Here is a 51,706-nt window from a genome sequence, read left to right as displayed (position 1 = left end):
CACTGTTTTTTCAAACCGCGTCAACTTTCGAAGACTTTCTTCACCACCCACAACCAACGCTCCTGAGAGCACCAGTCGCTTCGAACACCAGAGGTATTCAGCAGCGAAGCCCACGAGTATATGACAGATTTCGGCTCGTGCAAGCCAAGCCAAAAGAAACTTGAAGAAGACCTTTGCCGCCGCGCTCGCCGCCCGCTTCAAGCCTCTTCCCTGGTTGCCGATGTCTCTCCCAGGGGATTCCAGCCCCCTTCTATATATAGAGCGTCACAAAGAAGCCTTCTTCCCCGCCCGCCAGGCGCCGTCACCCGCCCCTCCGATAATCCGTGCCACATGGCACTCATCACACTCCTCGACGCGCAGCTCGCGTTCGGTCACGTCCCGCTGCTGGATCATGCGGACTTCTCTCTTCTCGAATCGGAACGCATCGGCCTGATCGGCCGCAACGGCGCCGGCAAGTCGTCGATGCTCAAGATACTGGGCGGGCTGGAAAAGCCCGACGACGGCACGCTGCAGTTGCAGCAGAACCTGCGCGTGGCCTACGTGGCGCAGGAACCCGCGCTGGACATGGATGCGGAGGTCTTCACCGCTGCCAGCCAGGGCCTGGGCGAAGTCATCGCCATCCGTGACCTGTATCTCTCTGGCGCGGATGGGCTCGACCTGGACGCCCTGCAGTCCAAGATCGAAGCCTACGACGCCTGGAACTGGGAGCAGCGCGTCGAAGAGACGCTGCACCGCCTCCACCTCGACCCCACCGCGCGCGTCGGCTCCCTCTCGGGCGGCACGCGCAAGCGGGTCGCCCTGGCCCAGGCCCTGGTGGCCGCGCCCGACGTGCTCTTACTAGATGAGCCGACCAACCACCTGGACCTCGACTCCATCGAGTGGCTGGAACAGCTGCTGATCGACTTCAAGGGCAGCGTCGTCACCATCACCCACGACCGCAGCTTCCTGAACCGCGTCGCCACCCGCATCGTGGAGCTCGACCGGGGCAAGCTGGGTTCCTACCCGGGCAACTTCGAGCAGTACCTCGTCCAGAAGGAAGAGCAGCTCGCCCAGGAGGCGATCATCAGCGCCAAGGCCGACAAGCTGCTGGCGCAGGAAGAAATCTGGATCCGCAAGGGCGTCGAAGCCCGCCGCACGCGCAGCCAGAGCCGCATCACGCGGCTGCAGGAATTGCGCGCCAGCCGCGCCGCGCGCCGTGAGGTGCAGGGCAGCGTCAACATGGATGTGGCCTCGGGCCAGTCCAGCGGCAAGATCGTGGCCGAACTCACCGAGGCCTCCAAGTCCTTCGGCGAGAAAACCGTGATCCGCGGCTTCAGCGGCACCATCCTGCGCGGCGACAAGATCGGCCTGCTGGGCCCGAACGGCGCCGGCAAGACGACGCTGCTCAAGCTGATCCTCGGCGAACTCGAGCCCGACAGCGGCAAGATCCGCCGCGGCACCAACCAGCAGGTGGCGTACTTCGACCAGATGCGCGACAAGCTCGACCTCGACGCCACGCTGGAGGACTTCATCAGCCCCGGCAGCGAGTGGATCGAAATCGGCAGCCAGAAGAAGCACGTCAAGAGCTACCTGTCGGACTTCCTGTTCTCGCCCGCGCGCGCCAACTCCCCCGTGCGCTCGCTCAGCGGCGGCGAACGCAACCGCCTGCTGCTGGCGCGCCTGTTCGCGCGCCCGGCCAACGTGCTGGTGCTCGACGAGCCGACCAACGACCTGGACATCGACACGCTCGAGCTGCTCGAAGGCCTGCTGCAGGACTACGACGGCACCGTGTTCCTCGTGAGCCACGACCGCACCTTCCTCGACAACGTGGTGACCAGCACGATCGCCTTCGAGGGCGATGGCCGCTGGCGCGAGTACGAGGGCAGCGTGGAAGACTGGCTCATCCAGTCCAAGCGCGCGCGCGAAATCGCCGAGCAGCGCCTCGCGTCGGCACCACCGCCGCCTCCAGCCGCCGCACCAGCCCCGGCGCCCGCGGCTACAACCGCCGCAGCCCCCACCGGTGGTCCCCGCAAGAAGCTCTCTTACAAGGAGCAGCGCGAACTCGAAGCTCTGCCCGCGCAGATCGAAGCCCTCGAAGCCGAGCAGAAGCGCATCAGCGAAATGCTCGAACTCGACGGCGGCGCCATCTATGCAAGCGACGCCTCGCGCGCGGTCGAGCTGAGCGAGCGCCACGCCAAGATCGACGACGAGCTGCTCGCCGCGCTGGAGCGCCAGGAAGAACTCGGCGCCGGGCGCTGAGCGCCGTCTTCCTGCGCCGGTTGGCCGCCCGTCCCACCCACGGCGGGCGCCAACTCGGCTATACATGCGGCACCGCCTTCCCAAGCCCCCGGAAAGACCCCGCCGCATGCCTTCTTCTTCCTTCCACGCGTTGGTCCGCCGCAGCGTCGCGCTGCTGGCCCTCCTGGTGCTCGGCGCCTGCGCGCAGCTGCCGAAGGAGGTGGACCGCCCCGTCTCGACCGCGCTCGCCTCGCCCGAGGGCACGGCGCTGGCCACGCTGCTGCGGGAGCGCCGCAACGCCGACAAGGCACGCTTCGACTCGGGCTTCCTCTTGCTCGGCGGCCCGCAGGCCGCCTACGGCAGCCGGCTGGCGCTGATCGAGAACGCGCAGAAAACGCTGGACCTGCAGTACTACGCCATCCACGCCGACGCCAGCACCGGCCGACTCGTGCGCGGGCTGCAGGCGGCGGCCGAGCGTGGCGTGCGGGTGCGCATCCTGCTGGACGACTTCCACACCATCGGCCGCGACGCGCTGGTGCTCGGCCTGGCCTTCATCCCAAACATCGAGATGCGGCTGTTCAACCCGCTCGCGGGTTCGCGCGGCACCGGCTTCAACCGCATGCTCAACGCCATCGGCGAGGTCTCGCGCATCCAGCAGCGCATGCACAACAAGCTGTTCCTGGCCGACAACGTGATGGGCGTGACCGGCGGGCGCAACCTGGGCGATGCCTACTTCGGCAATGCCACCACCGGCAACTTCGTCGACGTCGACGTGCTGGCGGCCGGCCCGATCGTGCAGGACCTCTCGCGCAGCTTCGACAGCTACTGGAACAACGAGCGCGCCTACCCCGTGCAGTCGCTGGTCTCGCGCGAGGAGTTCCAGCGCATCCGCGACCGCGCGCGCCGGGTCGACCAGGAACTCAGCGACGAAGCGGCCGAAGCGCGCAACCAGCCCAAGCCCCCGGACGGCGAGCCGCGCCCCGGCGCCGGCCCCACGCCAGAGCAACGGGCCCGCGCCTGGGACGAGAAGCCGCTGGACCTGCGCAGCGCCGCCTTCGTCTGGGCCCCGGCCCTGATGCTGGCCGACGCGCCCGGCAAGATCCCGGCCGACAGCGGCCCCGGCGCGGTGCGCAACCCCGACCTCGTGGTGAGCCGGCCCGAGCTGCCCTCGCGCAGCGCCACCGCGCTGGCCGACCTGGCCTCCAGCGGCGACACGGTGGTCGAAGGCCTGCTGCACCTGATCGGCCAGGCGCGCACCGACCTGCTGATCATCTCGCCCTACTTCGTGCCCGGCCCCGACATGCAGCAGGCCTTTGCTGCGGCACGCGCGCGGGGCGTGCGCATCCGGGTGCTGACGAATTCACTGGCCTCGAACGACGCGCCCATCGCCCACGTCGGCTATGCGCGCCACCGCAAGGCGCTGCTCGCCGCGGGCGTGGAGCTCTACGAGCTGCGCAGCGAGCAGGCCGACTTCGGCAACGTGTTCGGCTCCTCGGGCGGCAGCGGCGCGGGCAGCGTCAGCGGCGAATCGCGCGCGATGCTGCACTCCAAGGTGCTGGTGATGGACGGCCGGCTGCTGGTGGTCGGCTCGATGAATCTCGACCTGCGCTCGCAGCTGCAGAACACCGAGATCGCGCTGCTGATCCGCAGCGGCGAACTTTCGCGCATGGCCGCCGAGCAGATCGAGCGCGGCATGCGCGAGCGCGCCTGGCATGTCGAACTCGCGCAGGGCACGCTGGTGTGGCACGCGCCCGAGGGCAGCGGCCTGCAGGACACGGACACCGAGCCCGACGCGAGCGCCACGCTGCGCTTCCTGCTGCGGCTGTTCGGGCCGCTGGCGCCGGACCAGTTGCTCTGACGGGTCCGGCGAGACCCCGCCGGGGTCAGTGCTTGTGCTGGTGCGCACCGCCCGCCGCGGGCGCGGCAGCAGCGGCGCCTTCGGGCGCACCGACCGGCAGCTTCAGCTCCAGCGTCGTCTTCGCGCCCTTGGCGTCCTCGAACTTCAGGGTCATGGGCACGGTCGCGCCCTTGGTCATGGCGCCCTTCAGGTCCATCAGCATCACGTGGTAGCCACCGGGCTTGAGCTCGACGGTCTTGCCGGCCGGCAGCTCGAGGCCGCCCGCGAGTTCGCGCATGCGCATGGTGTCGCCTTCCATCTTCATCTCGTGCACCTCGGCCACGCCGGCGGCGGGCGTCGAGATGCCGACCAGCTTCGTGCCCGTGGGCGCGGTGAGCTTCATGAAGGCACCCGTGCCGCTCTGGCCCGGCACCGACTGGCGCACCCAGGCGTCGCGCACGTCGACCGTGGCCACGCCCTGCGCCACCACGTCGAGCTTGGCCGCGGGCTTCTTCAGGCCGGCCGTGGTGCTGCCCGCGGCGGGCACTTCGGCCCAGTCGACGCTGCCGACGTCGCAGTCCTGGCGCACCTTGAACCACAGCGGGCCCGGCGTGGCGGGCACCTTGCCGCGCAGCACGAACTCGCCGCGCTCGCTGCCGGGCAGCGCGTTCTGCGGCGTCTCGGCCGTCCAGCGCACTTCACCTTCGGCGCTGCCGGCCTTGGGCGCGTCGAGCTTCCAGCCCTTGCGCGCCTGGGCGTCGGTGAGCACGAAGCCCTTGGGCAGGCGCACGGCGAGGCCAGTGGTGGCCTTGGCGCCTTCGCAGGCGTGGCCGACGCGGAAGGCGGCGTTGTACTCGCTGCCGACGGTGGCGCCGCCCGGGGGCAGGCTCACGTGGGCGCCGGCGGCGCCGGCACCGGCCAGCAGAGCGCAGGCGGCGAGGATGTGGAAAGTGGGGGTCGAAAGCTTCGTCATGGCGTGTGTCCTTGGAGAGGAAAAAGTGAGGGTCAGAGGTCGAACTTCAGTTCGGCCACGAAGGTGCGTTGCGGGTACGGGTGGAAGGCCCAGTAGGTGCGGTTGTTCAGGTTGTCGATGCCGACGGCGGCGCTCCACTGGCGGTCGATGCGGTAGCGGATGCGCGCATCGACCACGAAGAACTTCGAGAAGCCCATGAAGGCCATGCCGTTCGGGTCGCTGTTGTCGAGCGTGCCGTACTGCCGGCCGCTGTAGCGCGCGCCGACGGTGTAGCTCCACTTCGCATCGGGCCGGTAGGTGGCGAGCAGCGAGGCGCGCACCTTGGGCACGCGCGGCTGGTCGCGCCCGACGCTGGCCGGGAAGCCGCGGTTGGCGGTGATCTTCGAATCGGTCAGCGTGAGGCTGCCGCCCAGGTCCAGCCCCTGGATGCCCGCGTCGACCGTGTTGATCGCCACCTCCAGCCCCCGCGTGCGGATGGCGTCGACGTTCTGCACGGTGCTCACGAGGTTGGTGAGCGCCTGGGTGTACAGCGCGTCCTTCGTGTGCTCGAAGAACAGCGTGGTGCGCAGCACCCCGTCGACGCCCCAGCGCTTGAGGTCGCGCTCGGCGCTCAGCTCGGCGGTCCACGAGCGCTCGGGGCGCAGCTCGGGGTTGGTGTTGACGATGCGGTTGCCCTCGATCGAGCCCTGGTAGAGCTCGCTCACGGTGGGCATGCGCACGGCGCGGCCGACCGAGGCCTTGAAGTGCCAGTCGGGCGTGGCCTGCCAGGCGAGCGCGGCCTTGGGCGAGACAAAACTGTTCTTGCGCGGCGCGAAGTCGAGCAGCCGCGCCGCATTGCCGAGCTGGCCGCCGTAGGCCTCCCAGCGCTCATGGCGCAGCCCCAGCGTGGTCTTCCAGTCCTTCGCGAAGCGCCAGGTGTCCTGCACGTAGAGCGAACGCAGTCGCGTGTTGCCGTTGAAGGCTGAGAACGGCGACACGGCCGGCCCGCCGATCCAGTCGCGCGTGTTGCCGATGGCGCTGCGCAGCCGCGCGGTGTCCTGCTGGACGCCGAAGTCGACCACGTGCGCGCCCACGCCTTCGGCCGAGCCGGTGGGCCGCCAGGTGCCCGCGGCCTTGAAGGTGTGCCAGCCCGTGCCGCCCATGTCGGTGGTGCGGCCGGGGCCGCCGTAGAAGGCGCCCGGCAGCGCCGTGGTCGGCGTGCGCGAGGTGTCCTTCGCGTAGTCGAACAGGCTCGCCGCCACCTCCCAGTCGAACACGCCGCCCGTGTGGCTCTTCACCGAGAGGCCGTGCATGTAGTGCGTGAGCGCCGTCTCGGTCGGCGCGAAGGCCGCCGCCGGTGCGTCGAGGTTGTAGGTGCGTCCGCCGAGGTTCACGCGCCCGCCGTACACCGGCTGGCCGAGCGCATCGCGCAGGTAGGTGTCGGTGCTGCCGTGCGTGGTGTTGTGCCAGGCGCCCAGCGTGTAGGTGGCGCGCACCGTGGGCGAGAAGTCGTAGGCCAGCTTGAGCTTGGCCTGCTCCTGGGTGGTGTCGTAGGCGGTGATGCCGCCCAGCAGCCACCACGGCTGGTTCGACGGGTTCAGCCCGAGCACCGCGCCGGTGACGGGCGTGCCCGCGCTGCCCACCGTGCCGGCGCTCACGAGCCGGTTGGCGAACGACAGCGACTGCCCCTTGCTGTGGGTGCGCGAGGCGCCGAGCCACCACGACCAGTCGCCGCTGCGGCTGCCCAGCGACAGGTCGAGCTGCTGGCCGCCCGGCGACGAATGGCTGTTGTACAGGTCGAAGTTCGAGGTGAAGCCGCTGAGCTTGACGTGCGCCTCGAGCTGCGTGGGCATGCGCGTCACGTAGTCGACCACGGCGCCCACCGAGTTGCCCGGGTAGGCGGCCGAGAACGGGCCGTAGAGCACGTCGACGCGCTCGATCTCGTCGGGCGACACCATGCCCCAGCGCGGCGCGAAGGTGGCGCCGTTGCCCAGCGGGTTCGACAGCATGATGCCGTCGGCGTAGACCATCGCGCGCGCGCTGTTGCCCGTGCCCGAGGCGCGGGTGGCCAACACCGCGTGGTTGAAGTCGCCGATGTAGCGCTTGCGCACCAGCAGGCTCGGCAGGTACTTGAGCGCGTCTTCGGCGTCGGTGGCGTTGACCGTCTCGGCGATCTGCTCGGCGGTCACGCCTTCGATGGTGGTGGGGATCTGCGTCGGCAGCGAGGTCGGCCGGCCACCGCTGATGGTGACGGTGCCGAGCGTGCGGCCCGGGGCAGCTGTAGCGCCGGCCTCGGGCGGATCAACGTCCGGCGGCGTTTGCTGCTGCGCCCACACCGGCGCGCTGAAGGGAAATGCCATGGCGATCGCCAGGGCGCGGGAGTGCTGCTTCATGGGGAACCGGCTCCACGAACTTCAAGCCAAAGGGACCGCCTGCGCGCACCCGGGGTGCATCGACAGACAGCGCTGTTGCTGATCGCTCAGGCGGAACGCGGAGGCCCACGGGCCGGAAGCGGCGCGGCCGTGGCCGCGGCATGGCGCGCGGCGGGAATGGGTTGAAGCACGCGCCCCAGCGGCAGGGGCGCATCGAAGGCGGCGGCCACGGGCGGCGGGGGCGGCGCGCCGGTCAGCACGCACAGCGGGCAGTCCATGTGCGTGGCGCCCATGTCCTGCACGCCGTCTTCGGTGTGCACCACCACCTTGATGGTGCCGGCGCCGGAACACACCAGTTCCATCGCCTGCGGATGCACCACCGGCGACGCCACCGCCACGCCCAGCGACAGCACGAACCACAGCAGCACCCACCGGCCGAGGCGGCCGATCAGGCGGGGGTGGGAGCGCAACGTGTGCATGGCGGTCGCGATTATCGGCGCACTTTGCTGTTGGTGGCCTTGGGGGCGGCACGGGGTGCGGCCTTGCCTTTCGGCGCGGCAGCGGCTTTGGCGGTCGGCTTGGCCCCGCCCTTCGCGGTCGCCTTCTGGCCAGCGCCCTTGACTGCCTTCTGCCCCTTGACGTTCTTGCCACCGCGCACCGCCTTGCGGGCCGGCGGCTCGGGCGCGGCGAGCGCCGGCATCGGCAGCGCCTGCTGCGCCTGCGCCTCGGTGAGCACCGGCGTGACGCGAAAGCCGCGCGCCGCCATCAGCGTGGGCAGGCCCTGCGCGCCGACCATGTGCAGCGCGCCGACCGCGGCGAACGCGCTGCGCCCGCCCGCGTGCAGGCGCTCGATGCCGTCGGCCAGCCCGGGGTTGCGGTCGTCGAGCAGGCGCTTCATGAGGCGCTGCTCGGCCGGCGTGTTCAGGCACTCGCACCACTCGGCGTAGCGCGCCAGCCGGGCCGCGTCGCTGCGCGCCCAGACATCGGCCAGCGTCTTGAGCTGGCCGCGCAGCCGGCCCGATTCGAGCTCGTCGAGCATGGCGTCGATCTGCTCGGCCTCTTCGGCTTCGGAGCCGCCGGTGAGCCAGCGCAGCTGGTCGGCCGCGTTCTCGAGCGCGACGATCGGCTTGTTGCTGTTGCGGGCCGAGACGGCCAGCGTCTCGTCGACGCCGAACTCCGCATACAGGCCGTCGGCGCGCGCCGCCAGCGCGGTCAGCGCCGTCACCTGCAGGATGGGCGGCAGCCGGGCGGTCGAGCCCGGCGACACGCAGGCCTCGGCGTTCTGGCGCTCGAGCCGGCGGGCGCGTTCGCCGCTGAGCACGCGCGCCACCGCGGCCGGGTCGGCCGGCTGGCTCAGGGCGCGCACCGTGGCGTCGTCGCGCGAGTCGAGCTCCAGCGCGAGCGTGTCGCTCTGCGCCAGCGCCTTCTGCACGGTGGGGCCGGGGCGCACCCATTCGCCGCGCCCCAGGTGCAGGGTGCCGTAGAGCCAGGAGGTGCGGCCGTCGCGCTCGATGCGCCACAGCAGGCCGCGGTCGATGCCGTTGCGCAGGCCGATGCCGGGCTTCTCGAGGCTGGCGATGGCCGAGGGCGGGCAGGCGGCGGCATGTGCGGCCACCGCGATGAAACAACCACCGACTGCCGCGAAGGCCTGGCGGGGCAGACGTGCAAGAAGGCGCTGGGGCGCCGGCCGGTCGGTGCCGCGCGACAGCAGGCGCAGCGGTGCGACGAGGGCTCGGAGTATCCGCAAGGCGAGCTCCATGATTGAAAGAAAGTCCGGCATTCTCACAGCACCGCTGCCCATAATCCAAAACCATGCAAAGCATCTTTCACCTTGCCTTCCACGTGCGCGACCTGGACGGCGCCCGCCGCTTCTACGGCGACGTGCTGGGCTGCGCCGAAGGCCGCAGCACCGACACCTGGGTCGACTTCGACTTCTTCGGCCACCAGATCTCGCTGCACCTGGGCGAACCCTTCGCCACCACCCGCACCGGCCGCGTCGGCGATGCGATGGTGCCCATGCCGCACTTCGGCATCGTGCTCGCGCTGCCCGACTGGCAGGCGCTGGCCGGGCGCCTCGAAGCCGCCGGCACCGAGTTCGTGCTGAAGCCGCAGGTGCGCTTCGAAGGCCAGCCGGGCGAGCAGTGGACGATGTTCTTCTGCGACCCCTTCGGCAACCCGATCGAGGTCAAGGGCTTCCGTTCGCTCGACACGCTTTACGACAAGTGACCCTGCGCTCGCCCGCTCCCGCTTTTCGGGCGCCCCGGGCGGCCGCGTCCCTCCTCGGCCCGGCCGCGATCGCGTTGGCCGCGCTGCTGGGTACCCCGACGGTCCACGCGCAGCAGGAGTGCGAGCTGAACGGCCAGCGCGTGAGCCCGGCCGACGGCAACAGCACCGCCGGCAAGACCGGCCTGATGCGCTGCAAGGACCGCGGCAGCGGCGAGCTGCAGCGCGAGCAGCAGGTGCAGAACGGCGTCTTCATGGGCCTGGTGCGCTTCTATGAAAAGGGCAAGCTCGCGCGCGAGCACACCGTCAACGCCAAGGGCAACATGCACGGCCGCGCGCGCGAGTTCGCGCCCGGCGGCCAGGTGCTGCGCGACGCCACGTACGACGACGGCCAGGAGCGCGGCCTGGTGCGCAGCTTCTACCCCGGCGGCCAGCTGCGGCGCGCCACCTTCTACCCCGACCGCGGCACCGAGCGCGCCATGGTCGAGTTCACCGAGCGCGGCCAGATGTCGATGCTGCGCTGCGCCGAGGCGCCGGTGCTGGCGCCGGTGGCCGACGATGCCAGGCTGTGCGGCTTCACGGGCGGGCCGTCGAACGTCGACCTGTTCGACGCGCGCGGCACGCTGCGCTCGCGGCTGTCGTACCAGGCGGGCAAGCGCGTGCGCACGCAGGAGTTCTACGACAACGGCAAGCCGTCGGTGGTCGACGAGACCACCGGCAACCGGCGCGTGGAGCGCAGTTTTTCGTCCGAGGGCGTGAAGCGGCGCGAAACCGTGTGGCTGCTGGTCGGGCGCTCGTCGATCCGCCAGCGCGAGCAGGAGTTTTCCGACCGCGGCTCGCTGGTGCGCGACCAGCGCTGGAACGCCTCGGGCGAGCCCCTGAGCGACGACAGCTACCACCTCAACGGCCAACCGCGCAGCAAGGCCGTCTACAGCGGCGCCGGCAGCGAGCGCACGGTCGACGTGACCGAGTTCTACGACAGCGGCCAGCGCGCCGCGCAGGGCCGCTACCTCGCGCCGGGGCGCGGCCGGCAGGTGCCCGTGGGCACGCACCAGCGCTTCAATGAAAAGGGCGAGCTGCTGGCCGAGTCGAGCTTCGACGACAAGGGCCGCGTGACGCGCGAACGCAGCTGGGACGAGAACGGCGAGCTGCAGCGCGACGACGAAGTCTTCGAAGACGGCTCGCGAAAAGCGTTCGCCCGCTAGGACGAACGCCCCTGGGCGGCATCAGTCCAGCTTGATGCCGGCCTGCTTGATGATCGGGCCCCAGCGCTTCGACTCCGCGCGCGACAGCGCCGCGAACTGCGCCGGCGTGCCGGGCATCGCTTCCATGCCGAAGTCGTCGAAGCGCTTTTGCACGGCCGGCGTGCTGAAGGCCTTGTTCAGGTCGCTGTTGAGCTTGTTCACCACCGCGGCGGGCAGGCCGGCCGGGCCGAGGATGCCCTGGAACGCGAACACCTCGGTGTTGGGCACGCCCACTTCGGCCAGCGTCGGCACGTCGGGCAGGCGCTTGCTGCGCGCGCCCGAGCCGATGGCCAGCACGCGCACCTTGTTGCCCTGCATGATCGGCAGGCCCGAGGCCAGGTCCAGGAACATGCACGGCACCTGGCCGCCCATCACGTCGGCCATGGCCGGCGCCGCGCCGCGGTACGGGATGTGGGTGATGAAGGTGCCGGTGCGCGCCTTGAACATTTCCATCGCCAGGTGGTGCGGCGAGCCGTTGCCCGGCGAGGCGTAGTTGACCTTGCCGGGGTTGGCCTTCACGTAGGCCAGGAACTCCTTGAAGGTCTTGGCCGGGAAGTCCGGGTGCACGACCAGCGCGAGTGGGAACTTGCCGATGGCGCCGATGTAGGTGAAGTCTTTCTCGGGGTTGAACGGCAGCTTGCTGAACAGGTGCTCGTTGAAGGCCAGCACGGCGTTGTCGGCCGACAGCACCGTGTAGCCGTCGGGCTTGCTCTTGGCGACCAGGTCGGCGCCGATGTTGGTCGACGCGCCGGGGCGGTTGTCGACCACGATCTGCTGGCCCAGCGTCTGGCGCATGGCCTCGGCCAGCACGCGTGCGATCACGTCGGTGCCGCCGCCCGCGGGGTACGGCACGACCCACTTGATGAGTTGCGCGGGGTAGTCCTGTGCGTGGGCGAAGGGGGTGGCGGCCACGGCGGCGCCGGAAGCGAGCGTGGCGAGAAGGGTGCGGCGATCCATGAGATCAATCTCCTGTTTTTTGTTCGGAAGCGGACAGCGATGGTACGGGCAGCGCGCGCAACGCGTCGGCCAGCGCGGCGCGGCAGCGCGACTCGTCGCCGACCTGCTCGAACAGCAGCAGCGCGAGCCGCGCGAGGAACAGCGATTCGCGTTCGGCACCGGCCTCGGTGATGGCGCGCGCGCACTCGGCGTACAGGCGGTCGCGGGCGTCGGGATGGAGCGAGGGGGCGGAGGTCGTCATGCGGGAATGTCCTGTGAAGTGGCGACGGCGGCGCGCGCCAGCGCGGCGGGCAGTGCGCCGGCCGGCAGCCGGTGCCAGCGCGCGGCCACGTGGCCGTCGGGGCGCAGCAGGTAGACGGCGCCATCGCCGGCGCCGAGCGCGGCGAAGACGGCGGGGGATGCCTGCGCATCGGCGCCGTCGCTGTTGCCCAAGCGGGCAATGGTGCGCACCGCGAAAGGCAAGGCGCCTTGCCGGGCCTGCGCGATGTCGGCGTCGGGCAGCGGCGCCAGGTCCGGCTGCAGCACCAGCAACGTGAACACCGGGCCGATCCAGTCGGTGAGATGACCTTGCGCGAGCGGCTGCTCGGGCATCGCCTCGCCCGGCAGCGGCCCGGCGGGCAGCGTGTCGCCCGCGCTCGACAGCGCCGAATCGTCATAGCGCACGGCCTGCGTCTGGCGCGGGTTGATGAGCTGCGCGATGCCGCGGTGCGCCTCCGACAGCGACAGCGCCGCCTCGCGCAGCAGGTCGAAGCCGCGCGAGGGCGGCGACATGAATTCGGTGCTGCGCATCGCGGCCTCGGCGTTGATGTGGAAGGCCGCGATGCGCTCCTGCGAGTACGAATCCAGCAGCGCCGGGCCCGACAGGCCCTGGGCCACGCAGGCCAGCTTCCAGGCCAGGTTGTCGGCGTCGTCGAAGCCCGAGTTGAGGCCGCGCACGCCGAAGATCGGCATCGCATGCGCCGCGTTGCCCGCAAACACGACGCGACCGTGGCGGTAGCTGTCGAGCGTCATCGCGCCGGCGCGGTACACCGAGGTCCACACCGTCTTCCACGGCAGGTGGCCTTCGCCGATGGCGTCGAGGTGGCGCTGCACGAACTCGGCCACGGCCGCGGGCTGCAGCGCGTCTTCGGTGCTTTGCCCCGCGCGCAACTGGTAGTCGATGCGCCAGATGTCGTCGGGCTGGCGGTGCATCAGCACGGTCGAGCCGGGGTTCCACGGCGGGTCGAACCAGGCGCGGCGCTCGGTCGGGTGGTCGCTGTGCAGCTCGATGTCGATGATCACGTAGCGGCCTTCGTAGCCCGTGCCTTCCAGCGCCAGCCCGAGCGACTTGCGCACGAAGCTCTGGCCGCCGTCGCAGGCCGCGAGCCACTGGCCGCGCAGGCGGTAGGCGCCCTCGGCGTTGCGCACGTCGAGCGTCACGCCCTCGCCGTCGTCGTCCTGCGCGAGTGCGGTGAGCTCGGTGCCCCAGCGGATGTCGACGAGCCCCGGCGTCGCGGCGTTGCGGCGCTCGATCTCGTCCAGCAGGTACTGCTCGATGTAGTACTGCTCCAGGTTGATCATCGGCGGCAGCTTCTGCTGCGCAGCCTGCGGCATCTCGAAGCGGAACACCTCGGCCGTCTTGTAGAAGCTGCGCCCCACGCTCCACGGCAGGCCCTTGCCCATGAAGGCCGGCAGCGCGCCCAGGCGCTCGACGATCTCCAGGCTGCGGCGCGAGATGCAGGCCGCGCGGCTGCCCACGCAGACCGTGTCGTCGGCTTCGAGCACCACGCAGCGCACGCCGTGGTTGGCGAGCCCCAGCGCCAGCGCCATGCCCACCGGGCCGCCGCCCGCGATCACGACGGGGTGGCGGCCGGGCTCCATGCCGTCGGCGTCGAGCGACGGCAGCCGGGGCGCGAAGCGCGTGTAGTGGAAGGCGCCGACCGAGGGCGGCAGCGCGGTCGCGCTGGCTGGCGGCGGCACGGGGCCGGTGGCGGCGTCGGCGGTACGGGTGGTGGTCATGGAACGGGATTGTCCCGATGCACCGCCCGCGCCAATGTCATAACTTCGTAGGAGGTATTTACCCTAGCCTCCCTTCGTAACCCATGAAACGCTGGCGCCTCCACCCCGCCGCCGACGCCCGACTGTCGGCGGCCGTCGTCGGCGACGTGCTGGCGGGCATCGGCACGCCGCACCTGGCCGCCAGTTGCCTGGCGGCGATGCACCGCGTGATGCCCGTCACCTTCTGCACCGTGTTCGGCGTCGACGCCACCGGCCGCATCGAAACCGTGTCGGCCGCCAGCAGCTACGGCCATACGGCCGAGCGCACCGCCGAGCGCTACGTGGCGCAGCGCTTCGACCGGCTCGACCCCCACATGGCCTGGCTGGCCGCGCGCAAGCTGCCGAAGCGCGCGCAGCTGTGGATGGGCCACCAGCACGGCGACGAGGTGGCCGACCCCGCCTACCGCGCCGCCTGCTACGGCGACGTGGGCATCCGCGAGCGCAGCTCGGTGCTGCTGCTGCGCCCGAGCGGCCAGCGCGTGGCCGTGAGCTTCTACCGCAGCCTGGCGCAGCCCGAGTTCGGCGAGACCGACTTCGGCGTCATCGCCGCCCACGCCACGCTGCTGGCCGACGCCGCCAGCGCCCACAGCCGCAGCGCGGCGGCGGTGCACGAGGCGGCCGCCCCCACCCTCGCCTCACGGCTGTTGACGCTGAGCCTGCGCGAGCGCGAGGTGATCGGCCACCTGATGGCGGGTCGCACGGCGAAGGAAACGGCGCGCGTGCTGGGCGTGGAGCTCAGCACGGTGCGCACGCATCAGTACCGGGCGTTCCGGCGGTTGGGGATTCGGACGCAGAAGGAGTTGCTGCGGGGTGCGATGCCTGCGGCCGTCACGGCATCGTGACGATCTGCCGGATGGCCTCGCCGCGCTGCAGGCGGTCGAAGCCCTCGTTGATCTCCTCGAGCTTCAGGCGCCCGGTGAGCAGCCGGTCCACGGGCAGCTTGCCCTGGCGGTACAGCGCGATGAAGCGCCCCAGGTCGCGCCGCGGCACGCAGCTGCCGAGGTAGCTGCCCTTGAGCGTGCGCTCCTCGGCCACGAGGTGCCAGACCGGCGTGTTCAGCGTCTGGATGGCGGCGGGCAGGCCCACGGTCACGGTGGTGCCGCCGCGGCGCGTGACCTTGTAGGCGAACTCCAGCGCCTTGGCCGAGCCCACCATCTCGAGCGCATGGTCGACGCCGCCCTCGGTCATGTCGCGCAGCCGCTTGGCCGCGTCGGGGTCGCTGGCGTTGACGCTGTCGGTGGCGCCCAGCGCGAGGGCGAAGTCGAGCTTGTCCTGCGCCAGGTCGACCGCGATCACGCGCGCGGCGCCCGCGGCCAGCGCGCCCATGAGCGCGGCCAGCCCCACGCCGCCGAGCCCCACCACGGCCACGGTCTGGCCCGGCCGCACCTGCGAGGTGTTGACCACGGCCCCGACGCCCGTCACCACCGCGCAGCCGAACATGGCAGCAATTTCCAGCGGCAGCTCGCGGTCGATCTTGTGCAGCGAGCGGCGCGACACCGTCGCGTACTCGGCAAAGGCCGACACGCCCACGAAGTGGTCCATCGGCTCGCCGCGGTACGACAACCGCCGCGCGCCGCCCAGCAGCGTGCCCGCCACGTTGGCCGCGCCGCCGGGCTCGCACAGCGCGGGGCGGCCCTCGGCGCAGGGCGCGCAATGGCCGCAGCTCGGCACGAACACCAGGATCACATGGTCGCCCGGCGCCAGGTCGGTCACGCCCTCGCCCAGCGCCTCGACCACGCCGGCCGCCTCGTGGCCCAGCACGATCGGCGTGCGGCGCGGCCGGTCGCCGTTGAGGATCGACAGGTCGGAATGGCACAGCCCCGCGGCCGCGATGCGCACCAGCACCTCGCCGGGACCGGGCGGCGCCAGCTCGACCTCCTCGATCTCGAGCGGTCGGCTCTGGGCATAGGGCGCGGGGGCGCCGAGGCGCTGCAGGACGGCGGCACGGACTTTCATGGGGACTCCTTGAGTTCGGTCAGGCGGTCAGCTCATCAGGACTTCGCTGCGGCAACCAGCGGGCACTTGCTCTTCGACAAGGGCTGGAAGGCCTTGTCGCCGGGGATCGTGGACAGCACCGTGTAGTAGTCCCACGGGTACTTCGACTCGGCGGGCTTCTTCACGCTCACCAGGTACATGTCGTGCACCATGCGGCCGTCGGCGCGGATCGTGCCGCCCTGCGCGAAGAAGTCGTTCACCGGCATCGCCTTCATCTTCGCGGCCACGGTGGCGCCGTCGTCGGTGCCCGCGGCCTGCACCGCCCTCAGGTAGTGCGTGACCGCCGAGTAGGCGCCGGCCTGGATCATCGAGGGCATCTTCTTCATGCGCTCGAAGTAGCGCCGCGCCCAGGCGCGCGACTCGGGCGTGCGATCCCAGTAGAAGCCGGTGGCGAAGGTCATGCCCTGCGCCTGCGCCAGACCCAGCGCATGCACGTCGTTGATGAACATCAGCATCGGCACCACGCGCTGCTTCGGCGACACGCCGAACTGCCGCGCGGCCTTGACGGCATTGACCGTGTCGCTGGTGGCGTTGGCCAGCGCGATGGTGTCGGCCCCCGAGGCCTGCGCCTGCAGCACGTACGACGAGAAGTCGCTGGCGTTGAGCGGGTGGAACACGCTGCCGATCACCTTGCCCTGCAGCTCGCCGACGAACTCGGTCATGTTGGCGGCCATGGCCTTGCCGAAGGCGTAGTCCACGCCGATCAGGTACCAGGTCTTGCCGCCCTGGCGGCTCACGCCCTGCGCGGCGCCGTTGGCCAGCGCGTAGGTGTCGTAGGTGTAGTGGACCGAGGTCGGCGCGCAGGCTTCGTTGGTGAGCGCCACCGAGGCACCGCCGGTGTTGATCGACAGCTTCTGCCGCTCGCGCGCCAGGTTGACCACCGACAGCGCGACGGCCGAGTTGTTCATGTCGAAGATGGCGTCGACGCCGTCGCGGTCGTACCAGGTGCGCGCCAGCGAGGCGCCGATGTCGGCCTTGTTCTGGTGGTCGCCCGAGACCAGCTCGATGGGCCGCCCGAGCACCTTGCCGCCAAAGTCCTCGATGGCCATGCGCGCGGCCTCGACCGAGCCGCGCCCCGCGGTGTCGGCGTACAGGCCCGACATGTCCGACAGCACGCCCACGCGCACCTTGTCGTCGCTGAGCTTCTGGGCGACGGCCTGCCCGGCCAGCGCCATGCCCATCCCCACCCATGCGCACAGCGCGCGCCCCGCCAGCTTCGGCATGCCCATGGACCTGTCTCCTTGCAGTGAACGGATCGCTGCATCCTAGGCAGCGCCCGCCGCGCAGGGTTGGGCTTTGCGGAACGGGGGCTTCCGGCCAGCCGAACGGGGAGAAACCCCGACAGGGCCTGCGTCAGCCTTCGGCGGCAGGTTCCGGCGCGGTGCCGGTGTCGGTTCCGGCCTGCGGCTTGGTGAGCGACACCGGCGCCTCCACCGGCCGCCCCGCCGTCGACACGATCTCCTGGTCGATCGCGCCGAACAGCGAGCGCCCGTCCAGGCCCTTCATCTCGATGCGGATGGTGTCGCCGAACTTCATGAAGTCGGTGGCGGGTGCGCCGTCCTGGATGGTCTCGATGCAGCGCTTCTCGGCGATGCACGAGTAGCCCTTGGGCCATTCCATGCGGCCGTTCTTCTCGACGCCCTTGTTGCTCACGGTGCCGCTGCCCACGATGCTGCCGGCGCGCACGTTGCGGGTCTTGGCGATGTGGGCGATGAGCTGGCCGAAGTGGAAGGTCATCTCGGGGCCGGCGTCGCACAGGCCGACCTTGCGGCCGTTCCAGCTGCTTTGCAGCGCCAGGTGCACGCGCCCGTCCTGCCAGGCCTCGCCGAGCTCGTCGAGCGTGACGGCCACGGGGCTGAAGGCGGTGGCGGGCTTGCTCTGGAAGAAGCCGAAGCCCTTGGCCAGCTCGGCCGGAATGAGGTTGCGCAGGCTCACGTCGTTGGCCAGCATCACGAGGCGGATGCCGTCCAGCCCCTGCTCGGGCGTGGACCCCATCTTCACGTCGCCGGTGACGACGGCGATCTCGGCCTCGAAGTCGATGCCCATGGCTTCGCTGGGCACGATCACGTCGTCGACCGGGCCCAGGAAGTCGTCGCTGCCGCCCTGGTACATGAGCGGGTCGGTGTAGAAGCTCTCGGGCACCTCGGCGTTGCGCGCCTGGCGCACCAACTCGACGTGGTTCAGGTAGGCCGAGCCGTCGGCCCACTGGTAGGCGCGCGGCAGCGGCGCCATGCACTGGGCAGGGTCGAAGGGAAAGGCGTGGCGCGCGCGGCCGTGGTTGAGGGCGTCGTACAGGTCCTGCAGCTGCGGGCTCATGAAGCCCCAGTCGTCCAGCACCTGCTGCAGCCGGCTCGCGATGCCGGTGGCGTAGTGGGCGAGCGTGAGGTCGCGCGAGACGACGACCAACTGGCCGTCGCGCGAGCCGTCCTTCAGGGTGGCGAGTTTCATGGTGCGGGCGTGAGCAAGAAAAAGGGCGCGGCGCCGCGCCCACTAAACTGGTTGAACGGGCGGCAGTGTACCGAGTGGACTTCGTGAACCTCGGCGCCGCAACCCACTCCACACACCCATGTCGACGCACGTCGCGCCCCCACCGCTGTCCCTGGGCCTGCCCGGGCGCCCGTCCTGGCGCGCGCTCGCGGGGCTGACGCTGGCGGTGGCGCTGGCGCACCTGCTGCTGCTCGGGCTGGCGCCGATGGCCATCGGACCGGAGCCCTCGCCGCTGGCCAGCAAATTCATCACGCGCACGATCGTGATCGCGCCGCCCGCGGCGCAAGCCCCTGCGGCACCGGCCGCCGCGCCGGTCGCGGCCAAGCCGCCGCCACCGGCCAAGCCCCGGCGTCCGCGCGAGGCCTCGGTGCCCCGCCCCAAGCCGGCCCCGGCCCCCGTGCCGGACGCGCCGGCCCAGACGCCTCCCCCGGAAACGCCCGACCAGACCGCGCAGGCCGCTACAGATTCAGGAGCAACCGCCCCCGAGACGCCGGCCAGCGCCCCGGCCGCCGCCACGGGCACCACGGCCGGTGGCACGCAGGGCGGCACGACCACGGCCGGCAGCGGCGCCTCGGGCACCATCGCCGGCACCCAGGCGCTGCGGATTCCGGGCTCGGTCACACTCGATTTCGAGGCCACGGGCCAGAAAGGCGCCTCGCCGCAGCGCGGCGTGTTCGGCGAACTGGTCTGGCTGCAGGACGGCACCCGCTACGACGGGCGGCTCACGCTCAAGGCGGTGTTCTTCACCCTGCTGAACTGGCACAGCACCGGCAAGATCGGCCCCTCGGGCCTGGAACCCGAGCGCTATTCGGAAAGCCGCAAGGCCGAGGTGGCCTCGCATTTCGCGCGCGACCAGGGGCAGATCATCTTCAGCAACAACGCCCCCCCCGTGCCCCTGCAGCCCGGCGCGCAGGACCGCATGAGCGTGATGATGCAGCTGGGCGGCCTGCTGGCGGCCAGCCCGGGGCGCTACCCGGCCGGCACCCGGATCTCGGTGCAGACGGTGGGCGTGCGCGACGGCGATGTCTGGGTCTTCGAGGTCGGCGACGAGGAGCAGCTGAGCCTGCCGGCCGGCGACTTCACCACGCGCAAGCTCACCCGCACGCCCCGCAAGGATTTCGACCGGAAACTGGAACTCTGGCTGGCGCCGCGCTACGGCTACCTGCCCGTGCGCATCCGCCAGACCGAGGCAAACGGCGACTTTGCTGACGCCCAATTGCGCAAACCCCTACCCGAAGCGCCCGCCAATTGAGGCAAAAAGACTCACATATCAACGGCGCGAGGACAACTGTTCTTGAAACTGGCGCGTTGATTGCTATCTAACCCCCATGAACGCCATCGACATCCTCACAGGGCCCGCCATGAACATGCTTTACGACTCCGAGTCCTTCGTCGTCGTGCACGTGCAGCCGAACGACGGCGACGAGCCCAGCACGACGCCCAACGGCCCCGTGCTGGAACGCCACGGCTTCGAGATCGTGGACAAGCGCTCTGGCAAAGAGGTGTACCTCGACGGCTCCTGGGCCGAACTGTTCCAGCAGCAGATCGCCGCCTGGCAGCTCAACACGCCCACGCAGGAAGAGGTCGAGGACACGCTCGAGGGCTACGCCGAGCTGGCGCACACGCCGGTGCTGGTGCACTGAGCGCCCTGCCCCACCGGAACGAAAAAAGCGCCCCGCGGGGCGCTTTTTCTTTGCCTAGGCCCCTCGGCGCTCGGTCCAGCGGTACATCGGCCCCACGATCAGCAGCACCGCCACCAGCCGGCACACCTGGAAGGCCGTGACCACCGGCACGCCCAGCTGCAGCACCTTGGCCGTGATCGACATCTCGGCGATGCCGCCGGGCGAGGTGCCCAGGATCATCGTGGCCGGATGCAGCCCGGTCGCCCCCGCCAGCAGCCAGGCCGCGCCGGCGCACAGCACCAGCATGCCGACCGTGCCCAGCGCCACCGAGCCGAGCCAGCGCGGCGCCGTGTGCAGGAACTCGCGGCTGAAGCGCACGCCCAGGCTCACGGCAATCACCAGCTGCGCGGTGTTCGACAGCCAGGTCGGCACCGCCGACAGCGACTGCCCCGCGACCGTGAAGCCCATGGCCACCAGCAGCGGGCCCATGAACCAGGGGTTGGTGCGGCCCAGCGCCCGCATCACGAGCCCGCCCGCGCCGGTGGCCAGCGCCAGCAGGGCCAGCCCGGCCGGGTTCACCTCGCGCACGCCGGGCGGGTTGATCTCCAGCCCGTGCAGCCCGCTCCACTGCATGGCGAACGGGATCGTCACGGTCACCACCATCAACCGCAGGCTGTGCGCGGCGGCCACCAGGTCGGTGCGCGCGCCGGCCGATTCGGCCAGCAGCGTCATCTCCGAAGCGCCGCCGATGGCGCCAGCGAAGTAAGTCGTGGCTCTCATGGATCTCGCCGGCACATGCGGCATGCGCGCCGCATGCACGCGGTGCAGCCAGCGGCCGAACCCCCAGCCCAGCAGCAGCGCCCAGCCGATGGCCAGCAGGATCGCCCACCACACGCCAGCGACCAGTGTGACCACCTGCGGCGTGAAATACAGGCCCAGCGCGGTGCCGATGACCCACTGTCCCAGGTTGCGCAGCGGCGTGTGGCTCGCGGTCGGCTGGCCCGCGATCGAGGCCAGCGACACCGCGAACAGCGGGCCGATCATCCAGGGCAGCGGGGTGTGCAGGGCGACACAGGCGAGTGCGGCGGCCAGCGCCAGCAGCAGCGTGGCCAGCACGCGAAGGGGAAAACGAAAGGACACGGGCAGAGAAAGCAGCGGAAAAGGACGACAGCCCGGTGCGGGGCGCCGGGCATAGTATGGCGGGATGCCTCCTCGCCCTTCCCGTGCTTCCCGGTTCCTCGCGCCCCTGGTCGCCGCCGCCCTGCTCGCCGGCTGCGCCGCGCTGTCCGCCGAAGCGCCCGTCGCGCGCCGCGTGGCGGCCCTGCTGCCGGCCGACGCGCTGCTGCTCGGCGAGCAGCACGACGCCCCCGAACACCACGCCCTCGAACGCGAAACCGTGCAGGCCTTGGCCGAGCGCGGCCAGCTCGCCGCGCTGGCGCTCGAGATGGCCGAGGACGGCCGCAGCAGCGCCCGCCTGCCCACCACCGCGACCGACGCGCAAGTGCAGACCGCCCTCGGCTGGAACGACAAGGCCTGGCCCTGGACGCGCTACGGCCCCACGGTGATGACGGCGGTGCGCGCCGGCGTGCCGGTGGTCGGCGCCAACCTGCCGCGAGCGCGCATGAAGGACGCGATGGCCGACGTCTCGCTCGACGTGCAGCTCAACGGCGAGGCCTACGCCGCGCAGCAGGAGGCCGTGCGCGAGGGCCACTGCAAGCTGCTGCCCGAATCGCAGATCGGCCCCATGACACGCATCCAGGTCGGGCGCGACCGCGCCATGGCGCAGGCGCTGGTGAAGGCCCGGCAGCCGGGCAAGACGGTGGTGCTGATTGCCGGCGCGGGCCACGTCACCAAGGTGCTGGGCGTGCCGCAGCACCTGCCGACCGACGTGTCGGTGAAGACGGTCCACCTGCAGGCCGGCGGCCCGGCCGAGGACGACACCGACGCCTACGACGCCACCTGGCGCACGCCGGCGCTGCCGCCGGTGGACTACTGCGCGGGCGTGCTCAGGCGAACTTCCTGATCGAATCCGCCAGCGTGTTGACCAGCGTGTCGATGTGCTGCTTCTCGACGATGTAGGGCGGCGCGATCACCAGCACGTCGCCCGCGGGCCGCACCAGCGCGCCCTTGTGGAAGCAGTCGAGGAAGACCTCATACGCCCGCTTGCCCGGCGAGCCGGCGATGGGCGCGAGCTCCACGGCCGCCGCCAGGCCCAGGCTGCGGATGCCCACCACGTTCGGCAGGCCCTTGAAGGTGCTGTGGAAGGCATCGCCGAGCACCTTGCCCATCTCGCCGGCGCGGGCGAACAGGTTCTCTTCCTTGAACAGGTCGAGCGTGGCAATGGCGGCGGCGCAGGCCACCGGGTGGCCCGAGTAGGTGTAGCCGTGGAAGAACTCGACCACGTGCTCGGGCGCGTCGGTCTTCATCATCGCGTCGTAGAGCTTGTCGCGGCAGATCACGCCACCCAGCGGAATCACGCCGTTGGTCACGCACTTGGCGAAGTTCAGCATGTCGGGCACCACGCCGAAATAGTCCGACGCGAAGTTGGTGCCCATGCGCCCGAAGCCGGTGATGACCTCGTCGAAGATCAAGAGGATGCCGTGCTTGTCGCAGATGTCGCGCAGGCGTTTCAGGTAGCCCTGCGGCGGCAGGTACCAGCCGGCCGAACCGGCCACCGGCTCCACGATGATCGCGGCCACGTTGCTCGGGTCGTGCAGCGGCAGGATGCGGGTTTCGAGTTCGACCAGCGGGTCTTCGGTCCACACCGGCTCCTGATTGTGGATGTAGGCGTGGTTCACCGGGTCGTGGATGAAGCGCATGTGGTCCACGCGCGGCAAAAAGGCCGAGCCGAACACCTTGCGGTTGCCCGGAATGCCGCCCACCGACATGCCGCCGAAGCCCACGCCGTGGTAGCCCTTCTCGCGGCCGATGAACACGTTGCGGTGGCCCTCGCCCCGCGCGCGGTGGTAGGCCAGCGCCACCTTCATCGAGGTGTCGGCGGCCTCGGAGCCCGAGTTGCAGAACAGCACCTTGTTCAGGTCGCCCGGGGCCAGCGCGGCGATCATCTCGGCCGCCTTGAAGGCCTTGTCGTTGCTGACCTGGAAGGCGGTGGCGTAGTCCAGCGTGTCCAGCTGCTTCTTGATCGCCTCGTTGATCGGCTTGCGGTTGTGGCCCGCGCCCACGCACCACAGCGAGGAGATGCCGTCGACCACCTTCTTGCCGTCGTGCGTGGTGAACGTCATGCCGTCGGCCGCCACGAAAACCCGCGGGTCCTTCTTGAAATGGCGGTTGGGCGTGAAGGGCAACCACTGGTTGTCCATGTTGAAGTCCTGGAAGGCCATGTCTCGCTCCTGCGGTTATGTGGGGAGGGAAAATCGCGATTCTGGCACCCCTGCCACAATCCTGCCCCTGATGACGACCACTACGCCTGCCTACATCCTGAACCTCTCCTGTCCCGACCGGACGGGCATCGTGCACGCCGTGTCGGGCTTCCTGCTCGAGCGCGGCGCCAACATCGAAGAGGCCGCCCAATACAACGACCACGGCACCGGCCTGTTCTTCATGCGCGTGCGCTTCGCCTGCGGCGACCACAGCGAAGCCGTGCTGCGCGAGGAGCTGAAGGCCTTCGCCACCGGTTTCGGCATGAGCCTGCAGCTGCACGCCGCCGCCGACCCGATGAAGACCGTGATCCTGGTCAGCAAGGAAGGCCACTGCCTGAACGACCTGCTGTTCCGCTGGAAGAGCGGCCTGCTGTCGATCGACGTGCGCGCCATCATCTCGAACCACCGCGACTTCTACCAGCTGGCCGCCAGCTACAACGTGCCCTTCCACCACATCCCGGTGACGGCCGCGACCAAGGCGCAGGCCGAGGCCAGGCAGCTGGAGATCATCGAGGCCGAGGGCGCCGAACTCGTGGTGCTCGCGCGCTACATGCAGATTTTGAGCAACGACCTGTGCAAGAGCCTGGCCGGCCGCGCGATCAACATCCACCACTCGTTCCTGCCCAGCTTCAAGGGCGCCAAGCCTTACTACCAGGCACATGACCGCGGCGTGAAGCTGATCGGCGCCACCGCCCACTACGTGACGGCCGACCTCGACGAAGGCCCGATCATCGAGCAGGACGTGGCCCGCGCCGACCACACCGACACGGTCGAAGACCTCACGGCCCGCGGCCGCGACACCGAAAGCCAGGTGCTGGCCCGCGCCGTGAAATGGCACAGCGAACACCGCGTGCTGCTGAACGGCCACCGCACGGTCGTGTTCCGCTAACCAACCTCCATCGCCGCTTCCAGATGCGCCTGCAGCTTCCGCTTTTCGCCCTTGCTGCCGCTCTGGCAGCGCCCGCCACCTTCGCCCAGGACGCCCGCGCCGGCGGTGCCCCGCTGGCGCCCGACGCGCTGTTCGCGCGCGTCTCGCCCAGCGTCTGGGTGGTGCAGGCCAGCGACGCCCAGGGCAAGGTCCTGGCCACCGGCAGCGCAGTGGCCACCGGCCCGGGCACGGCCGTCACCAGCTGCAAGCTGCTGGCCAAGGCCAGCGCCGTGGTGCTGCGCCGCGACAACGTGAGCTACGGCGCCGCGCTGGAGCACCCGGACGTCGAGCGCGACCTGTGCCAGCTGCGCATCGCGAACCTCGTGTCGCCGACCCTGGGCGTCGTGCCTGCGGGGGCGTTGCAGGTCGGGATGCCGCTGTACGTCATCGGATCGCCGCGCGGGCGCGAACTCACGCTCGGCATCTCCATGCTCGGCGGCGTGCGCCGCAACGCCGCGGGCGCGCTCGAGTCGCTGCAACTGGCCACGCCGACCGAGGCGGGCCTGGCCGGTGCCGGCCTGTTCGATGCGCAAGGCCGCCTGGTGGGCCTCGTCGCCGGATCGGCCCCGGCGACCCTCGCCATGCCGGCCGCGTGGATCGCGGAACTGCCGACGCGCGGCCAGCGGGCCATCGAGCGCCTGGCCTCGCAGCCCGCGCCGGCCAGCGTGTCGCTGCAGCGCCCGAGCCTCGTGGAGTACCAGCTGCACGACCGCCTCACCAACACGTACCGCAAGGTGATCTACCGCGCGGACACGGCCACCACCTCGGACGACCGCCTCAGCTTCAACAACGGGGGCTGGATCGAGAAGCCGGGCGGTGAAGTGATCGGCGTCACGACGGCCGTGGCCGGCGAGTTCGACAGCGTCATGCCGCCGCGCGGCTGGGCCCGCCCGACCCTGGAACAGGACGCCGCCTGGGCCACGGAATACGACGCCACCATGGGCGGCACGCGCATCAAGATGGACCTGCGCGCCCACGTGGTGGACGACGCCGCCACGCTGCCGGTCAACGGCCGCGAGATGAAGGTGGTGAAGATCGACTACCGCGGCCACACCCAGCGCTTCGCGAACGCGGGCGCCTGGAGTGGCAACCAGTACGGCACCTACCGCGCCAGCGTGTGGTTCTCGCCGGAGCTGGGCCGCGTCGTCCGCTTCGAAGTGCAGACGCGCGGCGGTGCGAGCGGCGGCGCGTTCCAGGTCAGCGAAGTGCTCGAGCTGGTGAGCATCCGCTAGCCCATTGGCGCGCCGCGCACGCTACATCTCAATCAATTGCGATATGGGTTGTCCGGACGCCGGTCCTGGCGGTTCGGCACGCCGTCGCCGTCGCGGTCCCAGCGGCCGCGGTTGTATTCCCAGCGGCCATTGTTCTCGCGCCATTCCGGCGCGCGGTAGGCATAGCCCGGGCGGGCACGCACGTACATGCCGCGCACCCACACATGGCGACCGCCACGCCACTCATAGTGGCCCGGCGACCACACATAGCCGCGACGCGGCGGCGGCATGCGCTCGTAGCGCGGCGGGGGCGGCGGCCCCTGGATGGTGATCACCGCCTGCGCCTGCGCGGCCGTGGGAACGGTCAGGGCGCCCACCGACAGCAGCGAAGCGGCACCGATGGAAAGAGCGACTGCGAGTGTTTTCATGAGAAAGCCCCATGGTTGTTGGAGGAGCCTTCATGCTGCCGGGACCGTGTGAAGCGCCTGTAAGCGCTGCGCGAAATCTTGTGTAGAGCTGTTTCGCTGCCGCGGACGCGCTTTACTCCTGCAATTCGCGCAGGTCGATGGCCGCGGCCATGGCCGCGTGGCCGGCGCGGTTGGGATGCAGGTGATCGCCGCTGTCGAATGTCGGATTCAGCTGACGCGGCGCGGCCGGGTCGCGCAGCACGGCATCGAAGTCGACCACGCCATCGACATCCTGGCGGCTGCGCACCCAGCGGTTCACGGCCTCGCGCATGGCCTCGTTGGCGTCGGTGCCGTAGATCGTGTTGCCGAAGGGCGGCACGGTGCCCAGCAGCACCTTCACGCCCTTGGCGCGCGCCTGCTTGACGAGCTGCCCCAGACCCTCGGTGACACGCTCGGCCGTGGGCACGTCGTGCGGCGGCACCTTGAGGCCGGGGATGCCCGCGAAGATGGCGCGGCCGATGTCGTTGGTGCCCAGCAGCACGATGACGTGCGTCACGCCGCTCTGGCCCAGCGCGTCGCGCGCAAAGCGCGACAGGCCGTCGGGGCCGATGCCGTTCACCAGCAGCCGGTTGCCGCCGATGCCGGCGTTGATCACCGACACCGCGTGCGCGGCCTGCGAGCTGTCGCGCAGCCGCGTGGCGAGCATGTCGGGGTAGGCGCCATCGCCCGACTCGCCGCCGCCCGCGGTGATCGAATCGCCGAAGGCCACCACGGTGCGCACCGGCTTGGTGGTGAGCACGTCGAGCCCGGTCACGATGTGGCTCATCGGCAGCGCCACCGCCTTCGACAGCCGGGGCGCCGAGACGGCGTTGCCTTGCGCCAGCCAGCCCGTGTCGCTGGACAGCAGGTACATCGTGGCGAACGGTGTCGCGCGGTCGAGAAAAAGACTCACGGCCACGGCCTGGCCCGCCGCAACGTTCAGCGCCACGCCGTCGCTCCATGCTTCCGCGCCCGGCGCCACGGTGACGGTGGCGCGGCCGCCGAAACGCAGCGTGCGCAACGAGGCCGGCGAGATGGCGTCGCCGCCCGTGCCCAGTGCCACGGTGGCCGCGGCGATGCGCAGCGGCGTCTTACCGAAGCGGTTCGACACCCGCACGCGGATGCGCTCGCCGTCGATCGTCGGGCGCATCATCTGGCGCAAGGTCTGGCCGCGGAACACATGGTCGCCCGGCCCGCCGATGGCGGCCGTGGCGGGGTTCGCGTCCAGCTCGGCGAAGTCGAGCACCGCCACGGCCCAGCTCGCCACCCAGCGCGCTTCGGCCGGCTGGCGCGCCGCCTGCTCGACCTTCTCCGCCCACACCGCCTGCACGCCCACGAGCAGCACCGCAAGGCCGAGAACGGCCATCCAGTGTGCAGGGGAAAAGGCGGCGTCGCGCAGACGGACGCGCCAGCGGGCAGGAAGCTTCATGCGTGCAAAAGCGGCCCAGTGTACGGAGCCGCCTTGCCCGCGCAGGTGACGAGGTCTAAGCCTGCGTTACCAAGTGTCGACGTACGCCGAGACCGCTTCCGCCGGCCGCGTGGCCGACGCCAGGCCGCGCACCAGCCAGGTGCGCGTGTCGGCCGGGTCGATCACCGCGTCGATCTCCAGCGTCTGCGCCATGTGGATCGCCTCGCCGTTCGCGTACTGCTGCGCCACCAGCTGCTTGAAGAGCGCGTCGCGCTCGGCGCCCTCGGGCACGGCCGCGAGTTCCTTGCGAAAGCCCAGTCGCACCGCGCCTTCGAGGCCCATCGCGCCGAACTCGCCGGTGGGCCAGGCCACGGTGAACACGGGCGCGTCGAAGCCGCCGGCGGTCATGGCCTGCGCGCCCAGGCCGTAGCCCTTGCGCAGCACCACCGCGAAGAAAGGCACGCGCAAGTGCGAGGCCACCATGAACATGCGGCACACGTGGCGCACCTGCGCCTGCGCCTCGACCTCGGGCCCGACCATGAAGCCGGGCGTGTCGCACAACGACACGATCGGTAACCCGTGGGCATTGCACAGTTGCATGAAGCGTGCGGATTTGTCGGCCGCCTCCACGTCGATCGCGCCGCCCAGGTGGTGCGGGTTGTTCGCCATCAGGCCGACCGGCTTGCCCTCGATGCGCGCCAGCGCCGTGACGATGCCCACGCCGAAGCCCGCGCGCAACTCAAGCAGCGAGCCGGTGTCGGCCACGCCGCGCATCGCGGCGCGCACGTCGTACACGCGCAGGCGGTTCTCGGGCACGACGTGGCGCAGCGTGCGCGGGTCGGCGCACTGCCAGTCGCTCACCGGGCCCTGGAAGTACGACAGGTACTGCTTCGCAGCCGCCACGGCTGCAGCTTCGTCTTCCACCAGGATGTCGATCACGCCGTTGCGCGACTGCACGCTGCTCGGCCCGATCTGCTCGGGCGCGAAGGTGCCCAGGCCGCCGCCCTCGATCATCGCGGGGCCGCTCATGCCGATGTTGCTGCCCTTGGTGGCAATGATCACGTCGGCGCAGCCCAGCAGCGCCGCGTTGCCCGCGAAGCATCGCCCGTGCACGATGCCGACCACCGGCACCTTGCCCGACAGCGCCGCGAACTGGCTGAAGGTGTGGTTGTTCAGGCCCGCGACGATCGGCATGTCGGTGTCGCCCGGCCGCCCGCCCCCGCCTTCGGCGAACAGCACCACCGGCAGCTTGAGCTGGTGCGCCACCGCGAGCAGCCGGTCGGTCTTGTGGTGGTTGCGCATGCCCTGCGTGCCGGCCAGCACGGTGTAGTCGTAGGCCAGCACGGCGCAGCGCGACTTCTCGGGCCCGAACTGTTTTGCGTTGACGCTGCCCAGCCCGGTCACCATGCCGTCGGCCGGCGTGTTGGCGATGAGGTCTTCGAGCGTGCGGCGGCGCGTCTGCGCGGCGATGGCGAGCGCGCCGTACTCGATGAAGTTGCCGGGGTCACCGGCCATGTCGCACAGGTCGGCGATGTTCTCGCGCGCGGTGCGCCCGCCCTGCGCATGCCGCTTGTCGACGGCCGCCTTGCGGTTCGCATCGAGCGTAGGCGCATGGCGGTCGATGACCTTCTGCAGGTCGGGGCGGATCGCGTCGAGGTCGTGCGCGACGCGCGCCTGCGCTTCGACGCCCTGCGCATCGACGGCCTCCAGCCGCACCAGCGACTGGCCTTCGACGAGGTAGTCGCCGGGCGCGGCCAGCAGCGCCAGCACGCGGCCGGCCACGGGCGCGTGCAGCAGGTGCTCCATCTTCATGGCCTCGAGCACGCCCAGCTGCGCGCCGGCGGGCAGCACGTCGCCCACCGCGACCTCGAACTGCACCAGCTTCGCGGGCATCGGCGCCTTGACGGTAAGGCCGTCGTCTTCGCCCTCTTCCTGCACCGGTGCGCTCGCGGCGGCGGGCGCGGTGACCTTCTTCGTGTGCTTTTCAAATGCCTTCGCGTCGGCGAGCAGATCGCCCAGGTACGCTTCCACGAAGCGCGTGTGCACCGCCTGCGTCGCGAACTCGGGCCGCGCGGCGATGGCGCACAGCAGCGGCAGGTTGGTGGCGATGCCGTCGATGTGGCATTCGTCGAGCGCGCGCAGCGAGCGGCGCAGCGCGTCCGCGAAACGCGGCGACGGCGAATGCACGATGAGCTTGGCCAGCAGCGTGTCGTAGTGCGGCGAAGGTGCCAGGCCCGCGTAGCCGTGCGTGTCGACGCGCACGCCGGGGCCGGCCGGCAGGTCGAAGCGCGCGAGCGTGCCGCCCGCGGGGCGTGCGTTGCCTTGCGCATCGAGCGTCTCGGCGTTGATGCGCCACTGCACCGCGAAGCCGCGCTGCGGCGCCGTGCGGCCGGCCTCCACGCCGAGCGCGTCCAGCGTGTCGCCCGACGCGACGGCGATCTGCAGCTGCACGAGGTCCAGCCCCGTCACGGCTTCGGTCACCGTGTGCTCGACCTGCAGGCGCGGGTTCGCCTCGATGAAGACGAAAGGCAGGGTGGTCGACGCGGCATCCACCAGGAATTCAAAGGTGCCGAGGCCGCGATAGCCCACGGCCTTGGCCATGCGCAGCGCGGCCTGCGTGACCTGCGCGCGCAGCGGCTCGGGCAGCGAGGGGCTGGGCGCAATCTCCACCAGCTTCTGGAAGCGGCGCTGCAGCGTGCACTCGCGCTCGCCGAGGCTGGCCACGGCGCTGCCGTCGCCGAGCACCTGCACCTCGATGTGCCGCGCGTTGCGCATCAGGCGCTCGACGTACACGCCCTCGATGCCGAACGCCGCCTTGGCTTCGGACATGCAGCGCGCATGCGCCTCGGGCAGCTCGTCGGCCGTGAGCACCGCGCGCATGCCACGCCCGCCGCCGCCGCCGATGGCTTTCACCATCACACCCGCGCCCTGCGCGTGCTGCTCGGCGAAGAAGGCCTGCGCCTGCGCGAGCGTCACCGCACCGGCGCTGCCGGGCATCACGGGCACGTCGCACTGCGCGGCCAGTTCGCGGGCGCGGGCCTTGTCGCCGAACAGGCCCAACTGCTCGGGCGTGGGGCCGATGAAGACCAGGCCCGCGTCGGCGCAGGCCTGTGCGAAGTCGGCGCGCTCGCTGAGGAAGCCGTAGCCGGGATGCACCGCATCGCAGCCTTGCGCCTTCGCCACCGCGATCAACGCGGCCACGTCGAGGTAGGCCGAAGGGCCGGTCGCATCGAGCGCCACCGCCACGTCGGCCAGCTGCACATGCAGCGCAGCGGCATCGTCGCGCGCATGCACCGCCACGCTGGCGATGCCCAGGTCGCGCAACGCGCGCACCAGGCGCACGGCGATCTCGCCGCGGTTGGCAATCAGAACTTTGGAAAACACGCGAGGAAGCCTTTCAGGTCTTGTCTTTGAGCAGGCGGCGCAGCACCTTGCCTGCGCCCGTGGTGGGCAATGCATCGATGAAGCTCACGGCGCGCGGCGCCTTGTAGCTCGCCATGTTCTCGCGCGCCCAGGCCACGAGCGCGTCGGCTTCGAGCGCGGCGCCGGGCTTGCGCACGATGAAGGCCTTCACGACCTCGCCCTTCTCGGGGTCAGGCTGCGCGATGACCGCCGCCTGCGCCACCGCCGGGTGCTTGATGAGGATGGTCTCGACCTCTTCGGGAAACACGCTGTAGCCCGAGACCTTGATCATTTCCTTGAAGCGGCCGATGAAGGTGAGGTAGCCGTCGGCGTCGAGCTTGCCCATGTCGCCCGTGTGCACCCAGCCGTTGCGCAGGGTGGCGGCCGTGGCCTCGGGCTTGTTCCAGTAGCCCTTGAACGAGCCGGCGCTGGTGAGCACGATCTCGCCGACCTCGCCCGTGGGCATGTCGGCCTGCGTTTCGGTGTCGATGATGCGGATGGTCACGCCCGGCACCGGCACGCCCTGCGTGCCCCAGCGCGGCGCCACGTGCGGCGTGTAGGTGTCGCAGGTGTGGGTTTCGCTCAGGCCGTAGGCGGCCTCGAACGAGCTGCAGTGGTTGGCGTGCGAGCGCCATTGCGCGGCCAGCGGTTCGGTGAAAGCGATGCCGAAGCTGGTCACCGGGTTCATCTTCAGGCTCGACAGGTCGAAGCGGGCGATGTCGGGCACCTGCATGCACGCCACGTTCATCGGCGCGATGCTGTACCACCAGCTCACTTTGTAAGCGGCAATGGCCTGCAGCACGGCGCGCGGATCGAAGCGGTGCATCAGCACCGAGGCGGCGCCGCTGAGCACGGGCACGTTGACGCCCATGAGCATGCCGGCGATGTGGTACAGCGGCGCGATCGACAGCAGCACGTCGTCCAGCCCCACGCCGTTGCAGTCGGCCGCGGCGCGCGTCTTGAAGAGCGCGTTGCCGTAGCTGAGCATCGCGCCCTTGGGCAGGCCGGTGGTGCCCGAGGTGTAGGTCATGAGCGCGATGTCGTCCATGTCGATGGCGACGGGCTGCGGCGTGGCGCCGCTGCGCATCACGGCGAGGAAATCTTCGCAGCCTTCGGGCACGCTGCGTTCGGCCGTGCGCTCGGCGGCCAGTTCGGCCGGCAGGTCGAGCGTGGGCTCGGCGGGCAGCAGGTCGGCGTAATGCACGACGAACACATGCGCCAGTGCGCTTTCGGCCTGCACCTTGCGCACCACCGGCACGAGCGGCGCGGCCGCGACGATCACGCGCGCCTTCAGGTCGTTGACCTGGTAGGCCAGCTCGTGCTCCTTGTTGAGCGGCCCGCTCGGGCAGACGATGGCGCCGATCTTCTGGATGCCGAAGTGCGCCACCAGGTACTGCGGGCAGTTGTTGAGGAACAGCACCACGGGTTCGCCCTTGGCCACGCCCAGGGCCTGCAGGCGCGCGGCGAAGGCGTCGCTCGCGCGGTCGAGCTCGGCCCAGCTCAGGGCCTGGCCGTACCAGAGGCAGGCGGTGGCGTCGCCGCGCGTGCGTGCGTGGTCGCGCAGGTAGGCGTGCAGGGGCTGCTGCACGCGCGGCGGCAGTTCCTTCAAGCGTTGCGGGGTGGCGGGCGTTGTCTCCATGGCGTCACTTTCTCAGGGTTATCGATAGCCGCCTGCGCATGGCCGGCGCTTGCCAATGCAGCATCGTGCACGAACAATCCTACCCATGGGTATAACTTCCGCGACACCGAACAAACCCTCTGCCACGCACACGGCGCTGGCGGCGCAGCCGCACCTGCCGCAGGGCACGGGCCGCCAGCGCGCGGCCACGCAGGGCACCGACCTGCAGCGCGAGCGCATCCTGCAGGCGGCAGCGCAGCTGTTTGCCGCGCAGGGCTACGCCAACACGACCATGGCGCAGATCGTGCGCGAGCTGGGCGTGACCAAGCCCTTCGTGTACTACTACTTCCGCGACAAGCAGGAGATCTTCGAGACGCTGTCGTGGCGCCCCGCGGTCGACTGCTTCACCGCGCTCGACTTCGCCGCCGCCGACCCGCGCCGCGCGAGCGAGAAGGTGATGGAAGGCATCGAGGGGCTGATCCGCGCCACCATCGCGCACCACCCGGTGGCCTTCTTCGCGTACCGCGAGCCGCAGGTGTACCGCCCCGAATACCTCGAAGCGCAGAAGAAGCTCGCACATCACTTCTATGACCTGCTGTGCCCGCTGCTCGAAGAAGCCCGGCGCGACGGCGACCTCGACTTCGACGAAACCAAGATCACCGCGCTCGCGGCCTGCAGCCTGCCGGGCTTTCTCTACAGCTGGTACCGCCCCAACGGGCGCCTCTCGCCCGACGAGGTGGTGGCACAGCTCACGAAGCTGGCCAGCCGCGTGATCGGGCTGCGCGCGAAGAACTGATCCCGTCTTTCACACACCCTCCGGAGACACTTCATGAAGCTCACGCATGCGCCTTTGGCGCGGATCGCCCTTGCCTCTCTGTTTGCCATCGCCGGCACGGCAGCGCAGGCCCAGCAGCCGACCTACAAGATCGCCTACATCGATCCGCTGTCGGGGCCGTTCGCCAACGTGGGCGAGCTGATGTTGATGCACACGCAGTACGCCATCGAGGACATCAACGCCAAGGGCGGCGTGCTCGGCGGCATGAAGCTGCAGCTGCTGCAGTTCGACAGCAAGCTCTCGGCGCAGGAAAGCCAGAGCGCGCTGCAGGCGGCGATCGACCAGGGCGCCAAGGCGATCGTCACGGGCGGCTCGGGCTCGTCGGTGGTGACGGCGCTGGTGCTGGCCGTGGCGCGCTGGAACCAGCGCAACCCGGGCAAGGAGCTGATCGTGCTGAACCACTCCTCGATCGACCCCGAGATGACCGGCAAGGGCTGCAGCTTCTGGCACTTCCAGACCGAGGCCAACACGGCGATGAAGATGAAGGCGCTGGCCAACTACATCAAGAAGACGCCGGACGTGAAGAAGGTCTACCTGCTGAACCAGGACTATGCCCACGGCAAGCAGTGGGCCAGCTACGGCCGCCAGCTGGTGGGCCTGGCGCGCCCCGACATCCAGTTCGTCGGCGAGACGCTGCACCCCATCGGCCGCGTGAAGGACTTCGCACCCTACATCGCCAACATCAAGCAAAGCGGCGCCGACTCGGTCATCACCGGCAACTGGGGCCAGGACATGACGCTGCTGCAGAAGGCCGCGGGCGACGCGGGCTACAACCTGCGCTACTTCAACCACAGCGCGGGCTCGGTGCCGGGCACCGTTACCGCCGTGTCGCAGGCCAAGACGGGGCAACTGACCTGGGTGGCCGAATGGCACCCGGGCCAGGCCGACACGCCGAAGGTCGACGCGCTGGCCAAGGCCTACAAGGCCAAGACGGGCAAGGACTTCCTCGCGCCGCGCATCGACCTGACGCCGCGCCTGCTGGCCGCCGCCATCGCCAAGGCCGGCAGCGCCGACACGGTGAAGGTGGCGCGCGCCCTCGAAGACCTGAGCTTCGATTCGGTGGTGGGCCCGGTGCGCATGCGCGGCGAAGACCACCAGCTGCTGCTGCCGCAGGTGGTGAACACCATCGCGCCGGTGGACGGCAAGGCGGTGAAGACAGGCTGGGAAGGCACCAACTACGGCTTCCGCACCGATGCGGTCTATACCGGGAACGAGCTGGCGCAAGGCACCGACTGCAAGATGGTCCGGCCCTGATGGAATGCTTTCGGGGGACGTGCCCGGGCCACCGGACAGGGGCACGCCGTGGACCGCGGCTGCACTGTGAATGGCGATCACGCTGACTCTGTGAACGCCCCCGTCGCCTCCTAAGGGAAACCCCGTCCTGCCCACCCCCTGTGCCATCGGGATACTCCGGATTCGCATCCCGGACATCCGAAGCGGGTCCATACCGAAGGCACAACAAGGTACACCATGGCAGGAAAGAACTCGCTCCATCCGATCCCCCATCCGGCGAAGAAACCCTTCGTCGGCAATCTGTTGTCCATCGGCTCCGACTCGCCGGTGCTCGACATGTGGAAGATCGCGCAGGACCTCGGCGGCATCTACTGGCTCGACATGCCGGGCATGCCGGTGATCGTGGTGTCGTCGCCCGCGCTGGTCGACGAGCTGTGCGAAGAGCCGCGCTTCGACAAGAGCACGCGCGGCGCACTGCGCCGGCTGCGGGCCGCGTCGCACGGCCTCTTCACCTCCGACACGCACGAGGAGACGTGGTCGAAGCCGCACAACATCCTGCTGGCCAACTTCAGCCAGCGCGCGATGCAGGCCTACCACCCGATGATGCTGGACATCGCGGGGCAGCTGGTCACCAAGTGGGAGCGCCTCAATTTCGATGAAGAGGTGGACGTGGTGCGCGACATGACCGCGCTCACGCTCGACACCATCGGCCTGTGCGGCTTCGGCTACCGCTTCAACTCGTTCTACCGCGAGGGCTTCCATCCTTTCGTCGATGCGATGGTGCGCACGCTGGAGACGGTGCAGAACCGGCGCGGCATTCCGCTCGAGGAGCTGATGCTCAAGAAGGAGCTGGCGCAGCAGCGCAAGGACATCCGCTACATGCACAAGATGGTGGAAGACATCATCGAGGAGCGGCGCGCGAGCGGTGCCGACATCGCCACCAAGCCCGACCTGCTGAGCTACATGATCGCGGGCGTGGACAAGAAGAGCGGCGAGAAGCTCACCGACAAGATGATCCGCGACGAGTGCATCGAATTCCTCATCGCGGGCCACGAGACCACCAGCGGCCTGCTGTCGTTCGCCATCTACTTCCTGCTGAACAACCCCGAGGCCATGGCCAAGGCGCAGGCCGAGGTCGACAGCGTGTTCGGCGGCGACACCACGCAAAAGCCCACCTACGCGCAGGTCAACCGGCTGCAGTACGTGATGCAGGTGCTCAAGGAATCTCTGCGCCTGTACCCGACCGCGCCCGCGATCTCGATGCGCGCGAAGGAAGACACGAAGATCGGCGGTCAGTACACGATCAAGAAGAACAACATGGTCATCATGCATGCGCTGGCGCTGCACCGTGACAAGGGCATCTGGGGCGAGGACGCCGACCAGTTCAACCCCGACCACTTCAGCCGAGAGGCCGAGCGCGAGCGTCCGGTGAACGCCTTCAAGCCCTTCGGCAACGGCCAGCGCGCCTGCATCGGGCGGCAGTTCGCCCTGCAGGAGGCGGTGCTCACGCTGGGCATGATCCTGCAGCGCTTCAACCTCGTCGATCACACGGGCTACAAGCTCAAGATCAAGGAAGCGCTGACGATCAAGCCCGAGAACTTCAAGATCAAGGCGCTGCTGCGCGACCCGGCCTCGCGCCCGCGCGGCACCGTGGAAGCGGCGGCCACGCCCGACACGCCGGCCAAGCCCGCCGCGCGCAAGCCGCAGGCGGCGCGCCACGGCACCTCGCTGCTGGTGCTGCAGGGCTCCAACCTCGGCACCGCCGAAGACCTGGCGCGCCAGCTGGCCGAGGCCGGCGAGCTGCGCGGCTTCTCGACCCAACTGGCCTCGCTCGACGACTACGCCGAGCGGCTGCCGGCCAGCGGCGCGGTGGCGATCGTCTGCGCCTCGTACAACGGCGTGGCGCCCGACAACGCGGCGGAGTTCCACCGCTGGCTCGACAAGGCCGACGACTCGCTCAACGGCGTGCGCTTCAGCGTCTTCGGCTGCGGCAACACCGACTGGGCCGCCACCTACCAGGCGGTGCCGCGCCGCATCGACGAACGGCTCGAAGCGCTGGGCGCCGACCGCGTGCACGAGCGCGGCGAAGGCGATGCGCGCGAGGACATGGACGGCGCCTTCCAGGACTGGAGCGACGCGCTGTGGCCTGCGCTGGTGAAGACCTTCGACATCAAGAACGGCGCCGACACGCCGGCCGAGGCCGAGCCGCTGTACACGCTCGAAGAGCTGCCGCCGCCACAGAAGAACGCGCTGGTCGATGCGCTGGGCGCCGTGCCGCTGCGCGTGATCGAGAACCGCGAACTGCAAAGCGCCGGCGCCAACGGCGAGGCCGGGCGCTCCACGCGGCACGTCGAGCTGATGCTGCCCGAGGGCGTGAACTACGTGCCCGGCGACCACCTGAGCGTGGTGCCGCGCAACAGCCCGGCGCAGGTCGAGCGCGCGATGGCGCGCTTCGGCTTCGACCGCTCGGCGCATGTGCGGCTCTCGGCCGTGCCGGGCCGCAAGGCGGCGCTGCCGGTGGACCAGGTCATCGCGGTCGACCGCCTGCTGGGCGACTACGTCGAACTGCAGGACGTGGCCACGCGCAAGCAGATCGCCACGCTGGCGGCGCACACCGAGTGCCCCTTCACCAAGCCGAAGCTGCAGGCGCTGTCGGGCAGCGACGAGGCCTCGCAGGCCGCGTACAAGGCCGAGGTGCTGCACAAGCGCAAGTCGCTGCTGGAGCTGCTCGAGGAGCATCGCGCCTGCCAGGTGCCGTTCGCGGTGTTCCTGGAAATGCTGTCGCCGCTGTCGCCGCGCTACTACTCGATCTCCTCGTCGCCGACGATGACGCCGGGGCGCTGCAGCGTGACGGTGGGCGTGGTGAGCGCGCCCGCGTTGTCGGGCAACGGCACCTTCGAGGGCGTGTGCTCCAACTTCCTGGCGCGCGCCGAGGCCGGCGACACGGTGCACGGCGTGATCCGCGAGACCACGGCCGAGGGCTTCCGCCTGCCGGAGGACGCCAACCGGCCGCTCATCATGATCGGCCCGGGCACCGGCCTGGCGCCGTTCCGCGGCTTCCTGCAGGCGCGCGCGGCGCAGGTCGAACGCGGCGAGGCGCTGGGCGAGGCGATGCTGTTCTTCGGCTGCCGCCATCCCGAGCAGGACTTCATCTACGCCGAAGAGCTGCAGGCCTGGTCGCACCGCGGCCTCATGAAGCTGCACACGGCCTTCTCGCGCGCCGGCGACCGCAAGGTCTACGTGCAGGACCTGATCCGCGAACAGGGCGCGGCCGTGTGGAAGCTGCTCGAAGCGGGCGCCGTGGTGTACGTGTGCGGCGACGGCTCGCGCATGGAGCCCGACGTGCGGCGCACGCTCAGCGACCTCGCGCGCGAGCACGGGCAGGACAGCGCGGCGTGGATGGACAGGATGATTGCCGAGCAGCGCTACGTGCTCGACGTGTGGGCCGGGGCCTGAAGAACCCACTCTGGAGCCCCAAAGAAGAAGACCGGCATTCGCCGGTCTTTTTTCTTGGGGAGTGCGCGCCTCAGGTCAGACGTTGCGGTCCGGGTCCGGGTACACCAGCGGCCCGAGCATGCCGCGGTTGAACGGCTTCCACTCGCCCTCGGGCTGCGCCAGCCGGTCGGCCACCGCATAGAGCACGGCCGGGTGCGCGCCGAGCCCCAGGTGGCTCGCCACCACCTCGATGTTCTCGGACTGCGGGCCGGTCTTCTCGAGGCTGCAGCGCCACGCCACGACACCGTCGGTGCGGCTGAAGATCGAGGTCGTGGGCACGGGCGGCGTGGGTTCGACGAACTTCATGCGGCGCGGATCATGTGAGCTCTGGCCGCTCACGCCCTCGTACACGCGCCAGGCGTTGGTGGCGCGCGGGCTGCCCGAGAACGGGCTGCCGAGCGTGATCACGTTGCGGATGAGGTCCTTCTGCGCCGAGGCCAAGAGCCGCGCATAGACGCCGCCCAGGCTCCAGCCGATCACGCTGACCTTCTGGCCGCTTTTGTCGGCCAGGGTCTTGAGCAGGTCGACCATGCCGTCCTCGACACCGGCGCGCGGGCCCAGGTTGCGGCCCTGGCCCCAGCCGTGGGCGTCGTAGCCGCGGCTGCACAGGTAGCGGCGCAGCAGCAGCGTGGACACGTCGCTGGCCACGAGACCCGGCAGCACGAGCACGGGGTGCCCGTCGCCGCGCGGCGCGAGCTGCAGCAGCGGCCACATGGCGAGGCCGGCGCCGGTTTCCCAGAGGGCGCGCGCTTCGGCCAGCAAGAGCAGGCGCGACGGCGGTGCGATGGGTTCGTGGGTGGCGGTGGTCATGATGGCGGCTTCCTTTCTGTTTCTTTCTTCTGTAGGACGACGATGGGGGTGCGAAGTTGCATTCCCCGTCGGACGACGACTTCATTTATCCGAGGTATTTGCCCCTCAGGTAATCAAGATAAGCCCTCGATTCGCTGGAAACATACGGAGAAACCAGCGTGAGTGTGTAGAAAGCCGCCAAACCGGGATCGGCCTGCGCCAGGGCGTCGCGTCCCGGCACCAGCCGTTCGAACGAGAGCCAGCAGGTGGTGGTGAAGACCATCTGCAGCGCGAGGATGCGCGCCTGCTCGGCGCTGGTCTCGATCACGCCCGAGGCCACCAGCCCTTCGCACAGCGTCTGGGCCGCCAGCAGGTTCTGCGCGGTCATGGCCTGGGCGCGCTGCCCCAAGGCCGGGTACTCGCTGGCCAGGAAGGCCATGTCGCGGTAGATGAAGCGGTACTCGTCGATGGCCTCGAAGCGCAGGTGCAGCGCCAGCCACAGGTCGTCGATGGCGGTGATGGAGGCCGACGAGCCGTTGAGCACCTCGAGCCGCTGCTCGAAGCGCCGGAACAGCCATTCGACGATCAGCTGCTTGGCCTTGAAGTGGTAGTGCAGGTTGCCCGGGCTCATGCCGAGCTCGGCCGCGATCTTGTGCGTGGAGACGGCCGGAAGACCTTCCGCGTTGAACAGCGCAAGGCTGGTCTGCAGGATGCGATCGCGCGTGGTGTTGGAGCTGGCCACAAGCGGCGTGTTGCGTGCGTTGCGTGCCGCTCAGCGCTTGCCGCCGGAGCCACTTGAACTGGACGGTTTCTCGAGTTTCGCGAGGCGTTCGCGCAATTGCGCCACCTCGTCGCGCAGGGCCTGCACTTCGTCGGCGCTGGGCATGCCCAGGCGTTGCAGGGCGGTGGCGACACGCTGGTCGAACACGTCCTCGAACTTGCGGATGCCGAAGGTGTCCAGGCTGGGGAAGCCGCGCGTCAGCGCCGCCTTGGCACCGGCCACGTCGGCCTTGCCGTGCCCGATGCCGAGCAGGCCTTCGATCACGTTGGCCTGGCGCTTGGCGACATCGTTGCGCACGTTGTCCAGCGCCTTGAGGCCGGCGCGCAGCAGCGCTTCGGCCTTGTTGGTGCCCCCCGCAGTGTCTGCGGGCGGTGCTTTCGCAGCCGGCGCCGCCTTGCGGGGCGCGGCTTTCTTCTTCGCCGCCGGAGCCTTCTTCGCAGGCGCCGCCCTCTTCTTCAACTTGGCAGTGTCATCGGGACGGGTCGCCATGCGGTGGGTGCTCCAGGGGCGTAAGGAATGAAAAGGGCGCGCTCAGCGCCCCGGGATCAGGCCGCCTTGCGGGCAGCGCGGCGAACCGGCTTCTTGGCCGCAGCGACCTTGGCCTTCACGGTGCGCACGGGAGCGGCTTCTTCGGTGCCGCTCACACGGGCTTCGATCTGCTTGGTGCCAGCGACGATGCGGTCAGCAATTTGCACCGACACGGTGGCGAAGGGCTGGTTCACGGCCGACAGGGCGTTCAGCACGGTGGTGGCAGCGGGCGATTCGATCTGGGCGACGCGGTTGGCGACGGTTTCGATGCCGCTGGTGGTGCCGGCAGCGACGCGGTCCATCACGTTCACGATGCGGCTGGTGTCGATGTCCAGGCGGTTCGACAGGAAACCATGCACCTTCTCTTGCGCGCCGATCAGGTTGGCCTTGATCTGCTCGCTCACCAGCGGGATCTGGCGGTTGCCCAGGAACTCGCTGTAGCGCGAAGCAGCACCGCCCAGCAGGCGTTGCACGCCGGTGCGGTAGGCACCGACCAGGGTCTTGCCGGCGTCGTTGTACTGGCCGACGACGTGGATGGCGGCGGAAGCGATGTTGGTTTGCGTGGACATGTGAGATTTCCTTGAAGTTGAATGGCTCGCGGGGAATCGCGATGGGCCAATCATCTTCCGCAGGGCCTAGGCCTGGAAAACTAGAACGGTCGGAAAACTAGTCCAACTGCCCCAATTTTTTGCCCAGGCCGGGCCCGCCTGTCGATCATGCCGCAGCGGCGCGCGGCGATGCGGCGGCCTTGCGGGCCGCGGGCCGGGGTGCGGTCTTCTTCGCCGCCGCCTTCTTGGCAGGGGCTTTCTTCGCCGCCGCCTTGACCGGTGCGGCCTTGGCAGGGGCCTTCTGCGCCGTCTTCTTGGCGGCGACGGCCTTCACCGGCGCCTTCTTGCGTGCGGCCGGCTTGCGGGCCGGCGCAGCGGCCTGGGTCTCTTCGTCGGCTTCCGGCGCGGGAGCGGCCACGGGCTTGGGCGGTGTGGCCGGCGCGCCGGAGACGGCCGGGTGCTTCTGCGTCAGCTCCATCAGCAGCTTGTGCTCGGCCAGCAAGTAGTCGCCGATCTCGGTGATGTCGGGCACGGCGCGGCGGCAGGCGATCAGGCCGTAGTCCATGCGGCCGTTGTAGCTTTGCACGGTGACGTTGAGCGCGGTGCCGTGGCTGGCGATCGACACCGGGTAGTAGCAGGTGACCAGCGCCCCCGCGAAGTACATCGGGAACGGCGCGCCTGCCACGTTCGAGACGGCCACGTTGGCCGCCGGCGGCAGCAGGTTGACGATGCCCGAGCGCCCCACCATCGACGCGATGCCCGACACCAGCCAGGGCGCGGCGAAGGTCGGGAAGTCGTCCAGGATCACGGCCTTGAAGCGGTTCATCGTCGACTTCGAGGAATTCGACGAGGCGTTGATCGCCTTCAGCCGCTGCAGCGGATCGGTGATGTCGGTGGCCAGGCTCACGAGGATCATGCTGGCCTGGTTGTTGGCCGTCTGGTCGCCCGCCTCGCGCAGGCTCACGGGCACGCCGGCCACCAGCGGCTTGGCCGGCAGCTCGTTGTTGTCGGCCAGGTAGTGGCGCAGCGCGCCGGCCACGGTGGCCAGCACCACGTCGTTGAGCGACACGCCGAAGTGCTTGGCGATGTACTTGGTCTCGGCCAGCGAGATGGTGCGCCCGGCGAAGGTGCGCTGGTTGGTGATCGACACGTTCAGCGAGGTGCGCGGCGCGAAGAGGTTGAACTTCTTCGGCGCGGTGGCGGCCGCCTTGTCGGCCGCCTTCTCGTCGGGCTGGGCCAGGCCGCCGATGGCGCGCGCGATGGCCGGCGCCATCTTGAAGAGCTTCACGTACTGCTGCGCCGTGTTGCGCAGCGCCGCCGTGGCGAGCTCGGCCATGCCCAGCTGGTAGCCGTTGCTGCGCGGGCGCGCACGCGGCGGCTTGATCACGCGGCCCGTGGCCTCGAGGTCGAAGATGGCCTTGCCCAGCTCGACGCCGGCCTGCCCGTCGATGCCCGCGTGGTGCACCTTGGTGTACAGCGCCACCTGGCCGCTCTTGAGGCCGTCGATGATGAAGAACTCCCACATCGGCCGGCTGCGGTCCATGAGCGTGGAGTGCAGCCGTGCCACGTACTGCTGGAGCTGGCGGTTGGTGCCGGGCTTGGGCAGCGTGATGTGGCGCACGTGGTAGTCGAGGTCGATGTCGTCGTCCTCAACCCACACCGGATTGGTCATGTCGAAGGGCATCAGCGCGAGCTTGCGCGTGAACACGTCGGCCAGGTGGATGCGGCTGGCCATGAAGGCCTTGGCGTCTTCGTAGAAGTCGCCCTTGTAGCCCTTGGGCAGGTCCAGCACGTTGAGCGAACCCACGTGCATCGGCATCTCGGGGGTTTCCAGGTGCAGGAAGGTGGCATCAAGACCGCTCAGGTGTTTCATGTGTGGTTCTCCTCGTTGGGGCATGCGCCGTCCGGCAGGATACCGTGGGCATCGCGTTCGTGGGCCTTCGCTTCTTCAGTGTTTCCACCGGGGGAAGGCACGCCCGGGACAGGGGTTTGCCCCAAGGATGGCCGGGGCGCGCATCCACATGTAATGAAAAAATCGACGCGCCTCGCAGGCCGCAACAACTGCTCACAGGCCGCCGCATTCACGGGGGCTTCGTACACTGTGCCGCATGACCTCTGCGCACAACGAAGACTCCCATCTCTGGCTCGAAGACATCGACGGCGAAGCCGCTCTGGACTGGGCTCGCCAGCAGAATGCACATGCCGTTCACACCTATGCGCAGTCGCCGGCCTTCCAGGCGATCGAGCAGGGCCTGCTCGAGGTGCTCGACTCGGACGCGCGCATTCCGATGGTCAGCAAGATCGGTGCGCTGTACTACAACTTCTGGCGCGACAAGGCGCACCCCAAGGGCCTGTGGCGCCGCACCACGCTCGACCAGTACCGCACGCCCGAGCCCGCGTGGGAGACCGTGCTCGACCTCGACGCGCTGGCCGCGCAGGACGGCGAGAACTGGGTCTGGCACGGCGCCGACTGCCTGGAGCCGGCGTACGAACGCTGCCTGATCTCGCTGTCGCGCGGCGGTGCCGATGCCGACGTGGTGCGCGAGTTCGACCTGGTGAACCTGGCGTTCGTCGAAGGCGGCTTCGCGCTGCCCGAGGCGAAGAACCACGTCACCTGGAAAGACATCGACCACCTGTACGTGGGCACCGATTTCGGCCCCGGCTCCATGACCAGCTCGAGCTACCCGCGCCTGGTGAAGGAGTGGCGGCGCGGCACGCCGCTGGCCGAGGCCGTCACCGTGTACGAAGGCGCGCACGAAGACATGTCGGTGAGCGCCTGGAGCGACCACACGCCCGGCTTCGAGCGCGACTTCGTCTCGCGCCAGATCGACTTCTACGACAGCGAGACCTGGCTGCGCGCGCCCGACGGCACGCTGGTCAAGATCGACGTGCCCGACGACGCCAACACCGGCGTCACGCGCGAGTGGCTGCTGATCGAGCCGCGCGAAGACTGGACCGTGGCCGGCCGCACCTACACCGCCGGCTCGCTGCTGGCCGCGCGCTTCGACGACTACATGGCCGGCGCGCGCGAGCTCACGCTGCTGTTCGAGCCCGACGACACCACCGCGCTCGACGACTACTCGTGGACGCGCCACCACCTCATCCTCAACGTGATGCACGACGTGGTGAACCGGCTGGAGGTGCTCACGCCGCCGGCGGACGGCCTGGGCGACTGGGCGCGCGACAGCCTGGGCGGCGCGCCCGCGCTCTCGTGCGTGGCGGCCGGCGGCATCGACGAGACCGAGAGCGACGACTACTTCCTGACCGTGAGCGGCTTCCTGCAGCCGACCACGCTGTACATCGGCACCCTCGGCCAGGGCGAGCCGCAGCCGCTGAAGCACAGCCCCGGCTTCTTCGACGCCTCGCGCTTTCGCGTGAGCCAGCATTTCGCGACCTCGGCGGACGGCACGCGCGTGCCCTACTTCGAGATCGCCGCGAAAGACCTCGTGGCCGACGGCACGAACCCCACGCTGCAGTACGCCTACGGCGGCTTCGAGATCTCGCTGGAGCCGAGCTACAGCGGCGGCATCGGCCGTTCCTGGCTCGAACGCGGCGGCGTGTACGTGGTGGCGAACATCCGCGGCGGCGGCGAGTACGGCCCGCGCTGGCACCAGGCCGCGCTGCAGGAGAACCGGCTGCGCACCTGCGAAGACTTCGCGGCCGTGTCGCAGGACCTGTTCGCGCGCGGCATCACCTCGCCCGCGCACCTGGGCGCCATGGGCGGCAGCAACGGTGGCCTGCTCATGGGCAACATGCTCACGCTGTACCCGCAGCTGTACGGCGCCATCGTGAGCGAGGTGGCGCTGCTCGACATGAAGCGCTACACGCAGCTGTCGGCCGGCGCCTCGTGGATCGCGGAGTACGGCGACCCGGAGCAGCCCGACGAGTGGGAATTCATCCAGACCTTCTCGCCCTACGAGAACGCCAAGGCCGACACGCCCTACCCGCCCGCCCTTTTCACCACCTCCACGCGCGACGACCGCGTGGGGCCCGTGCATGCGCGCAAGATGCACGCGAAACTGCTCGCGCAAGGGCACGACAGCAGCTTCTACGAGAACATGGAAGGCGGCCACAGCGCCGCCGCGGACAACAAGGCGTCCGCCTTCATGGATGCGCTCGGCTACGCCTACCTCTGGCACCACATCGGGAGACCGACATGAACAGCAGCAGCACCGGGACCACCACCCTCGAACTGATCGGCGCGCCGACCGACATCGGCGCCAGCGTGCGCGGCGCGGGCATGGGCCCCGACGCGCTGCGCGTGGCCGGCCTGGCCGAGGCGCTGGCGGGCCAGGGCTTCACGGTGCTCGACCGCGGCAACCTCGCGGGCCCGGCCACGCCGTGGGCGCCGCCGGCCAACGGGCTGCGTCACCTCACCGAGGTGATCGCGTGGAACCGTTCGGTCTACGCCGCCGTCGACACCGCGCTGGGCGCCGGCCACGTGCCGGTGATGCTGGGCGGCGACCACTGCCTGGCGATCGGCTCCATCAGCGCCGTGGCCTGGCATGCGCGAAAACGCGGCAAGAAGCTGCGCGTGCTGTGGCTGGACGCGCATTCCGACGTCAACACCGAGACCACGAGCCCCAGCGGCAACCTGCACGGCATGCCGGTGTCGTGCCTGCTGGGCCACGGGCCGGCGGACCTCACGGGCTGGAGCGGCGAGCCCGCGGCGCTGGCGCACGACGCGATCCGCTTCATCGGCATCCGCAGCGTCGATGCCGACGAGAAAGAGGCGATCCGCACGCTGGGCCTGCACGTGTTCGACATGCGCCACATCGACGAGAACGGCATGCGCACCACCATGACCGAGGCGCTGCAGGACGTGGACGAAGACACCCACCTGCACGTGAGCTTCGACCTCGATTGCCTCGACCCGGCCGACGCGCCCGGCGTGGGCACGGGCGTGCGCGGCGGGCCGACCTACCGCGAGATGCAGCTGTGCATGGAAATGATCGCCGACACGGGCCGGCTCGGCTCGGTCGACGTGGTGGAACTCAACCCCGCGCTCGACGTGCGCAACCAGACGGCCGAGGTGGCGGTGGAGCTGATCGAGAGCCTGTTCGGCAAGTCGACGCTGGTGCGCTGACTGCCGAGCTTGTTCAGCCGCGGTTGGGCGACGGCGCCACCGGGAAGGTGGTGGCGGCGGGGCGCGTGGCGGGCTTCGGCGCGTCTTCAGCATCGGCCGGCATGTCGGGGCCGCCGCCCTGCAGGAAGCGCTCGACCAGCGTGAAGAAGCGGTCGTAGAAACGTTCGTCCGTGAGCGTCTGGCTCGCCACCTTGACCATCGCTTCATTGCTGCCGCCGAAGGGCAGCGAGAGCGAGCCGATGGCGCCCACGCCCAGGCTGGCCGAGTTGCTGCCCTTCTTCAGGCCGTAGCGGTCTTGCAATGCGGTCGCGAAGGCCACGGTGCTGCGACCGGCCGAGGCGCTGCCGGCGCCCCCTTCGCGCGCGCAGACCACGCGGAACTCGACCTCGACATGCGTCTCGGCCGCGGGCTGGAAGCTCTTGCGCGCGGTCACGAGGTCGGCGTTGGCGGCCGTGACCATGTAGCCCTGGCTCAGCAGCGCGCGGCGCGCCGCCTCGCAGGTCTGGGCCTCGCTGGCGGCGTAGTTGCGCGTGTGGGTGGTGGTGGAGTCGAAGTCTTCGGGCTCGTAGGCCTGCCCCGTGCCGAAGCTGCCGCAGCCGGCCAGCAACAGGGCCGACAGCAGGCCCGGGAACAGAAACGCCGGCACGCGGGCCGGCGAAGAAAAGAAAGCAGCAGAAGAGGTCTGGGGCATGGCAGGGCGGGAAGGACACCGGATGCTAACCAACCGGCGGCTTCGCTTCGAGCCCCCGGCAGGCCGGGGGTTCCCGAAAGGCCCTGCAAGCCCCAGAGATCGCGTCAGGGGTACAGACCGCGTTCCTGGCGCGCCATCAGGATGCGCTCGCAGGCGACCGCATACGTGGCGGTGCGCAGCGGGATCTTGTGCTTGTCGGCCGTGTCCCAGATCTGGTTGAGCGCGTTCATCATGATGCGATCGAGGCGCACGTTGATCTCGTCCTCGTCCCAGAAGAAGGACGAGAAGTCCTGCACCCATTCGAAGTACGAAACCGTCACGCCGCCGGCGTTGCAGATCACGTCGGGCACGACCAGCACGCCGCGCTCGGCCAGGATGTCGTCGGCCTCGGGCACCGTCGGGCCGTTGGCGCCTTCGAGCACCAGCTTGGCGGTGGTCTTCTTGGCGCGTTCGGCCGTGAGCTGGCCTTCGAGGGCGGCGGGGATCAGGATGTCGCAGGCCACGTCCCAGAAGTCTTCGTTCGGCACGATGTCACCGCCGGCCTTGAAGCCGACCACGCCGTCGGTGCGCGAGATGGGCACCAGCTGGGTCAGGTCCAGGCCGTTGGTGTTCACGATGGTGCCGGTGTGGTCCTGCACCGCGACGATCTTGGCGCCCGCCTCGACGAAGAGTTCGGCCGCAACCGAGCCCACGTTGCCGAAGCCCTGCACCGCGATGCGCGCGCCGCGCAGGTCCATGCCCAGGCGGCGGGCCGCTTCACGGCCGGTGACGAACACGCCGCGGCCGGTGGCCTTCACGCGGCCCAGCGAGCCGCCCAGGTGCAGCGGCTTGCCGGTGACCACGCCGGTGGCGGTGCCGCCGACGTTCATCGAGTAGGTGTCCATCATCCACGCCATGATCTGCGCGTTGGTGTTCACGTCGGGCGCGGGGATGTCGGTGTGCGGGCCGATGATGATGCCGATCTCGCTGGTGTAGCGGCGCGTGACCTTCTCGAGCTCTTGCAGCGACAGCTTCTTCGGGTCGACGCGGATGCCGCCCTTGGCACCGCCGTACGGCAGGTTGACGGCCGCGGTCTTGATGGTCATCCAGGCCGACAGCGCCATCACTTCTTCCAGCGTGACGTCGGGGTGGAAGCGCACGCCGCCCTTGCCCGGGCCGCGGCTCATGTTGTGCTGGACGCGGTAGCCCTCGAAGTGGGCGATGGTGCCGTTGTCCATCTCGATCGGCACGTCGACGATCAGCGCGCGCTTGGGGCGCTTGAGGGTTTCGACCCAGCGCGCCAGCGGGCCGAGGTACGGCACGACGCGATCGACCTGCGACAGGTAGGTGCCCCAGGGGCTGTTGGCCGTCGGATTGACGAAGGAGAGTTTCTCGTTCATGGAAGATTCCCTTGGTTGGAATGGATGGGCGCAACGATATTCCGACTGAGGGCCGCGCGCCATGGCTTATGCATGCCGCGATGGCGGTTATGCAAGAGAAGTTGGAAGGCCCCTTGCGGTCCCTCTCGGCGCGGCCCGATGCAGGTGGATACGCACATGACAAAACCGTCATCCAAACGTTATCGGTCGCGTGGATGCGCTTCGTACAGTCGTTCTCACCAACCAAGCAACCACCTCAAGGAGTGAACGAACATGAAGCTGTCTGCCACCACCCGCCTGCTGAACACCGCCGCCGTCGCCGCCCTGCTCGGCCTCGTGGCCGCGCCGAGCTTTGCCGGCAACTACGCCGAAGGCGACCCGCGTCCCGCACCCTTCGCGTCCTCGACGACGCGCGCCGCCGTGACGGCCGACGCCCAGCAGTGGCTGAAGACTGCGCCCACCCAGGGCTACAACGAAAACATGGGCCAGGAGCCAGTCGCGGTCTCGGCCAACAGCCGCGCCGCCGTGGCCGCCGACACGCAGCTGTGGATCCGCTCGGGCCTGGCCGCCCAGCAGTCGGGCGAAGCCGGCGCCGACACGTCGCGCCCCGGCTACCGCGAAGCCCAGGCCGCCTACACCAAGCTGCGCGAAGGCCCGGCCTACGGCGCGCTGGTCGACCAGCTCTCGGGCCGCCAGGCTGCCGCACCCGGCGCGACCACGGTGCGCTGAATGCGGTGACCCACGGCTTTCGGTAGTCCAAATGACTGCGAAAGGGTAGTCCAACGGCATTTCCTTGGTTCTATCTCCTATGGCCGTGGCAAATAGGCCGCATTTCTTGCAGTCGATCGGTGCGTGCGCCGGATAATTCTCGAATGCTTGATCTGGACCGCATCGATCTGCGCCTGCTGAAGATCCTTCAGGAAGACGGCCGCATCACCAACCTCAAGCTGGCGGAGGCGGTCGCGCTGTCCCCCACCGCCGTGCTGGCGCGCGTGCAGCGCCTCACGCGCGACGGCTTCATCCTGGGCTACGAGGCCCGCCTCGACCCCTACAAGCTGGGGCGCGGCTTCACCGTGTTCGTCGAGGTCCTGCTCGACCGCACCACCGCCAACGTGTTCGACCAGTTCAAGGCCGCCGTGCAGGTGCGCGACGAGATCATGGAATGCCACATGGTCGCCGGCGGCTTCGACTACCTCCTCAAGACCCGCATGGCCGACATGGCCGCCTACCGCGAGTTCGCCGGCACCGTGCTGTGGCAGCTGCCCGGCGTGCGCGAGACGCGGACCTATGCTGTGATGGAAGAGGTGAAGAGCAGCGCGCGCCTGCCGCTGGGGGTCTGAGGCGCACGCCCGCCTGGGGCGTTTGGGTCGGCGTTATTGCATGCGACAATTAAATTTTGTCGACAATATGTCGTCCCACGCCACGTGGGCGGCACGCCCCCGAAGAAGCAAACCATGGAAAACGAGCCTGGAAAAACGCTGTCCCAGACCATCTCGGACCGCCTGGCCGAGGAAATCGTGCTGCGCCGTTTCCAACCGGGCGAACGCCTGGACGAACAGACGATCGCGACGCGCTTCGGCGTCTCGCGCAGCCCGGTGCGCGATGCGCTGCGGCAACTGGCCTCGACCCGGCTGATCGAGCACCTGCCGCGCCGCGGCTTCTCGGTGGCGACGATGGCGCCCGCCGACCTGGACGGCCTCTTCGAAGCCTCCGGCGAACTGGAAGCCCTGTGCGCCAAGCTGTGCGCGCTGCGCGCCGCGCCGTCGGAGCGCAAGCGCATCGAGTTCGTTCATCAGCAAGCCGGACGCGCCGCGGCCGAGGGCGACGCGAAAGCGTACGCCGCGCTGAACGAGGAATTCCACGCGCTGATCTACGCTGGCGCCCGCAACAAGACGCTGCAGGACCTCGCACTGAGCCTGCGGCAGCGCCTCGCCCCCTTCCGCTCGCAAGGCTTCTTCACGACGGAAAACCGCCTGCAGCATTCCCATGTCGAGCACGACGCCCTCGTTGCCGCCCTGCTGGCGCACGACGGTGACGCCGCCGCCGCCGCCATGCACAGCCATGCGGCCAACTCGGCGATGAACGTGCTGCAGCACTTCGACGGCAGCGCCTCCCGCACCCCGTCTTCCATCGCCGCCGCCTGACGCGGCTGCCGGGCCCTCTCCCTCCCTCCCGTTTCCGCTGGTCCGCCCCGGCCCGCCGCTTCCGACGCAGGCCGGCCGCGGCATGCGTCCGCACGCCCGTTTCAGGCATGCCGCGACAAACCCTTGACGTTCGTGAACACCAAAACATAAAATTGCACACAATTCGCAGACACTGAATGCAAAACACCCGTCGCGGATTCCAACCCACCTACAAAAGAGGAGTCAATCGAATGTCTTGGATCGCGCTCGCCACTTACCGCCGCGCCGGCGGGCTTGCCCCCGCCCTGGTGATCGACAGCCAGCTGTACGACCTGGAGGCGGCCCGCGCGGCCGGCCTGCCGCCGCTGCCCGAAACCTGGGTCACGCAAGGCGTCGAAGCCATGCTGCGCGACTGGGCGAACGCCCAGGCCTGGCTGCGCGACGCCACGCCCATCGCCGCCACGCTGGCCGCCTCGGGCGCGATCCGGCCGGTGGCCGACGGCGCTGCGGCCGTGGCTGCGCCCTTCGTGCCGAGCCGCATCTTCTGCGCCGCCTCGAACTACGCCTCGCACGCCAACGAAATGGGCACCGTGCTGGCGGCCAAGTCGCAGAGCAAGCCGTACATGTTCCTGAAGCTCTCGAACACGGTGATCGGCAACGGCGAGGCGATCCAGATGCCGCCCGAAACCAGCAAGCTCGACTGGGAGGTCGAACTCGCCGCCGTGATCGGCAAGCGCTGCCGCCGCATCTCGGTCGAAGACGCGCTGGACGCCGTGGCCTGCTACACGATCGTCAACGACATCTCGGCGCGCGACCTCAACATCCGCGGCGACTACCCGTTCAAGCACGACTGGTTCCAAGGCAAGTGCCACGACACCTTCGCCCCCATCGGCCCGTGGCTGGTGCCCGCCTGGCAGATCCCCGACCCGCAGGCCGTGCAGATGCGCCTGGACGTGAACGACGAACCCATGCAACAGGACAGCACGGCCAACATGATCTGGACGGTGCGCGAGCAGATCGCCTACCTGTCGACCATCGTCACGCTCGAACCGGGCGACGTGATCGCTACCGGCACGCCGACCGGCGTGGGCATGGGTCGGGGTATCTACCTGAAGGCGGGCGACCGGCTGGTGGCGAGCATCGAGGGCATCGGACGGCTGGCCAATCAAGTGCAGGCAGAGCGCGTCTGAGCGTCGCCGCGGCGGGGCCACGGCCCCGTTCTTTCGCATCACAACAAGGTATGGAGACAACGACATGCAACCCACCCGCAGAGGATTCGCCGCGATCGCGCGCGCGCTGACCGGCCTCGCCTGCAGCGCGCTGCTGGCCGGCGCGCCCCCCGCGTTCGCCCAGGAGAAGGTCACCTACAACATGGCCTGGCTGCCGCAGGGCAGCTCGGTGGGCGTGATCGTCGCGCAGGCGCAGGGCTACTTCCGCGAGCTGGGCCTGGACACCGCCATCGTGCGCGGCTACGGCGGCAACCGCACCGCCAACGAGCTCGACCAGGGCCAGTTCGAGTTCGGCTACGTCGACCCGATCAGCCTCGTGCTCAACCGCGCCAACGGCGGCAAGATCCGCATGATCGGCGCCATCAACACACGCTGGCCCGCCGGCATCTGTTTCGACACCAAGCGCCACCAGCCCAAGACGCCGGCCGACATGAAGGGCCTGCGCCTGGGCGGCGGCTCGGCCTCGCCGGTGCACAACGTCGTGCCCGCCTGGCTGGAGCTGAACCGCCAGCCCAAGGACAGCATCCGCCTGCTGCGCATGGACCCCGCCGTGGTCGACGCCTCGCTGATCGAAGGCAAGGTCGACCTGGCCGAATGCTGGCGCGGGAGCAACCGCGCCGTCACCCAAAAGCAGGCCAACGCCGCGGGCGTGACGCTCGGCTGGATCGAGTACA

General features: G+C 69.8%; 44 protein-coding genes (1 of these 44 running past the window's edge). 20 read left to right on the top strand and 24 right to left on the bottom strand.

What is annotated here, in order from left to right; genetic code table 11:
• On the bottom strand, positions 1-201 hold a 201-nt coding region (locus tag AC1RLW_RS31050; protein WP_493196223.1), incomplete at its 3' end, for a hypothetical protein.
• A gap of 129 nt (positions 202-330) precedes the next feature.
• Between AC1RLW_RS31050 and AC1RLW_RS31045 the strand changes: the two genes are divergently transcribed.
• Together AC1RLW_RS31045 and AC1RLW_RS31040 are read left to right on the top strand one after the other, a co-directional pair.
• On the top strand, positions 331-2,238 hold the full coding sequence (locus AC1RLW_RS31045) for an ATP-binding cassette domain-containing protein (RefSeq protein WP_493196221.1): 1,908 nt from the start codon (positions 331-333) through the stop codon (positions 2,236-2,238).
• 106 nt (positions 2,239-2,344) lie between these two features.
• The gene (locus AC1RLW_RS31040; protein WP_493196220.1) at positions 2,345-4,075 is read left to right on the top strand and encodes a phospholipase D family protein; all 1,731 of its coding nucleotides are present in this window, start codon (positions 2,345-2,347) and stop codon (positions 4,073-4,075) included.
• A 25-nt stretch (positions 4,076-4,100) separates the two neighbouring features.
• Here the strand turns inward: AC1RLW_RS31040 and AC1RLW_RS31035 are convergent, their stop codons facing one another.
• The 4 genes from AC1RLW_RS31035 to AC1RLW_RS31020 all read right to left on the bottom strand — a co-directional run bounded on the left by AC1RLW_RS31035 (position 4,101) and on the right by AC1RLW_RS31020 (position 9,125).
• Positions 4,101-5,027 carry a copper chaperone PCu(A)C domain-containing protein gene (locus AC1RLW_RS31035; RefSeq protein WP_070063854.1) on the bottom strand — a complete coding sequence of 309 codons (927 nt, stop codon included), beginning with the start codon at positions 5,025-5,027 and terminating at the stop codon, positions 4,101-4,103.
• A gap of 32 nt (positions 5,028-5,059) precedes the next feature.
• Positions 5,060-7,399: a TonB-dependent receptor gene (locus AC1RLW_RS31030; RefSeq protein ID WP_493196218.1), complete on the bottom strand. Its 2,340-nt coding sequence runs from the start codon at positions 7,397-7,399 to the stop codon at positions 5,060-5,062.
• Positions 7,400-7,485: 86 nt separating this feature from the next.
• A complete protein-coding gene (locus tag AC1RLW_RS31025; RefSeq protein ID WP_493196216.1) occupies positions 7,486-7,857 on the bottom strand; it encodes a DUF2946 family protein in 372 nt (123 codons plus the stop codon).
• An 11-nt stretch (positions 7,858-7,868) separates the two neighbouring features.
• Positions 7,869-9,125, bottom strand: a complete 1,257-nt coding sequence (locus AC1RLW_RS31020; RefSeq protein WP_493196215.1) for a TraB/GumN family protein — start codon at positions 9,123-9,125, stop codon at positions 7,869-7,871.
• Positions 9,126-9,190: 65 nt separating this feature from the next.
• Here AC1RLW_RS31020 and AC1RLW_RS31015 point away from each other — a divergent pair, with 65 nt between their 5' ends.
• Both AC1RLW_RS31015 and AC1RLW_RS31010 read left to right on the top strand, forming a co-directional pair.
• Entirely contained in the window at positions 9,191-9,604 is a 414-nt protein-coding gene (locus tag AC1RLW_RS31015; RefSeq protein WP_062482861.1) for a VOC family protein, read from the top strand.
• 74 nt (positions 9,605-9,678) lie between these two features.
• Entirely contained in the window at positions 9,679-10,806 is a 1,128-nt protein-coding gene (locus AC1RLW_RS31010) for a toxin-antitoxin system YwqK family antitoxin (protein ID WP_493196213.1), read from the top strand.
• Between the two features lie 21 nt (positions 10,807-10,827).
• On the opposite strand, the gene AC1RLW_RS31005 is transcribed toward AC1RLW_RS31010, so the two are convergent.
• From AC1RLW_RS31005 to AC1RLW_RS30995, 3 genes are read right to left on the bottom strand one after another with little or no spacing between them, the layout of a single operon-like run.
• On the bottom strand, positions 10,828-11,802 hold the full coding sequence (locus AC1RLW_RS31005) for a Bug family tripartite tricarboxylate transporter substrate binding protein (RefSeq protein ID WP_153281867.1): 975 nt from the start codon (positions 11,800-11,802) through the stop codon (positions 10,828-10,830).
• A gap of 4 nt (positions 11,803-11,806) precedes the next feature.
• The gene (locus tag AC1RLW_RS31000) at positions 11,807-12,043 is read right to left on the bottom strand and encodes a hypothetical protein (RefSeq protein WP_070063849.1); all 237 of its coding nucleotides are present in this window, start codon (positions 12,041-12,043) and stop codon (positions 11,807-11,809) included.
• Complete coding sequence (locus AC1RLW_RS30995; protein WP_493196212.1) at positions 12,040-13,800, bottom strand: FAD-dependent monooxygenase; 1,761 nt, start codon at positions 13,798-13,800, stop codon at positions 12,040-12,042. Before AC1RLW_RS30995 ends, AC1RLW_RS31000 begins: the two co-directional genes overlap by 4 nt.
• Before the next feature lie 83 nt (positions 13,801-13,883).
• Between AC1RLW_RS30995 and AC1RLW_RS30990 the strand changes: the two genes are divergently transcribed.
• Positions 13,884-14,681 carry a helix-turn-helix transcriptional regulator gene (locus AC1RLW_RS30990; RefSeq protein WP_354347424.1) on the top strand — a complete coding sequence of 266 codons (798 nt, stop codon included), beginning with the start codon at positions 13,884-13,886 and terminating at the stop codon, positions 14,679-14,681.
• Here the strand turns inward: AC1RLW_RS30990 and AC1RLW_RS30985 are convergent.
• The 3 genes from AC1RLW_RS30985 to AC1RLW_RS30975 form a co-directional block, all read right to left on the bottom strand.
• The gene (locus AC1RLW_RS30985) at positions 14,668-15,795 is read right to left on the bottom strand and encodes a zinc-dependent alcohol dehydrogenase family protein (protein ID WP_070063846.1); all 1,128 of its coding nucleotides are present in this window, start codon (positions 15,793-15,795) and stop codon (positions 14,668-14,670) included. The genes AC1RLW_RS30990 and AC1RLW_RS30985 overlap by 14 nt on opposite strands.
• Positions 15,796-15,830: 35 nt before the next feature.
• Positions 15,831-17,015, bottom strand: a complete 1,185-nt coding sequence (locus AC1RLW_RS30980; RefSeq protein ID WP_493196230.1) for an ABC transporter substrate-binding protein — start codon at positions 17,013-17,015, stop codon at positions 15,831-15,833.
• A gap of 172 nt (positions 17,016-17,187) precedes the next feature.
• Complete coding sequence (locus AC1RLW_RS30975) at positions 17,188-18,282, bottom strand: fumarylacetoacetate hydrolase family protein (RefSeq protein WP_493196210.1); 1,095 nt, start codon at positions 18,280-18,282, stop codon at positions 17,188-17,190.
• Between the two features lie 118 nt (positions 18,283-18,400).
• Here AC1RLW_RS30975 and AC1RLW_RS30970 point away from each other — a divergent pair, with 118 nt between their 5' ends.
• A complete protein-coding gene (locus AC1RLW_RS30970) occupies positions 18,401-19,573 on the top strand; it encodes a DUF3108 domain-containing protein (RefSeq protein WP_493196208.1) in 1,173 nt (390 codons plus the stop codon).
• A 109-nt stretch (positions 19,574-19,682) separates the two neighbouring features.
• The gene (locus AC1RLW_RS30965) at positions 19,683-19,964 is read left to right on the top strand and encodes a BTH_I0359 family protein (RefSeq protein WP_062478455.1); all 282 of its coding nucleotides are present in this window, start codon (positions 19,683-19,685) and stop codon (positions 19,962-19,964) included.
• A 54-nt stretch (positions 19,965-20,018) separates the two neighbouring features.
• Here AC1RLW_RS30965 and AC1RLW_RS30960 read toward each other — a convergent pair whose 3' ends face one another.
• The gene (locus tag AC1RLW_RS30960) at positions 20,019-21,083 is read right to left on the bottom strand and encodes an AbrB family transcriptional regulator (protein ID WP_493196206.1); all 1,065 of its coding nucleotides are present in this window, start codon (positions 21,081-21,083) and stop codon (positions 20,019-20,021) included.
• Positions 21,084-21,147: 64 nt separating this feature from the next.
• Here AC1RLW_RS30960 and AC1RLW_RS30955 point away from each other — a divergent pair, with 64 nt between their 5' ends.
• On the top strand, positions 21,148-21,966 hold the full coding sequence (locus AC1RLW_RS30955; RefSeq protein ID WP_159274660.1) for a ChaN family lipoprotein: 819 nt from the start codon (positions 21,148-21,150) through the stop codon (positions 21,964-21,966).
• On the opposite strand, the gene aptA is transcribed toward AC1RLW_RS30955, so the two are convergent.
• Positions 21,950-23,284 (bottom strand): omega-aminotransferase AptA, encoded by a 1,335-nt coding sequence (aptA, locus tag AC1RLW_RS30950; RefSeq protein WP_493196203.1) that lies wholly within the window; start codon positions 23,282-23,284, stop codon positions 21,950-21,952. The two genes, AC1RLW_RS30955 and aptA, sit on opposite strands and share 17 nt — an antisense overlap.
• Before the next feature lie 70 nt (positions 23,285-23,354).
• Between aptA and purU the strand changes: the two genes are divergently transcribed.
• Positions 23,355-24,212, top strand: coding sequence for a formyltetrahydrofolate deformylase (gene purU / locus AC1RLW_RS30945; RefSeq protein ID WP_095950072.1), 858 nt, complete (start codon positions 23,355-23,357; stop codon positions 24,210-24,212).
• A gap of 23 nt (positions 24,213-24,235) precedes the next feature.
• On the top strand, positions 24,236-25,483 hold the full coding sequence (locus tag AC1RLW_RS30940) for a S1 family peptidase (RefSeq protein WP_493196201.1): 1,248 nt from the start codon (positions 24,236-24,238) through the stop codon (positions 25,481-25,483).
• Between the two features lie 32 nt (positions 25,484-25,515).
• Here AC1RLW_RS30940 and AC1RLW_RS30935 read toward each other — a convergent pair whose 3' ends face one another.
• The 4 genes from AC1RLW_RS30935 to AC1RLW_RS30920 all read right to left on the bottom strand — a co-directional run bounded on the left by AC1RLW_RS30935 (position 25,516) and on the right by AC1RLW_RS30920 (position 32,357).
• Complete coding sequence (locus tag AC1RLW_RS30935) at positions 25,516-25,890, bottom strand: YXWGXW repeat-containing protein (protein ID WP_070063838.1); 375 nt, start codon at positions 25,888-25,890, stop codon at positions 25,516-25,518.
• A gap of 112 nt (positions 25,891-26,002) precedes the next feature.
• Positions 26,003-27,337, bottom strand: coding sequence for a GDSL-type esterase/lipase family protein (locus AC1RLW_RS30930; RefSeq protein WP_493196199.1), 1,335 nt, complete (start codon positions 27,335-27,337; stop codon positions 26,003-26,005).
• A gap of 66 nt (positions 27,338-27,403) precedes the next feature.
• Positions 27,404-30,700 (bottom strand): carboxyl transferase domain-containing protein, encoded by a 3,297-nt coding sequence (locus tag AC1RLW_RS30925; RefSeq protein ID WP_493196198.1) that lies wholly within the window; start codon positions 30,698-30,700, stop codon positions 27,404-27,406.
• 13 nt (positions 30,701-30,713) lie between these two features.
• Complete coding sequence (locus tag AC1RLW_RS30920) at positions 30,714-32,357, bottom strand: AMP-binding protein (RefSeq protein ID WP_493196197.1); 1,644 nt, start codon at positions 32,355-32,357, stop codon at positions 30,714-30,716.
• Between the two features lie 85 nt (positions 32,358-32,442).
• On the opposite strand from AC1RLW_RS30920, the gene AC1RLW_RS30915 reads away from it, so the two are divergent.
• The 3 genes from AC1RLW_RS30915 (at position 32,443) to AC1RLW_RS30905 (ending at position 37,860) form a co-directional block, all read left to right on the top strand.
• Positions 32,443-33,132, top strand: a complete 690-nt coding sequence (locus AC1RLW_RS30915) for a TetR/AcrR family transcriptional regulator (protein WP_492732648.1) — start codon at positions 32,443-32,445, stop codon at positions 33,130-33,132.
• A 33-nt stretch (positions 33,133-33,165) separates the two neighbouring features.
• Positions 33,166-34,425: a branched-chain amino acid ABC transporter substrate-binding protein gene (locus AC1RLW_RS30910; RefSeq protein ID WP_159274664.1), complete on the top strand. Its 1,260-nt coding sequence runs from the start codon at positions 33,166-33,168 to the stop codon at positions 34,423-34,425.
• Positions 34,426-34,641: 216 nt separating this feature from the next.
• Positions 34,642-37,860: a bifunctional cytochrome P450/NADPH--P450 reductase gene (locus tag AC1RLW_RS30905; protein ID WP_493196196.1), complete on the top strand. Its 3,219-nt coding sequence runs from the start codon at positions 34,642-34,644 to the stop codon at positions 37,858-37,860.
• Positions 37,861-37,935: 75 nt separating this feature from the next.
• On the opposite strand, the gene AC1RLW_RS30900 is transcribed toward AC1RLW_RS30905, so the two are convergent.
• From AC1RLW_RS30900 to AC1RLW_RS30880, 5 genes are all read right to left on the bottom strand, one after another.
• Complete coding sequence (locus AC1RLW_RS30900; protein ID WP_095950078.1) at positions 37,936-38,709, bottom strand: esterase/lipase family protein; 774 nt, start codon at positions 38,707-38,709, stop codon at positions 37,936-37,938.
• A gap of 85 nt (positions 38,710-38,794) precedes the next feature.
• Complete coding sequence (locus AC1RLW_RS30895; RefSeq protein ID WP_062478422.1) at positions 38,795-39,430, bottom strand: TetR/AcrR family transcriptional regulator; 636 nt, start codon at positions 39,428-39,430, stop codon at positions 38,795-38,797.
• 30 nt (positions 39,431-39,460) lie between these two features.
• Positions 39,461-39,958, bottom strand: coding sequence for a phasin family protein (locus AC1RLW_RS30890; protein WP_493196195.1), 498 nt, complete (start codon positions 39,956-39,958; stop codon positions 39,461-39,463).
• Positions 39,959-40,014: 56 nt separating this feature from the next.
• Positions 40,015-40,566 carry a hypothetical protein gene (locus AC1RLW_RS30885; RefSeq protein WP_487847370.1) on the bottom strand — a complete coding sequence of 184 codons (552 nt, stop codon included), beginning with the start codon at positions 40,564-40,566 and terminating at the stop codon, positions 40,015-40,017.
• A 145-nt stretch (positions 40,567-40,711) separates the two neighbouring features.
• A complete protein-coding gene (locus tag AC1RLW_RS30880; RefSeq protein WP_390348289.1) occupies positions 40,712-42,418 on the bottom strand; it encodes a WS/DGAT/MGAT family O-acyltransferase in 1,707 nt (568 codons plus the stop codon).
• Between the two features lie 235 nt (positions 42,419-42,653).
• Between AC1RLW_RS30880 and AC1RLW_RS30875 the strand changes: the two genes are divergently transcribed.
• Together AC1RLW_RS30875 and rocF are read left to right on the top strand one after the other, a co-directional pair.
• Complete coding sequence (locus tag AC1RLW_RS30875) at positions 42,654-44,705, top strand: prolyl oligopeptidase family serine peptidase (protein ID WP_493196193.1); 2,052 nt, start codon at positions 42,654-42,656, stop codon at positions 44,703-44,705.
• The gene (gene rocF, locus AC1RLW_RS30870) at positions 44,702-45,631 is read left to right on the top strand and encodes an arginase (protein WP_070063826.1); all 930 of its coding nucleotides are present in this window, start codon (positions 44,702-44,704) and stop codon (positions 45,629-45,631) included. Before AC1RLW_RS30875 ends, rocF begins: the two co-directional genes overlap by 4 nt.
• 13 nt (positions 45,632-45,644) lie before the next feature.
• Here rocF and AC1RLW_RS30865 read toward each other — a convergent pair whose 3' ends face one another.
• On the bottom strand, positions 45,645-46,322 hold the full coding sequence (locus tag AC1RLW_RS30865) for a DUF2242 domain-containing protein (protein ID WP_493196192.1): 678 nt from the start codon (positions 46,320-46,322) through the stop codon (positions 45,645-45,647).
• A gap of 104 nt (positions 46,323-46,426) precedes the next feature.
• The gene (locus tag AC1RLW_RS30860) at positions 46,427-47,701 is read right to left on the bottom strand and encodes a Glu/Leu/Phe/Val family dehydrogenase (RefSeq protein ID WP_062478443.1); all 1,275 of its coding nucleotides are present in this window, start codon (positions 47,699-47,701) and stop codon (positions 46,427-46,429) included.
• A gap of 252 nt (positions 47,702-47,953) precedes the next feature.
• Between AC1RLW_RS30860 and AC1RLW_RS30855 the strand changes: the two genes are divergently transcribed.
• From AC1RLW_RS30855 to AC1RLW_RS30835, 5 genes are all read left to right on the top strand, one after another.
• Positions 47,954-48,409, top strand: coding sequence for a hypothetical protein (locus AC1RLW_RS30855; RefSeq protein ID WP_493196190.1), 456 nt, complete (start codon positions 47,954-47,956; stop codon positions 48,407-48,409).
• A 143-nt stretch (positions 48,410-48,552) separates the two neighbouring features.
• Positions 48,553-49,020: an Lrp/AsnC ligand binding domain-containing protein gene (locus AC1RLW_RS30850; protein ID WP_062478450.1), complete on the top strand. Its 468-nt coding sequence runs from the start codon at positions 48,553-48,555 to the stop codon at positions 49,018-49,020.
• 114 nt (positions 49,021-49,134) lie between these two features.
• Positions 49,135-49,824, top strand: a complete 690-nt coding sequence (locus tag AC1RLW_RS30845; protein ID WP_493196189.1) for a GntR family transcriptional regulator — start codon at positions 49,135-49,137, stop codon at positions 49,822-49,824.
• 230 nt (positions 49,825-50,054) lie between these two features.
• Positions 50,055-50,993: a fumarylacetoacetate hydrolase family protein gene (locus AC1RLW_RS30840; protein WP_159274674.1), complete on the top strand. Its 939-nt coding sequence runs from the start codon at positions 50,055-50,057 to the stop codon at positions 50,991-50,993.
• A 64-nt stretch (positions 50,994-51,057) separates the two neighbouring features.
• Positions 51,058-51,706, top strand: the 5' portion of a protein-coding gene (locus AC1RLW_RS30835) for an ABC transporter substrate-binding protein (protein ID WP_159274675.1). Its footprint extends 368 nt past the window's final position; the window shows 649 of its 1,017 coding nt (coding positions 1-649); it begins with the start codon at positions 51,058-51,060; its stop codon lies beyond the right edge, outside the window.

The organism is Variovorax sp. GW822-FHT04A09, from assembly GCF_058801005.1.
The sequence above is the reverse complement of the archived record's forward strand: the minus strand, read 5'-3'. Positions and strand labels throughout refer to the sequence as shown.

What these genes read in the sequence shown, in the direction of transcription:
- AC1RLW_RS31030 (WP_493196218.1), bottom strand. Translation starts at nt 7,399, where the DNA reads ATGAAGCAGCACTCCCGCGCCCTGGCGATCGCCATGGCATTTCCCTTC.
- AC1RLW_RS30910 (WP_159274664.1), top strand. Translation starts at nt 33,166, where the DNA reads ATGAAGCTCACGCATGCGCCTTTGGCGCGGATCGCCCTTGCCTCTCTG.
- AC1RLW_RS30980 (WP_493196230.1), bottom strand. Translation starts at nt 17,015, where the DNA reads ATGGGCATGGCGCTGGCCGGGCAGGCCGTCGCCCAGAAGCTCAGCGAC.
- AC1RLW_RS30845 (WP_493196189.1), top strand. Translation starts at nt 49,135, where the DNA reads ATGGAAAACGAGCCTGGAAAAACGCTGTCCCAGACCATCTCGGACCGC.
- AC1RLW_RS30930 (WP_493196199.1), bottom strand. Translation starts at nt 27,337, where the DNA reads ATGAAGCTTCCTGCCCGCTGGCGCGTCCGTCTGCGCGACGCCGCCTTT.
- aptA (WP_493196203.1), bottom strand. Translation starts at nt 23,284, where the DNA reads ATGGCCTTCCAGGACTTCAACATGGACAACCAGTGGTTGCCCTTCACG.
- AC1RLW_RS30975 (WP_493196210.1), bottom strand. Translation starts at nt 18,282, where the DNA reads ATGAAACTCGCCACCCTGAAGGACGGCTCGCGCGACGGCCAGTTGGTC.
- AC1RLW_RS30850 (WP_062478450.1), top strand. Translation starts at nt 48,553, where the DNA reads ATGCTTGATCTGGACCGCATCGATCTGCGCCTGCTGAAGATCCTTCAG.
- AC1RLW_RS30885 (WP_487847370.1), bottom strand. Translation starts at nt 40,566, where the DNA reads ATGTCCACGCAAACCAACATCGCTTCCGCCGCCATCCACGTCGTCGGC.
- AC1RLW_RS30905 (WP_493196196.1), top strand. Translation starts at nt 34,642, where the DNA reads ATGGCAGGAAAGAACTCGCTCCATCCGATCCCCCATCCGGCGAAGAAA.
- AC1RLW_RS31000 (WP_070063849.1), bottom strand. Translation starts at nt 12,043, where the DNA reads ATGACGACCTCCGCCCCCTCGCTCCATCCCGACGCCCGCGACCGCCTG.
- AC1RLW_RS30875 (WP_493196193.1), top strand. Translation starts at nt 42,654, where the DNA reads ATGACCTCTGCGCACAACGAAGACTCCCATCTCTGGCTCGAAGACATC.
- AC1RLW_RS30900 (WP_095950078.1), bottom strand. Translation starts at nt 38,709, where the DNA reads ATGACCACCGCCACCCACGAACCCATCGCACCGCCGTCGCGCCTGCTC.
- purU (WP_095950072.1), top strand. Translation starts at nt 23,355, where the DNA reads ATGACGACCACTACGCCTGCCTACATCCTGAACCTCTCCTGTCCCGAC.
- AC1RLW_RS30940 (WP_493196201.1), top strand. Translation starts at nt 24,236, where the DNA reads ATGCGCCTGCAGCTTCCGCTTTTCGCCCTTGCTGCCGCTCTGGCAGCG.
- AC1RLW_RS30985 (WP_070063846.1), bottom strand. Translation starts at nt 15,795, where the DNA reads ATGAAAGTCCGTGCCGCCGTCCTGCAGCGCCTCGGCGCCCCCGCGCCC.
- AC1RLW_RS30840 (WP_159274674.1), top strand. Translation starts at nt 50,055, where the DNA reads ATGTCTTGGATCGCGCTCGCCACTTACCGCCGCGCCGGCGGGCTTGCC.
- AC1RLW_RS30860 (WP_062478443.1), bottom strand. Translation starts at nt 47,701, where the DNA reads ATGAACGAGAAACTCTCCTTCGTCAATCCGACGGCCAACAGCCCCTGG.
- AC1RLW_RS31015 (WP_062482861.1), top strand. Translation starts at nt 9,191, where the DNA reads ATGCAAAGCATCTTTCACCTTGCCTTCCACGTGCGCGACCTGGACGGC.
- AC1RLW_RS30995 (WP_493196212.1), bottom strand. Translation starts at nt 13,800, where the DNA reads ATGACCACCACCCGTACCGCCGACGCCGCCACCGGCCCCGTGCCGCCG.
- AC1RLW_RS30990 (WP_354347424.1), top strand. Translation starts at nt 13,884, where the DNA reads ATGAAACGCTGGCGCCTCCACCCCGCCGCCGACGCCCGACTGTCGGCG.
- AC1RLW_RS30920 (WP_493196197.1), bottom strand. Translation starts at nt 32,357, where the DNA reads ATGGAGACAACGCCCGCCACCCCGCAACGCTTGAAGGAACTGCCGCCG.
- AC1RLW_RS31040 (WP_493196220.1), top strand. Translation starts at nt 2,345, where the DNA reads ATGCCTTCTTCTTCCTTCCACGCGTTGGTCCGCCGCAGCGTCGCGCTG.
- AC1RLW_RS30965 (WP_062478455.1), top strand. Translation starts at nt 19,683, where the DNA reads ATGAACATGCTTTACGACTCCGAGTCCTTCGTCGTCGTGCACGTGCAG.
- AC1RLW_RS31045 (WP_493196221.1), top strand. Translation starts at nt 331, where the DNA reads ATGGCACTCATCACACTCCTCGACGCGCAGCTCGCGTTCGGTCACGTC.
- rocF (WP_070063826.1), top strand. Translation starts at nt 44,702, where the DNA reads ATGAACAGCAGCAGCACCGGGACCACCACCCTCGAACTGATCGGCGCG.
- AC1RLW_RS30865 (WP_493196192.1), bottom strand. Translation starts at nt 46,322, where the DNA reads ATGCCCCAGACCTCTTCTGCTGCTTTCTTTTCTTCGCCGGCCCGCGTG.
- AC1RLW_RS30890 (WP_493196195.1), bottom strand. Translation starts at nt 39,958, where the DNA reads ATGGCGACCCGTCCCGATGACACTGCCAAGTTGAAGAAGAGGGCGGCG.
- AC1RLW_RS30855 (WP_493196190.1), top strand. Translation starts at nt 47,954, where the DNA reads ATGAAGCTGTCTGCCACCACCCGCCTGCTGAACACCGCCGCCGTCGCC.
- AC1RLW_RS30970 (WP_493196208.1), top strand. Translation starts at nt 18,401, where the DNA reads ATGTCGACGCACGTCGCGCCCCCACCGCTGTCCCTGGGCCTGCCCGGG.
- AC1RLW_RS30915 (WP_492732648.1), top strand. Translation starts at nt 32,443, where the DNA reads ATGGGTATAACTTCCGCGACACCGAACAAACCCTCTGCCACGCACACG.
- AC1RLW_RS31035 (WP_070063854.1), bottom strand. Translation starts at nt 5,027, where the DNA reads ATGACGAAGCTTTCGACCCCCACTTTCCACATCCTCGCCGCCTGCGCT.
- AC1RLW_RS31005 (WP_153281867.1), bottom strand. Translation starts at nt 11,802, where the DNA reads ATGGATCGCCGCACCCTTCTCGCCACGCTCGCTTCCGGCGCCGCCGTG.
- AC1RLW_RS31025 (WP_493196216.1), bottom strand. Translation starts at nt 7,857, where the DNA reads ATGCACACGTTGCGCTCCCACCCCCGCCTGATCGGCCGCCTCGGCCGG.
- AC1RLW_RS30955 (WP_159274660.1), top strand. Translation starts at nt 21,148, where the DNA reads ATGCCTCCTCGCCCTTCCCGTGCTTCCCGGTTCCTCGCGCCCCTGGTC.
- AC1RLW_RS30880 (WP_390348289.1), bottom strand. Translation starts at nt 42,418, where the DNA reads ATGAAACACCTGAGCGGTCTTGATGCCACCTTCCTGCACCTGGAAACC.
- AC1RLW_RS30935 (WP_070063838.1), bottom strand. Translation starts at nt 25,890, where the DNA reads ATGAAAACACTCGCAGTCGCTCTTTCCATCGGTGCCGCTTCGCTGCTG.